44 protein-coding genes and 1 pseudogene (1 of these 45 cut by a window edge) are annotated in these 43,733 nt (G+C 70.6%); 21 read left to right on the top strand and 24 right to left on the bottom strand.

Features of this window, described 5'->3' with window-relative positions; all coding sequences use genetic code 11:
- Nucleotides 1-244 (top strand): annotated as a pseudogene (locus tag FV233_RS03805) (hypothetical protein); the annotation flags it as partial.
- Nucleotides 245-321: 77 nt separating this feature from the next.
- On the opposite strand, the gene FV233_RS03800 reads toward FV233_RS03805, so the two are convergent.
- The 4 genes from FV233_RS03800 to otsB all read right to left on the bottom strand — a co-directional run bounded on the left by FV233_RS03800 (nt 322) and on the right by otsB (nt 2,843).
- The gene (locus FV233_RS03800) at nt 322-708 is read right to left on the bottom strand and encodes a type II toxin-antitoxin system VapC family toxin (RefSeq protein WP_147855067.1); all 387 of its coding nucleotides are present in this window, start codon (nt 706-708) and stop codon (nt 322-324) included.
- Complete coding sequence (locus FV233_RS03795; protein WP_138910056.1) at nt 705-947, bottom strand: type II toxin-antitoxin system prevent-host-death family antitoxin; 243 nt, start codon at nt 945-947, stop codon at nt 705-707. The genes FV233_RS03800 and FV233_RS03795 overlap by 4 nt, the downstream gene beginning before the upstream one ends.
- A 63-nt stretch (nt 948-1,010) precedes the next feature.
- Nucleotides 1,011-2,018, bottom strand: a complete 1,008-nt coding sequence (locus tag FV233_RS03790; RefSeq protein WP_147896658.1) for a glucokinase — start codon at nt 2,016-2,018, stop codon at nt 1,011-1,013.
- An 81-nt stretch (nt 2,019-2,099) separates the two neighbouring features.
- Nucleotides 2,100-2,843 (bottom strand): trehalose-phosphatase, encoded by a 744-nt coding sequence (gene otsB, locus FV233_RS03785; RefSeq protein WP_147896657.1) that lies wholly within the window; start codon nt 2,841-2,843, stop codon nt 2,100-2,102.
- A 118-nt stretch (nt 2,844-2,961) separates the two neighbouring features.
- Here otsB and FV233_RS03780 point away from each other — a divergent pair, with 118 nt between their 5' ends.
- Together FV233_RS03780 and FV233_RS03775 are read left to right on the top strand one after the other, a co-directional pair.
- A complete protein-coding gene (locus tag FV233_RS03780; RefSeq protein WP_147896656.1) occupies nt 2,962-3,471 on the top strand; it encodes a DUF427 domain-containing protein in 510 nt (169 codons plus the stop codon).
- A gap of 57 nt (nt 3,472-3,528) precedes the next feature.
- Nucleotides 3,529-4,752, top strand: a complete 1,224-nt coding sequence (locus tag FV233_RS03775) for a serine hydrolase domain-containing protein (protein ID WP_147896655.1) — start codon at nt 3,529-3,531, stop codon at nt 4,750-4,752.
- Between the two features lie 58 nt (nt 4,753-4,810).
- Here FV233_RS03775 and FV233_RS03770 read toward each other — a convergent pair whose 3' ends face one another.
- The 5 genes from FV233_RS03770 to FV233_RS03750 all read right to left on the bottom strand — a co-directional run bounded on the left by FV233_RS03770 (nt 4,811) and on the right by FV233_RS03750 (nt 8,185).
- Nucleotides 4,811-5,425, bottom strand: coding sequence for a DUF2147 domain-containing protein (locus tag FV233_RS03770; RefSeq protein WP_147896654.1), 615 nt, complete (start codon nt 5,423-5,425; stop codon nt 4,811-4,813).
- Between the two features lie 212 nt (nt 5,426-5,637).
- Complete coding sequence (locus FV233_RS03765; protein WP_147896653.1) at nt 5,638-6,168, bottom strand: GNAT family N-acetyltransferase; 531 nt, start codon at nt 6,166-6,168, stop codon at nt 5,638-5,640.
- Nucleotides 6,169-6,325: 157 nt separating this feature from the next.
- Nucleotides 6,326-6,535, bottom strand: a complete 210-nt coding sequence (locus FV233_RS03760) for a hypothetical protein (protein ID WP_147855581.1) — start codon at nt 6,533-6,535, stop codon at nt 6,326-6,328.
- 272 nt (nt 6,536-6,807) lie between these two features.
- Nucleotides 6,808-7,008, bottom strand: coding sequence for a hypothetical protein (locus FV233_RS03755; protein ID WP_147855580.1), 201 nt, complete (start codon nt 7,006-7,008; stop codon nt 6,808-6,810).
- 73 nt (nt 7,009-7,081) lie between these two features.
- Nucleotides 7,082-8,185: a helix-turn-helix transcriptional regulator gene (locus FV233_RS03750; protein WP_147855579.1), complete on the bottom strand. Its 1,104-nt coding sequence runs from the start codon at nt 8,183-8,185 to the stop codon at nt 7,082-7,084.
- Here FV233_RS03750 and FV233_RS30135 point away from each other — a divergent pair.
- The 6 genes from FV233_RS30135 to FV233_RS03725 all read left to right on the top strand — a co-directional run bounded on the left by FV233_RS30135 (nt 8,184) and on the right by FV233_RS03725 (nt 14,691).
- Nucleotides 8,184-8,345 carry a hypothetical protein gene (locus FV233_RS30135; protein WP_187278046.1) on the top strand — a complete coding sequence of 54 codons (162 nt, stop codon included), beginning with the start codon at nt 8,184-8,186 and terminating at the stop codon, nt 8,343-8,345. The genes FV233_RS03750 and FV233_RS30135 overlap by 2 nt on opposite strands.
- A 563-nt stretch (nt 8,346-8,908) precedes the next feature.
- Nucleotides 8,909-9,946: a polysaccharide biosynthesis/export family protein gene (locus tag FV233_RS03745; protein ID WP_238261027.1), complete on the top strand. Its 1,038-nt coding sequence runs from the start codon at nt 8,909-8,911 to the stop codon at nt 9,944-9,946.
- Nucleotides 9,943-11,517, top strand: a complete 1,575-nt coding sequence (locus FV233_RS03740; protein ID WP_246689897.1) for a Wzz/FepE/Etk N-terminal domain-containing protein — start codon at nt 9,943-9,945, stop codon at nt 11,515-11,517. Before FV233_RS03745 ends, FV233_RS03740 begins: the two co-directional genes overlap by 4 nt.
- Nucleotides 11,514-12,152 carry a CpsD/CapB family tyrosine-protein kinase gene (locus FV233_RS03735; RefSeq protein ID WP_147896651.1) on the top strand — a complete coding sequence of 213 codons (639 nt, stop codon included), beginning with the start codon at nt 11,514-11,516 and terminating at the stop codon, nt 12,150-12,152. Before FV233_RS03740 ends, FV233_RS03735 begins: the two co-directional genes overlap by 4 nt.
- Nucleotides 12,149-13,762: an O-antigen ligase family protein gene (locus tag FV233_RS03730; RefSeq protein ID WP_238261031.1), complete on the top strand. Its 1,614-nt coding sequence runs from the start codon at nt 12,149-12,151 to the stop codon at nt 13,760-13,762. The genes FV233_RS03735 and FV233_RS03730 overlap by 4 nt, the downstream gene beginning before the upstream one ends.
- Nucleotides 13,759-14,691, top strand: coding sequence for a glycosyltransferase family 2 protein (locus FV233_RS03725; protein WP_147856694.1), 933 nt, complete (start codon nt 13,759-13,761; stop codon nt 14,689-14,691). Before FV233_RS03730 ends, FV233_RS03725 begins: the two co-directional genes overlap by 4 nt.
- A gap of 12 nt (nt 14,692-14,703) precedes the next feature.
- Here the strand turns inward: FV233_RS03725 and FV233_RS03720 are convergent, their stop codons facing one another.
- Nucleotides 14,704-15,441 carry a class I SAM-dependent methyltransferase gene (locus FV233_RS03720; protein ID WP_147856695.1) on the bottom strand — a complete coding sequence of 246 codons (738 nt, stop codon included), beginning with the start codon at nt 15,439-15,441 and terminating at the stop codon, nt 14,704-14,706.
- Between the two features lie 36 nt (nt 15,442-15,477).
- Here FV233_RS03720 and FV233_RS03715 point away from each other — a divergent pair, with 36 nt between their 5' ends.
- A complete protein-coding gene (locus tag FV233_RS03715; protein ID WP_246689896.1) occupies nt 15,478-16,659 on the top strand; it encodes a DUF1972 domain-containing protein in 1,182 nt (393 codons plus the stop codon).
- Between the two features lie 28 nt (nt 16,660-16,687).
- Here the strand turns inward: FV233_RS03715 and FV233_RS03710 are convergent, their stop codons facing one another.
- Together FV233_RS03710 and FV233_RS03705 are read right to left on the bottom strand one after the other, a co-directional pair.
- Nucleotides 16,688-17,305, bottom strand: a complete 618-nt coding sequence (locus FV233_RS03710; RefSeq protein WP_147896650.1) for a serine acetyltransferase — start codon at nt 17,303-17,305, stop codon at nt 16,688-16,690.
- Entirely contained in the window at nt 17,302-17,823 is a 522-nt protein-coding gene (locus tag FV233_RS03705) for a serine acetyltransferase (protein WP_238261037.1), read from the bottom strand. The genes FV233_RS03710 and FV233_RS03705 overlap by 4 nt, the downstream gene beginning before the upstream one ends.
- A gap of 320 nt (nt 17,824-18,143) precedes the next feature.
- Here FV233_RS03705 and FV233_RS03700 point away from each other — a divergent pair, with 320 nt between their 5' ends.
- Genes FV233_RS03700 through FV233_RS03685 form a run of 4 tightly spaced genes read left to right on the top strand, consistent with a single transcriptional unit; the run spans nt 18,144 to nt 22,984 of the window.
- On the top strand, nt 18,144-19,538 hold the full coding sequence (locus tag FV233_RS03700; RefSeq protein WP_246689895.1) for an oligosaccharide flippase family protein: 1,395 nt from the start codon (nt 18,144-18,146) through the stop codon (nt 19,536-19,538).
- Nucleotides 19,535-20,476 carry a glycosyltransferase gene (locus FV233_RS03695; protein ID WP_147896647.1) on the top strand — a complete coding sequence of 314 codons (942 nt, stop codon included), beginning with the start codon at nt 19,535-19,537 and terminating at the stop codon, nt 20,474-20,476. Before FV233_RS03700 ends, FV233_RS03695 begins: the two co-directional genes overlap by 4 nt.
- An 11-nt stretch (nt 20,477-20,487) precedes the next feature.
- Complete coding sequence (locus FV233_RS03690) at nt 20,488-21,855, top strand: right-handed parallel beta-helix repeat-containing protein (protein WP_147896646.1); 1,368 nt, start codon at nt 20,488-20,490, stop codon at nt 21,853-21,855.
- Nucleotide 21,856: 1 nt separating this feature from the next.
- On the top strand, nt 21,857-22,984 hold the full coding sequence (locus FV233_RS03685; RefSeq protein ID WP_147896645.1) for a glycosyltransferase family 1 protein: 1,128 nt from the start codon (nt 21,857-21,859) through the stop codon (nt 22,982-22,984).
- A 7-nt stretch (nt 22,985-22,991) separates the two neighbouring features.
- Here the strand turns inward: FV233_RS03685 and FV233_RS03680 are convergent, their stop codons facing one another.
- Nucleotides 22,992-24,305, bottom strand: coding sequence for an MFS transporter (locus tag FV233_RS03680; protein ID WP_147857344.1), 1,314 nt, complete (start codon nt 24,303-24,305; stop codon nt 22,992-22,994).
- A gap of 198 nt (nt 24,306-24,503) precedes the next feature.
- Between FV233_RS03680 and FV233_RS03675 the strand changes: the two genes are divergently transcribed.
- Complete coding sequence (locus FV233_RS03675; RefSeq protein WP_147896644.1) at nt 24,504-25,655, top strand: dimethylmenaquinone methyltransferase; 1,152 nt, start codon at nt 24,504-24,506, stop codon at nt 25,653-25,655.
- Between the two features lie 66 nt (nt 25,656-25,721).
- Here FV233_RS03675 and FV233_RS03670 read toward each other — a convergent pair whose 3' ends face one another.
- Nucleotides 25,722-25,919, bottom strand: coding sequence for a DUF2283 domain-containing protein (locus FV233_RS03670; RefSeq protein WP_147857254.1), 198 nt, complete (start codon nt 25,917-25,919; stop codon nt 25,722-25,724).
- Complete coding sequence (locus FV233_RS03665; RefSeq protein WP_281407990.1) at nt 25,916-26,191, bottom strand: DUF4258 domain-containing protein; 276 nt, start codon at nt 26,189-26,191, stop codon at nt 25,916-25,918. The genes FV233_RS03670 and FV233_RS03665 overlap by 4 nt, the downstream gene beginning before the upstream one ends.
- Nucleotides 26,192-26,344: 153 nt before the next feature.
- Between FV233_RS03665 and FV233_RS30130 the strand changes: the two genes are divergently transcribed.
- Together FV233_RS30130 and FV233_RS03660 are read left to right on the top strand one after the other, a co-directional pair.
- The gene (locus FV233_RS30130; protein WP_187277925.1) at nt 26,345-26,515 is read left to right on the top strand and encodes a hypothetical protein; all 171 of its coding nucleotides are present in this window, start codon (nt 26,345-26,347) and stop codon (nt 26,513-26,515) included.
- Nucleotides 26,516-26,520: 5 nt separating this feature from the next.
- On the top strand, nt 26,521-27,396 hold the full coding sequence (locus tag FV233_RS03660; protein ID WP_147857255.1) for an MFS transporter: 876 nt from the start codon (nt 26,521-26,523) through the stop codon (nt 27,394-27,396).
- On the opposite strand, the gene lptB is transcribed toward FV233_RS03660, so the two are convergent.
- From lptB to FV233_RS03615, 9 genes are all read right to left on the bottom strand, one after another.
- A complete protein-coding gene (gene lptB / locus FV233_RS03655) occupies nt 27,291-28,151 on the bottom strand; it encodes an LPS export ABC transporter ATP-binding protein (RefSeq protein WP_147896642.1) in 861 nt (286 codons plus the stop codon). The two genes, FV233_RS03660 and lptB, sit on opposite strands and share 106 nt — an antisense overlap.
- The gene (locus FV233_RS03650) at nt 28,148-28,807 is read right to left on the bottom strand and encodes an LptA/OstA family protein (protein ID WP_147856059.1); all 660 of its coding nucleotides are present in this window, start codon (nt 28,805-28,807) and stop codon (nt 28,148-28,150) included. The genes lptB and FV233_RS03650 overlap by 4 nt, the downstream gene beginning before the upstream one ends.
- Entirely contained in the window at nt 28,804-29,523 is a 720-nt protein-coding gene (gene lptC / locus FV233_RS03645) for an LPS export ABC transporter periplasmic protein LptC (protein WP_147856058.1), read from the bottom strand. Before lptC ends, FV233_RS03650 begins: the two co-directional genes overlap by 4 nt.
- A gap of 301 nt (nt 29,524-29,824) precedes the next feature.
- Nucleotides 29,825-31,663 (bottom strand): molecular chaperone HtpG, encoded by a 1,839-nt coding sequence (htpG, locus tag FV233_RS03640; protein ID WP_147856057.1) that lies wholly within the window; start codon nt 31,661-31,663, stop codon nt 29,825-29,827.
- Between the two features lie 99 nt (nt 31,664-31,762).
- Nucleotides 31,763-33,643: a KUP/HAK/KT family potassium transporter gene (locus FV233_RS03635; protein ID WP_238261051.1), complete on the bottom strand. Its 1,881-nt coding sequence runs from the start codon at nt 33,641-33,643 to the stop codon at nt 31,763-31,765.
- Nucleotides 33,644-33,922: 279 nt separating this feature from the next.
- Nucleotides 33,923-34,795, bottom strand: coding sequence for a carboxylating nicotinate-nucleotide diphosphorylase (gene nadC / locus FV233_RS03630; RefSeq protein ID WP_147854738.1), 873 nt, complete (start codon nt 34,793-34,795; stop codon nt 33,923-33,925).
- The gene (locus FV233_RS03625) at nt 34,792-36,315 is read right to left on the bottom strand and encodes an L-aspartate oxidase (RefSeq protein ID WP_147896640.1); all 1,524 of its coding nucleotides are present in this window, start codon (nt 36,313-36,315) and stop codon (nt 34,792-34,794) included. The genes nadC and FV233_RS03625 overlap by 4 nt, the downstream gene beginning before the upstream one ends.
- A gap of 2 nt (nt 36,316-36,317) precedes the next feature.
- Nucleotides 36,318-37,328 carry a quinolinate synthase NadA gene (gene nadA / locus FV233_RS03620; protein ID WP_147854433.1) on the bottom strand — a complete coding sequence of 337 codons (1,011 nt, stop codon included), beginning with the start codon at nt 37,326-37,328 and terminating at the stop codon, nt 36,318-36,320.
- 139 nt (nt 37,329-37,467) lie between these two features.
- Nucleotides 37,468-38,298: an aldo/keto reductase gene (locus tag FV233_RS03615; RefSeq protein ID WP_147854432.1), complete on the bottom strand. Its 831-nt coding sequence runs from the start codon at nt 38,296-38,298 to the stop codon at nt 37,468-37,470.
- Nucleotides 38,299-38,502: 204 nt separating this feature from the next.
- Here FV233_RS03615 and paoA point away from each other — a divergent pair, with 204 nt between their 5' ends.
- The 4 genes from paoA to FV233_RS03595 all read left to right on the top strand — a co-directional run.
- Nucleotides 38,503-39,156 (top strand): aldehyde dehydrogenase iron-sulfur subunit PaoA, encoded by a 654-nt coding sequence (paoA, locus tag FV233_RS03610; RefSeq protein ID WP_147896639.1) that lies wholly within the window; start codon nt 38,503-38,505, stop codon nt 39,154-39,156.
- A 10-nt stretch (nt 39,157-39,166) separates the two neighbouring features.
- Nucleotides 39,167-40,141 (top strand): xanthine dehydrogenase family protein subunit M, encoded by a 975-nt coding sequence (locus FV233_RS03605; protein ID WP_147896638.1) that lies wholly within the window; start codon nt 39,167-39,169, stop codon nt 40,139-40,141.
- 23 nt (nt 40,142-40,164) lie between these two features.
- Entirely contained in the window at nt 40,165-42,387 is a 2,223-nt protein-coding gene (locus tag FV233_RS03600; RefSeq protein ID WP_147896637.1) for a xanthine dehydrogenase family protein molybdopterin-binding subunit, read from the top strand.
- 94 nt (nt 42,388-42,481) lie between these two features.
- Nucleotides 42,482-43,733 carry the 5' portion of an AMP-binding protein gene (locus FV233_RS03595; RefSeq protein WP_147896636.1) on the top strand. 290 nt of this gene lie beyond the right edge of the window, so the window shows 1,252 of its 1,542 coding nt (coding positions 1-1,252); it begins with the start codon at nt 42,482-42,484; the stop codon falls past the right edge of the window.

The raw sequence follows: 43,733 nt of genomic DNA, 5'->3' as shown, positions 1-43,733 counted from the left end.
GTTCTACGGCGTGCCGGGCAACAGCGTCGGCTGGTACCTGTTGCCCTTCGCGCTCGGCTCGTTCCTCGGCCCGCTGCTCCTCGGGCGGCTGTTCGACACGATCGGCCGGCGCCAGATGATCGCGTTCGGCTACGGGATCGGCGCCGCGCTGATGCTGATCGCCGCGGTCGTCGGCGGCGTCTGGGGTACGGCCGCGGAGGGCAAGTCGCTGGAGGACGTCTCGAAGCCGCTCGCGGCGGCTTAATCAGCCGCCAACCGACAGCCGGGTCTCGTTGCGTTCGTCGCATCGCGATCCGGCTACGCAGAGGGAAGCTCATCCCATCAGATCAGCCTGATCGGCCCTTCATAGCGCGCGATGATCCGATCGGCCGTGACCAGTTCCAGTCCCTCAATCAGAGCCTGCGCGATCAGGAGCCGATCGAACGGGTCTCGGTGGATGGGAGGTGGACGGGAGACCGCGGATGCGTGGGCGCCTGTGACGGGCAACTCGATATAGCCGTTGTTCATCAAGCCTTCCCGCAGGCTCTTCGCATCGACCTGGAAATCGTCACGGCCCAGCCCGCTCTTGATCGCGATCTCCCAAAGACTCGCCGCGCTGAACACGAGCGTATTCGCAGGGTCTTCGATGAGGCGGCGTGCAACCGGTGTCAGGCGATCGGAACCTGCTGCAGCCCAGAGCAGGATATGCGTGTCGAGCAGGTCGCTCACCGGTCTTCGAACGACGCCGCGATGTCGTCACGGCCCATCTGGTCGAAATCGTCGGGGACGTGGATGCGTCCGGCTAGAAATCCGATCCGTGACGTCTCGACGGATGTCGGCGCATCGATAGGCAGGACCCGCACCAGAGGCCGGCCGTCTTTCGCGATGATAAACGGCTCGCCCAAAGCCGCCTGTTCGACCAAGTGCGGCAGGTTGGTCTCGGCGTCCTTCAGATTGACCGTTCGCATCGATCCGGTCCCTGCCCTATCCGTCCGCCGCATCGCGCGGCGCCATCCTGGCATCGTAGGCCGTCAGCCCTCACTCCGCCACACCTGCCCGTGGTAGACGAAGCGCCGACCCTCGTTGGCGAGGGCCGCGAGCCCCCGGAAGGCGGGATCCTGGACCGTGATGACGCTGGTCGGGATCTGGCGCATCATCTCGGCGAACGGCGCCTTGCGCTCGAACGCGTCGCGAAACCCGCTCTCCTCCAGAACCTTGACGATGCGGGGGGCGATGCCGCCGCCGATATAGACGCCGCTGGTGGCCAGGAAGGTCAGGGCGAGGTCGCCGCAGACGCGGCCGAGCAGACGGCCGAACAGCTCCAGCGCCTCCGCGGCGTGCGGGTCGGAGGCGTTCAGCCCGGCCTCGGTCACCGCCGCCGGATCGATCTTGTCGTGCGGCCGGCCGGTGCGGACATGCGCCACCGCCGCGTGCAGCCGCGCCAGGCCCGGGCCCGACAGCACCGCCTCGACGGTCACGCGTCCCTCGACACGCTCCAGCGCGTGCCAGATCTTCTCCTCGAAATCGTCCGCCGGGCCGATATCGGTGTGCCCGGCCTCGGTGGAGACGATCGCGAGATGGGCGGCGTAGGGCACCAGGGCCGCCGCCCCGAAACCGGTGCCCGGTCCGAGCACGACCCGGGCGCCGCCCGGCACCGTCGGACAAGGCCCGACCGGCGTAAGATCGTGGGGCTCGATATCGGCGGCGCCGGCCGCGACCGGCACGTAATCGTTCACAACCACCGCCGAGGAGAGCCCGAAATCCTTCGCGATGCGCTCGCCGGCAATCTTCCAGTGGGCGTTGGTGAGTTGGACCTCCGGACCGTCGATCCGACCGGCGATCGCCAGGATCGTCGAGCGCGGCGCGGGCCCGGCATTCCCGCCCTTGGCCAACGCCGCCTTGATGGCGTGGGACGGGTCCGGATGGTCGGCGGTCGCCTCGTGCGACAGGAGCTGGGGCTCGGCGCCCGACTCGGCGATCAGGCCGAAGCGGGCATTCGTGCCACCGATGTCACCGATCAGAACCGGAAATTCGAACATCGACGCGTAGCCTTTTCCTGAGCGGGCTCACCGCGAGGCAGGCCGCGTGCCTGCCGCCGTGCCGCGAATGATAGGGCGGGTTCAGGCCGGCGGCAGGGCTTCTGGATCGATGCGGCCGCCCGCGGCCCAGTCCCGCAGCAGGGCCCGGACGGCGGCCGGGTCGGGCAGGCGCCGGGTCGCCACGGTGTCGCCGTCGCCGACCCGGACCGCGATGCCGCCATCCGCGTTCACGGACGCGAAGGCGATCTCGTCGGTCCGGTCGTCGCCGAAGAACACCGGACGGCGACCCGCGTAGGGGGAACGCTCCATGAAGGCGCGGATCGCATGGGCCTTGGTGGCTTGGGCCGGCACGATCTCGCCGACCGCCTTGCCGAGCTGGAGTCGGTAGGCGCCCCCCAGCGACTCGGCCGCGTCCTTGACAAGCACCTCGGCCCGGCCGGCATCGTCCGCGCTCGCCAGCCGCCAATGCACCGCCACCGAGGCGCCCTTGTCCTCGATCAGGACATCGGTGAGCGCCCGGCTCTCTGCATGAAGACGCTCGACGTGACGGCGCAACTCCGGATGATCCTCCGCCCGCACGCCCGACAGCGCCCCGCCGACCCGGCGCTCGACGCCGTGAAGCCCGGCCGCATCGAGGTGCGAGGGTGCCAGGAAGCCGTCGATCACCGAGACCGGCCGGCCGGTGACGATCGCCAGTGCCCCGCCGAGCCGGTCGCTCAGCCGCTCCAGGGCCTCGACCAATCCGGGCTCGACCTGCACCGCGTCCGGCCGCGGGGCGATCTCCGCAAGGGTGCCGTCGAAGTCGAGGAAGAGGGCGATGTCCATCGCGGTCGGTCCCGGGCCGTGAATGTCGGCCCCGGGCTAGCACGCGGCGGCCGTTCGCGGAACGGTGACCCGCTTCAACCTAGCGTTCAATATGGATACGATATACGTCGAAATCGTCATGGCACGTCCGCTCGCACGCCCCATTCCCGATCCGATCCAGCCCGGCCAGGAGAGCGTCTGGGATTACCCGCGGCCGCCGCGGCTGGAGCGCGTGATGGAGACGCTCCGGGTGGTGCTCGGCGGGGTAGCGATCGCGCAGACGGGCGGCGCCTACCGGGTGCTGGAGACGTCCCATCCTCCGACCTACTATCTGCCGCCCGGCGACGTGCTGGCCGGCGCGCTCTCGGGTCCGCGCCGCGGCGGCATCTGCGAGTGGAAGGGTCAGGCCGTGCTGTTCGACGTGCATGGCGGCGACCGGCTGGCGCCCAGCGCCGCGTGGTCCTACCCCGATCCGACGCCGGATTTCGACGCGATCTCCGGCTACGTCGCGTTCTACGCCCTGCCGATGGATGCCTGCTTCGTCGGCGCGGCGCGGGTCACGCCCCAGCCCGGAACCTTCTACGGCGGCTGGATCACCCCCGGCATCGTCGGCCCGTTCAAGGGCGGCGCGGGAACGATGGGCTGGTGATCCCACCGGGGCACGCTTTATCCTCCTGATCGAGCCGCACCGGCCGAAGGAGACGACATGAGCGCGCTGACCGAGATCGACCCGAAGGGCGCAGGGCTCAGCCCGGTGGGGCTCGCCCGAATCGCGCCGTGGATGGACCGGCTCGTGGCGGAGGGTCGGCTCGCCGGCCTGTCGGTCACCGTGGCACGGCGGGGCCGCATCGCCTTCGCCCGCGCCTGCGGACAGGCCGACCTCGCCCGCGGAACGCCGTTCACCCTCGACAAGGTGACGCGGATCTACTCGATGACCAAGCCGCTCACCTCGGTGGCGGTGATGCAGCTCTACGAGCAGGGCCTGTTCCAGCTCGACGATCCGGTCGCCCGGGTGCTGCCGGACTTCGCCGAGATGCGCGTGGCCGTGGGCGGCAACAGGGCGAAGCTGGAGACCGAGCCGGCGCGTCGTGCGATCACCGTGCGCGATCTCCTCACCCACACGGCGGGCCTCACCTACGGGTTCATGGAGGCGACCCTTGTCGACGCGCAGTACCGCGAGCACGGAGTGGATTTCCTCGCGCCGGAGGGCAGCCTCGCCGACATGACCGCCCGGGTCGCCCGGATGCCGCTGCTCGCCCAGCCGGGCAGCGCCTGGAACTACAGCGTCGCCACCGATGTGCTCGGCCAGTACGTCGCCGCCCTCACCGGCCGACCGTTCGCGGATTATCTGCGCGATGAGGTGATCCGCCCGCTCGGGATGGTCGACACGGATTTCCACGTCCGGCCCGAGCTGATGCCGCGCTTCTGCGCGACCTATGCGTATGACCGCGCGCGCCAGCTCAGGCTGTTCGACGATTCCGTGGACACCACCTTCGCGAAAGTCCCGGCCATCGCGTCCGGCGGCGGCGGACTCGTCTCGACCGCATCGGACTATCAGCGCTTCTGCCGCATGATCCTCAACTGGGGCACCCTCGACGGCAACCGCCTGCTCGGCCGGAAGAGTGTCGCGTTGATGCTTGCGAACCATCTCACGGGGGATCTGGCGGCCATGGGCACGCCGCGCTTCGCCGAGACTTCCTACACCGGGATCGGGTTCGGCCTGGGCTTTTCCGTGATGCTCGACCCGGCCCGGGCCCAGATTCTCGGCACGCCCGGCGAGGTCGCCTGGGGCGGCCTGGCCTCGACGGCCTTCTGGATCGACCCGGCCGAGGATCTCTCGGTCGTGCTCATGACGCAGCTCGTGCCGTCCTCGGCGCTGCCGATCCGGCGGGAGCTGCGGGTCCTGACCTACGCGGCGCTCGACGATTGAGCGCCGCCGGAGCATCGTGCGGTCAGACGGTTCGAACCGCGACGATGCTCCACCTCAATCATTGCGGAGCCGGCGCGTCCGCCGCGGCGGGCTTGGCCGACGGCTTCGCGCCCGCCTTGGCGGCGGGCTTGGGCGAGCCCGTGGCGAATTCCGGGTCGCTGCGCGGGCCATTCGGCGCGTTGGTCGCGCCGGCGAGCTGGCCGGGCAGGAGGTCGACGACCTTGTTCCAGGTCTGCGACTTGCACAGGAAGGCGATCAGGCAGCCCCGCACCGTCAGTTCGTTCGGCGCGTCGGTCCAGATGGTGACATCGTAGGACTTGCCGTCCTCGGAATTGTAGATCTTGCCCTCGTAATGGGCGTCGGCGTTCGGCTTCAGGCCCAGGATGAGCTGGTGGCCGAGCGAGGGGCGCGCCTGCTTCTTCGGATCCGGGTTCTTGAAGTCGACCCGCGGCTCGCCCTTGTCGTTGAGCGGCACCTTCAGCCAGACCACGTAGCCGCACAGCCGGTCGTTGGCGGCGCCACACTTTTCGAGGCGGACGCGGGCGCGGCCGTCTTCGGTGATGTAGGTGCCGCTGGGGTCAGCCGGTGTCGCGGCATGCGCGGGCGAACCAAACGCGGCGAGCGCCAGGGCCGCGAGCGGCGCGACCCGCCGACCGATCGAAGAAACCATCATACCCGAACTCCCCTGCCTCGCGCGCCCCGAAGGAACGAGACCGACCGCCTTGCGGACGGCCCCCGCGCTCGCGTCATCGCGCTCTCGCCGGGCCGAGCACCGGGCGGCTTGCGCGTCCTGCCCGCCGTCTCTCGCGCGAAGTTGTCCGCATCATGACGGCGCAGCCTAGGGCTGAGCCACGATGACCAGTCTTCGTGCCGACAGCCGGCCGGTCAGGTGCGGGACGGCGGAGCGCTCCGGCCCGGTCCGAGCGGCCGCTGCATCAGGGTCACGTCGAGCCAGCGATCGTGCTTGTAACCCACGCCCGCCAGGGTGCCGACCGGCGTGAAACCGAAGGCGGCGTGGAGCGCAACCGACGCGGGCGAGTCGCTCTCGGCGATGACCGCGACCATGGTCCGGCCGCCGATCCGTTCGGCTTCGACGATCAACGCGCCGAGCAACGCTCGTCCGACGCCCGTACCCCGGGCCGAACGAGCGACGTAGATCGAATCCTCGAAGGTCGAACGATAGGCCGCGCGCTGGTGATAGGGACCGGCATAGGCGTAGCCGGAGACTGCGCCACAGCTGATCGCCACGAGGTAGGGAAACCCGCCGTCGCGCAGGACGGCGAAACGGCGCCCCATCTCCGCGACGTCCGGCGGCTCAAGTTCGAAGCTCGCCGTGCCTGTGCGGACGGCCTCGCCGTAGATGGCCGCAATCGCCGGGATATCGGCCTGGGTCGCGGGACGGATCGCGTGGCTCATGGCCCGAACATACGGCTGCCGGAGCTGAAACGGCAATGCGCGACCACCCCGTGGGGCCGGGTGATCGCGCGCGGGTCGTCACGGGTGGATCGCGGTGCAGGACGGCGCGGGGATGGACGCCAGTCCGGCGCCGCGATCGCGGCGCCGCGCGTCCCGATTACTCGGCGGCGGACATCTCGGCGGTGAAGTGGCCGCACCAATCCTTGGAGGCCACCACCGGCCACAGGCCCTTGGACTGCGGAGCCGGCTGGCTGACCGGCGGGTTGAAGCGGCAGAGACCCTCGTCGCCCTGCGCCTGGGCGCCGTTGAGCTTGTGGTCGTCGAAGAAGCGGCAGCTCTCGCAAGCGGCGTTCGCGGTACCGGTCATCGTCTCTCTCCGTCGTCGCAATGGCTTGCGGCAGGGACCGATCGCTGGCCGCCCGCCTACAGTTCTTAATTAGAACAACTCCAATAAGCGGTCAAGGGATCGCCGTCATCGGACGTCGTCACCGATCGGGTTTCGGCCCCGCCGACCGAGCCCCCCTTCAGAAACGCGTGAAGCCGGATCCCCGGCTGGGGATCCGGCTTCACAAGGCCGTGCCGGTCATCTCGGATCACCGCCGCGCCGGTCGCGGCGCAGCGGTGCTTGCGGGGATGCGATCAGCCCTGCTTGTCCTTCTTGTTGGCCCGGTGATGGCCGATCGCGCAGCCGGCGGCGGCGCCCATCTTGCCGTGTCCGGCCATATGGCCGGCGACGCCGCCGACCACCGCCCCCTTGAGACACCCCTTCGCCTCGGCGGGGGCGCCGATCACGAGAGCTCCGATCGTCAGCGCGGAGGCCAGTGCGATCCGATACGTCATGGTGTTGTCTCCTGTCGTGTCGGTTGAAACGGCCTCGCGGCACGACCCGTTCCGCAACCCGACAGACGGCACACTACCGCGCCAAGCCCATCACGAGCCGGAGCAGGTCCGATTGCCGGGTCACGCCGGTCTTGGCGAAGATCGCCTTGAGCTGCGAGCGCGCGGTGGCGGCGGTGATCGCGAAGCGGCTCGCCGCCTCCGCGAGGGTGACACCGTTGGACAGGGCCTGGGCGAGGCGCGCCTCCGCGGGGGTCAACCGGTAGGCGGACTGGAGGACGAAGGCGGCGGGCACCGGCATGGTCCCGGGAATGCTGGCCATCAGCAGCGTGCTGCCGCCGGCGAACAGGCCGCGGCTCGGGCCGACTAGCGGGACCACGTGGAGCACGATCGGCGAAGCATCCCGGCGGGCCACCACGATCGCGGAGATCGGGGCCCGCCCGGACGGCCGCGACAACGCCTCCAGCTGGCGTGCCGCCTCACCTTCCTCGACGGCGAGGCGCCCACCCGCGAGCTTCAGGTCGCGGCCCAGAAGCGCCCCGAACGCCGTGTTCCAATGCACGGCCCGCCCCTCGGAATCGAGGATCATGGCCGCTCGCTCGATGATGTCGAAGGCCTGCGTCAGGCCGGCGAGGCGCGCCTTCTCGACCATCGCGGTGAGGAGTCCGGCCCGCCGGAGCAGCGGCGACAGGGTCGCCAGGCGCGCCTGCTCGTGCGGCTCGTACAGGCCCTGCGCCACCGTCCGCTGCAGCGCCAGGCACCAGAGCCGGCCCTTCACCTCGAAGCCGATCCCGGCGAACCAGCGCAGCCCGCTGGAGGCCAGCAGGTCCTGATAGAACGGCAGCCGCTGGATCTCTTCGGGCGTCGTGAAGTCCTGATCGACCGCGATGCCGCGGGCGCGGATCATCGGCATGCCGCGGAAGCGGTGATCCTCCCGGTGCCAGCCCTCCTCGAAGTAGCGCTTCGAGGATTCGGCGAGCGACGCCGTGGTGAGCGCATCCAGGGCCGTCCGGTCGGTGCGCAGGAGCAGCGCGCCTTCGCTCCCGGACGCCAGCGACACGCGCTCGATCAGATCGGGCCAGCGCGCCGGATCGACCACCGCCTCCTCCAGGTCTTCCTGAAAGGACGCCTCGAGGTCGTCGCTGAGGCGCGCGAACAGCGCGGGGTTCAGGCCGGGCATGGCGCTCGACTCCGGGCCGGTGAATGCCGGCATTCAGGATCGCGCCGCCCCGGCCTCGTCTGAATATCCGAGGCGTTTCGGTCAAGTTCTTGTTATCCGAGAGCTCAAGCTTAAGCAAGGATCTGAAGAGATACGGATTTCGATCAAACCTATTGATTGATCGACAGTCATCACGCTCTCTGCGTTCCGTTCGAACAGCGGTCATGGCTGGATCGGGCGCGGCACGCGTCGTGGTCGCGTGCCCGTGGTGGGAGAGCGCGTGATCTACGGGGCGGCAAGGATCCTGAAATCCGAGCGTGACCGTTCGTTAAGATCCATGTGCAAGCAGGGTCGTTCCGGTAGCCGGCACCGCCTCCGAGCAACGGCCGCCTCCGGCAGGCCGACGCGTCCGGCGCGCTCCTGTCTTGGCCAGGCGCCATGCCCGGCCTCCGCAGTTTGCCACAGGCCCGTTTTCACAACTTCTGATAGAGTTGAGCGGGGCGAGCTTCAAGCCTCGTTAACCAAACCCGTCGATTGTATCGCTCTGCGCGGTTCGATCACGAGTTGTCATCGGACGGGCGCAGTCGAGCATGGTGCGGCTGAAGGTCGATGGCGTTTTCCCTGTCTGCGTTCCTCTGCGCGGCGACCCGGCGCGCCTCCCGGGCATCCAGCGTCGCGGATCATCCGCGATGCCGTGCCGCCGCGCTGGCGGTCCTCGCCTGCGCACCGCTTCTGAGCGGTTGCATGTCCGGCAAACCCCGCTCGGCAGGGCGGTCCGGCCCGGACGTGACCCAGACCGGCTCGATCGCCGATGCGGTGCCGCCCTCGGTCGTCGCCGCCGCCGAGGAGGAGGTCGGGCGCACCATGCGCCTGGGGCTCGCCAATTACCGGCTCAATGTCGGCGACAACCTCGAAGTGTCGTTCCTGATCGACTCGAGCGTGGTCCAGCCGACCTACCGCCTCAACCCCAGCGACGAGTTCGACGTCGATTTCCGCACCCACCCGGAATACAACCGTACGGTGATCGTCCGACCGGATGGCCGGATCTCGCTGCCGGGCAAGAACGGCATCAAGGTCGCCGGGCTGTCGCCCGAGGCAGCCGCCACGCTGATCAAGAGCACCTACGACGACGTGCTGATCGACCCGGTCGTCACGATCATGCTGCGCAAATTCAGAACCGTGACCGATGATTTCCGCGATCTCACCCAGCGGGCCGATATGGGCCGCGTGAAGGTCCTGGCGATCGAGCCCGACGGCAAGATCAACCTGCCGATGGTGCCGCCGGTCCAGGCCGCAGGCCGGACCGTGTCCGAGGTCGCCAGCAACCTCACCGCCGCCTACCACCGCCAGCTCGCCACGGTGAGCACGAGCGTGCGCCTCGCAAGCCTGGTGCCGGCCAACACCATGGTGTTCGGCGAGGTCCGGGCCCCCGGGCCGGTCACCCTGCAGGGTGCCCGCACGCTGGCGCAGGTGCTCGGCTCGGCCGGCGGCATCCTGCCGACCGCCGCGGGCGATGCCGTCCGCATCATCCGGTTCGATGGCGGAGCCGCTGGCAGCGTCCGCATCGTCGACATCGGCGAGCCGGGGCTGGCCGACTCGATCATCGTGCCCCCGAACGCCACGGTCTACGTGCCGCCCTCGCTGCTGGCGAAGACCGCCCGCGCCGTCGACCTCGTGGTCCGCCAGATCCTGCTCTTCAACGGCACCGGCTTCGGCGTGAACTACATCACCGGCCCGTCCGCCAACACCTCCACCAGCGCCACCGTGAGGTCCGGGACGTGACGAAGTCCGACATGTCCCGGCCCGACCGGGCCGCCCCCGAGGACGTCGAAGGCCCCGCCTTCGATCTCCGCGACGCCCTGGCGGCCCTGTTCCGGCACATCCGGCCGGCCCTGCTGATCCTGGCCGCCGCGATCCTGGGCGCCGGCATCTACCTGCTGCTGACGCCCGCCGAGTACACCGCCGACGCCAAGCTGATCATCCGCCTCGGTCGCGAGAAGTCGGCCGCCCCGGTCCAGGGCGGCGCCAACCAGAACTACATGTTCTCCGAGCGCGCGCAGAACGTGAACAACGAGGTCGAGATCCTGCGCGACCCGAGCATCGTGCGCGACGAGTTCGCGGCGCTGAAGGCGATCACCCCGACCGGCGACCTCGGCCCGCCCCCCGCGGACTGGACGGACTGGCTGATCTACCAGGGCCGGGTCGCCATGCGCGGGGCCAAGGCGGTCAAGACCTGGGTCGTGGACACGGCCCGCATCCCGTTCGAGACGCTGGGCCTGCTGCGCCACCTCAGCCCCGACGAGAAGCTCTACGAGGCCTATCTGGCCTCCTTCAAGGTCGTGTTCGTCAAGGAGACGGACGTGATCCTGACCGGCTTCACCTGGACGGACCCGAACTTCGCCGCCCAGGCGCTGAACCGGCTGCTCGATGCCTACAAGCGGCGCCACGTCGAGGTCTACGCCGACGAGACGCCCGCCACCTTCTACCAGGGCAAGCTGGAGCGGGCGCGCGCCGACCTCGCCGCCATCGACGCGCAGCTGGCGACCTCCCTGAAGGGCAACAACACCGCCAGCTTCGAGATCGAGCAGCAGAACGATCTCGGTACGCTGTCGGACCTCGCCCGGCAGAAGTCGGCCGCCCAGATCGAGCGCGAAGGCGTCGAGTCCCGGCTCAAGCGAACCCGCGAGACCGGGCCCGACCGCTGGCAGCCGACGCCGCCCGACGCCGACCCGACGGTGGCGGCCTTCGACACGCGCTGGGCCGATCTCAGGACCAAGCGGGCGGAGATCGCCGTCCGGTTCAGGCCGACCGCCCCCGAATTCATCAGCCTCGACCGGGACCTCATCGCCCTGACGCGGCAGAAGTACCAGGCGCTGATCGCCGCCGACACGGCGCGGCTCGCGGTGCTCGCGGAGAAGATCCAGACCATCACGGGGATCGAAGCGAGCCGCCGCAAGGCCGCCATCGGCCAGAGCGACGCGGCCCTGGCCTACGGCCGGCTCACGCAGCAGAAATCCCTGCTCAGCGACGAGATCAACGACACCCAGAAGCGCATCGATGCGTTGCGCACCGGCACCGGGCTGGACGCGCAATCCGTGACCTCCTCCGCCCTGGTGGCGCGCGCCGTGCCGCCGCGGCTGCCCTCCGGCCCGAACCGGCCGCTGATCCTCGGCCTCGCGGCCGGGCTCGGGCTGCTCGCAGCCCTGGCCTACGTCGCCCTGGCGGAGATCCTCGCCCAAACCTACCGCAGCGCCGCCGAGGTCGCCCGCTCCCTGCGCGTGCCTGTCCTTGCCGCCGTCCCGCTGCGCTCCGGCGCCGAGCGGCGGCCGCGCTTCGGAGGAGCCGCCGCATGATCGCCGCCAACGCCCCGATGATCGACCCGGCCGTGCTCGAGCCGGCCCTGGTCCAGCTCAGCCGTTACGAGACCCGGCTGCGACGGGTCGGGATCACCGCGGTCCAACCCGGTGAGGGGGTGAGCACGCTCGCGCGCGAACTCGCCGGCGCCTATGCCCGCCGCGGCCGCACCGCTGCGCTGATCGAGACCAACTGGTCCCGGCCGTCGCTGGCCGCGGCCTACGGGCTGGAGGGCCGGCCGGGCTTCGCCGACATCGTCGCCGGGGACGTGGCGCCGAGCCTCGGGGTCCACCCGGTCGCCGACGGCCTGAGCGTCGTGCCGGCGGGGAGCGCCGCGGCGATCCGGAAGGCGACCCTGGACGACGGCCGCGTCGAGGACTTCCTGGCGCTGGTCGACGACCGCTTCGACCTCGCCATCCTGGATTGCGAACCGATCACCGAGATCGGCGACGCGGCGGCGCTTTCGCCCTTCGTGGACGGGTTCGTCGTGGTGATCGGCGCCGAGCGCACGCGCCGGGCCGTGGCGCAGCGGGCGCTGGCCGACCTCAAGGCCGCGGGCGGCGCGCCGCTCGGCATCGTCCTCAACGGGACCCGGCGGCCGATCCCGAAATGGCTGTACCGGTGGCTCGGATGAGCGGCGCCCCGGTTCGCGCACTCCGCGCCCTGCCGGTGGCCGGCCTCGGCCTCGCGGCGGCGGCCGGTGCCGTGGCGCTGAGCGCCGCGCCCCTGAAATTCGCCGTGGTCGGGTTGGCCGCGGCCTTCGGCGGGGTCGGCGCCCTGATCGCCGGGCAGCGCTACCGCCTGACGCCCCTGCTGCTGGTCGCCCTCGCGGTCGGGCTGACCGTGAAGCTCGATGTCAGCTTCTTCCAGCATTTCGAGGCCGTCGGCCAATACCTGCCGAGCATCGGCGGCGGCGCCGGACTGACCGTCAGCGTGGCGCTCCTGGTGGCGCTGACGCTGATCCTGTCCAAGCTGACCGGCATCGGCGAGCGGGTCTCGGGGCTGCGCCTCGACCGGCCGCTCGTGCTCACGCAGCTGGGCTTCCTGACCGCCGGCCTGCTCTCGCTGGCCAACGCCCCCGACACCGCCTACCTGTGGTTCGATGCCTGGCGGTTCCTCGGGCTGCTCCTCGTCTCGGTCGCCGTCTCGAACCTGTCCGGCGCCGATATCCGCACCCTGGCGCTGGCGATCTGCGCGCTGTGCCTGGTGCAGACCGCGGTGGCGGGGCTGCAATACGTCTCCGGCTCCGAACTCGGCCTCTCCGTGCTCGGCGAGGAGCAGATCGTCGAGGAGAACATCAACTTCTCCGCCCAGCGCCGCGCCGGAGGCCTGAAGGTCCACCCGAATATTCTCGGGTACTATTACGAGTTCGTTTGGCCGCTGGCACTGGCGCTAGCCCTCTCTCGGGGCCCGAAACTCCTGCGCCTGATCGGCGCCGCCGGGGCCGGTTCGGCCGTCGTCGGCGTGGTGCTGACCCTGTCGCGCGCCTCCTGGCTGACCTATCCGCTCTCGGCGACCCTGGTGATCCTGCTGGTCTACAGGGACCGGCTGTTCTCTCGGGCGAGCCTGATGGTGTTCGCCCTGCTGGTCGTCGTGGCCGGGATCGGGGCGATCTATGCCGGGCCGCTGGTCTGGGAGCGCCTGACCGCGGATGACGGCGGCTCGGCGGCGCAGCGTGGGCCGCTCAACGCAGCCGCCCTGGCGCTGTTCGCGCAGTTCCCGTTCTTCGGCGTCGGGCTGAACAATTTCGGCAACCAGTTCGCGGTGCTCGATCAGACCGGCCTGTCCCGCCTCGCCGGATTGTTCGACCGCTCGAACCACGTCGTGCACAACCTGCACATCCTGATCCTCACCGAGGTCGGGATCGTCGGCTACACCGCCTTCGCGCTGGTCTTTTCGGTCGGGATCTACCGCGGCTTCCGGGCGGCTTGGCGCGCACCGGTGGGCGATCCGCTGGCGGCCATCGCGGCCGCCTGCGCGGTCGGACTCATCGCCCACCTGCTGCACGGGCTCGTCGATCCGGGTTTCCGCCTGAACCTCGGCATCGCCGAATTGCTCTACACCGGCCTCGGGCTGATCGCGGGCGTGCGGGCCGCGCAGCGCCGTGCCGCCGCGGAGGTCGGCGGCGCGACGCGCGCGCTCTCCGTGCCGGATCATGGATCCGCGACTTCGCCGGGCAACCGTCCGAGGCCGCCCGCGACCCCGAACCGTCCTGCCCTCGGATCGCGGAGAGTTCGACCATGAGCGGCATCGGCCTCAGTGTCCTGATCGTCACCTACAACACCGGCGCCGACATCGAGACCTGCCTGCGCCTCCTCGCGGCCAGCCGGATCGACCGGTCCTACGAGGTGATCGTCGTCGACAACGCCTCGTCGGACGGCACGCCGGAGCGGATCGCCGGCGCCTTCCCGTGGGTGCGGCTGATCGCCGAGCGGACCAACCACGGCTTCGCGGGGGGCAACGCCGTCGCGCTCGCTGCGGCGCAGGGCGACACGATCCTGCTTCTGAACCCCGACGCGTTCCTGCGCGACCCGGAGGCGCTAGCCGGAGCGCTGGCCCATCTCGACGCGCATCCCGATGTCGGCGCGGTCGGGCCGCGCCTGATCTTCCCGGACGGCCGCCATCAGGTCGGCGATGCCGGCTACGAGCCGCGCCCGCTTTCGACCCTGGTCCACGCTGCCGGGCTGTCCGGGCGCTTCGGCCTGCGCGGCCTCTACCTCGCGAGCCGGCAGGCCCGGGGGCGCGAGGCCCTGGACGTGGACTGGGTCTGCGGCGCGTTCGTCCTGATGCGCCGGAAGGCGGTCGAGGCGATCGGTGGCCTGGAAAGCACGCTGTTCCTCTACGGCGAGGACGTCGATTGGGGCTGTCGCCTGCGCGATGCCGGCTGGCGGGTCGCCTACCTGCCGGGGATCGCGGTCGTCCATCTCCAGGGCGGCTCGGCCGGCACGCGCTCGGCCCGCTGGCTCGACGGGCTGGCGGGGATCTACCGCCTGCGCAACGCCGGCCGGCTCCTGTCCTCGCCGGCCTTCTTCGTAGCCCCGCTGCGCCTCGGCTTCACCCTGCGGGCGCTGGCCTACAGCCTCGCCGGCCGCCTCGGACGGCAGCCGGAACTCGCCCGCAAGGCCGAGGACATGCGCAGGTTTTCCAACCATCTGCGCAGTCTTCGAGGCTGATCGGCCCGATCCTCACGCCTTCTTCCGGATGAAAACCATGTGGTAGCCTTTCAACGGACCCGGCGTGAGCCGGAACAGCAGCTCCCAGAACTTGCCCAGGACGATGTTCTCGCCATGATAGAACGGCTGCCCGTCAAAACTGTAGGTGAAGTGCTCGAACCGATCAGTTGGGAAAAGCCGCTTCCGCGCCGCCTCCGTGTTCATCGTGTAGAGCGGCACGAACGAGTCGATCTCGACCCGCCGCGGCTCGACCCAGCGCAGGACCTGCGCGTGCAGCCGCTTCGGGATCAGCCGCGCGCCGACCCCGACATAGCCCCAGCGGTTGGGCGTCCAGGCGCAGAGCCACCCCCCCGGGGCGAGGACCCGGCCGAGCTCGGCCGCGGTGACCTCGGCATGCTCGATATGTTCGAGGACCGAGAACGCCGAGATCAGGTCGAAGCTTCCGTCCGGGAATGGAAGGACCCCGTCGTGGCCGATCAGACGGACCTCGTCGGCCGACTTGTTCTCGAGGACCGCCTCGTCCACGTCGCAGGCCATGACGTGGGCGCAGCGTCCGCGGAAGTCGCCGAGGTGCCGGCGCAGTGGAACCGGGTCATCGGTCCACTTGCCGCGCCCGGCCCCGAACTCCATCACCCGCATATCCGGCCGGAGCAGCGCGTTGACACGCACGATGTACTCCATCCGGTGGTCCTGCCGGGAGTAACCCCCGGCCCCCATCTCCCGGAACAGGCGCTGTTCGACGGTGACCATACTTCAGGCTCCCTTGAGGACGCGACGCGCGCCGGAGTGGTGAATCGGGACGGGCCGGACGGGCGCCCGGCGGTGGCGATCCTCGGCACCCGCGGGGTGCCGGCCGCGCATGGGGGCTTCGAGACCCTGGCCGAGCGCCTGGCGCTGGATCTCGTCGAGCGGGGCTGGCGGGTCGAGGTCTATTGCCAGGTCAGCACGCCGACCCCGCCGAGCGTCTGGCGCGGCGTGGCGCTGATCCCGGTCGCGGTGCGGGGCGACGGCGCCTTCGCGACGATCGTGTTCGACCTCAAATGCACCCTGCGGGCGGCGTTCCGGCCGGCCCTGCCGCTGGTGCTCGGCTACAACACGGCCCTGTTCTCGATCTTGTACCGCCTCACCGGCAAGCGCAGCGTCATGAACATGGACGGGATCGAGTGGAAGCGCGACCGGTGGTCGAAGCCCGCCAAGGCGTGGTTCTGGCTGAACGAGCGTCTCGGCAGCCTGTTCTCGACGCATCTGGTCGCGGACCATCCGGAGATCGCCCGCCACCTCGCCCGCAACACAGCGGCGAAGCGGATCACCACGATCGCGTACGGCGCCGACCCGGTGCTGGAGGCGCCGACGACGCCGCTGTCCGCGTTCGGCGTGCGCCCCCGCGATTACGGGCTGCTGATCGCCCGGGTCGTGCCCGAGAACCTCGTGCTCCAGATCGTCCGCGCCTGGAGCGAGATCCGCCCCGGCCTGCCCCTCGTCGTGCTCGGCAAGCTGATGGACTCGGATTCCTACCACCGCGCCGTGAAGGCCGCGGGCGGCCCGGACGTGATCTTCGCGGGCGCGATCTACGAGGCCGACCGGGTGTCGGCCCTCCGGCTCCATGCCCGCTTCCACATCCACGGCCACACGGTCGGCGGCACCAACCCGTCCCTGGTCGAAGCCCTGGGCGCCGGCTCGCCGATCCTGGCCCACGACAATCCGTTCAACCGCTGGGTGGCGGGCGACGGCGCCGTGTTCTTCGGCGACGAGACCGAGCTGCGCCGGGGCATCCTGAACCTCGTGCGCGCCGCGCCGAGCCGGCTCGACGCGATGTCGGCGGCCTCCCGCGACCGGCATGCGGACGCGTTCGGCTGGCGTGGCATCGTCGATGCCTACGAAGGCGTGCTCCGCCGCCAGCTCCCGTCCCGGCGCGCCGCCCGCGGAGGCCGGGAAGCCATCCGCCGCCACGAGCACGGGCCGGCCTGACCGGCGGGCCGACGTTGCAGGGTTGGTCCTAAACTGCATCGCCGCCCTCCGGAACATCGGAGCGGCTGCGGATCTGCCGCTGCGCGACCATCGTCACGGTGCCGGCGGGCACGTCCCGCAGGCTGCACACGCCGATCCCGATCGTCGCCCCGGCCCCGACCGTGACGGCACCCTGGACGGCCGCGTGGGCGCCGACCACGGCATTGTCGCCGAGGCGCGGCGCGTCCGCCGGGAACGGCGCGCCGGGGAAGACCCAATCCCGCGGCCCCACGAGCGTCCCGGGAAGCAGCACCAGATCGATCCCCGCGCTGCCGCAGAAGACGATGCGCGCCGGGTGGGGCACAAACAGGCCCGGCCCGATCGGCGAGCCCGGATGCAGGCTCGCGCCGGTCAGCCGCAACGACAGGTCCGAGACGGCGGCCGCGCATCGCCGCCAGCCGTGTCCGTGGAGCAGATGCGCCACGCGGTGGAAGATCGCGACCTGCATGGCGGGCAGCGTCAGGTGCATCAGGCGTCGCAGCCGGGAGGTCGGCTTGCCGCCCGTGGTCTGGCGCAGGACGCGGGCGAAGTCGGCCGAGAGCAGCCGGCGCACCTCCGCGTAGCCGGTCGGACCGCGAGGATCGGTGTTCACGACGGCGCCGGTCATGCCGCGGCTCCCCGGCCCGGCAAGGCCCGCCAGGGCTGGGGCATCACCGTCTCCCCGGGCTCGACGTCCTTGAGGATGGTCGTGCGGGGGCCGAGCCGGGCCCGATCGCCGATCCGCACCGCGCCGAGCACGATCGCGCCGGCCTCCAGCACCACGCCGTCACCCAGCACCGGCAAGCCGGGGCCGCCGCCGATATCCTGATCGGGCTCCTTCAACAGGCCGCCGATCGAGGCCTGCACGCCGAAGGCGGCGTCACGCCCGACGGCGCCCGCGATGACCGCGCCGAACGGATACGGGAGGAACAATCCCCCGGCGATCCGGCTCGAGGGCGGGATATCGGAGCCGGTCCACCAGCCGTTGACCAGCCACAGCAGCCAGGCCGCCATGCGCCAGCCGCGCTCGTGGCTATAGCGGGAGAGCCGGTAGAGCCAGACCGCGTGATAGCCCCTGTACAGTCGCGCCGAACCGTGGCCCCGGCGGTGCCAGTGGGCGCGGTCGGCCGCGAGCGCCGTACGCATCTGCACCCAGCGTTGTCGCCGCCCCTCTGCAGATTTCGTCGCGCCCGCGAGGGGGATCCCTCGGGCGGCGTCAGTCTCGGCGCGCTCGGACATACGCAGTCCTCCGGTTTCCTCAGACGCTTTATCTCTGCAACCATAAATTGAAGATACGGTTGCAAGCCATACGCACCCTGCCACGATGCAATCGTAGGTCGCGGTTTTCAGTAAGGCTCCACCGAGAGATGGTCCGCTTGGTAAATCGATTGCGCGGACGTGGCCGCCCGGGCGGCATGCGGTACGGCGCGAATCTGCTTGGACAGGCCGCGGGCCGCGGGGTTTACTTGGCCGCCGGCTTCGCCGCCTTCGTGATGGTCGGCCACGGCGTCGGCCCGGCGGCGCTCGGCCGCTACGGCCTGGCCCTCGCGGTGCTGGCGGTGGCGCTTATTGCGGCCGATTTCGGCACCACGCTGACGTTCGGGGCGCGCCTCGGCGCCGGCGCGCCGGAGATGCGGGCGGCGGAGTTCGGTCGCATGATCTCGGCGCGGCTGCTCCTCGGCGGCGCCACCGGATTGCTGCTGCTCTGCGCCCTGCCGCTGCTGCCCGAGGAGATCCGGCCGGCGCTGGCCCTCGCCGCTCTGCTGATGCCGCTCGCGGCGGCGCGCTTCCAGGATTCCCTGTTCCAGGTCTGCGGGAAGCCGGGCTGGTCGGTCTGGCCGTCCCTGGCCAACGCCGTGACCTTGGTCGGCGGAACGGCACTCGCGCTCTGGTTGCAGCTCCCCGAGGCGGCCCTGAGCGTCGTCGCGGTGGCCTCGGGCATCGTCTACGGCGTGGTCGGGTTGCTCCTGGCCGCGAGGCTTCTCCCCTTGCGCCCCGCCTCCCTGGCGCATGGCTGGGCGACGATCCGGGCCGCGGCCGGCGTGGGGATCTCGAACGCCCTCGGCTCGCTCAACGGCCGCATCAGCTTGATCATGCTGGCGGCGCTGGCGGGAGCGGCCGAACTCGGCCAGTTCACCGCGGGCTTCCGGTTCTTCGAGCTCGGCGCCGCGGTGGCGATCACCCTGTGCGCGCCACTCGTGCCGGTCTTCGGCCGGGCCGTCGGCGCCCTCAATGCCGGCCGCACGCGATCCGGCACCGACCGCCTGCGCGCCAGCGTGCGCCCGGCGCTGATCGTGATCCTGGCGGCCGCGGGGGCCGGAACCGTGGCGGCCTGCGCGGTCGCCGACCCCCTGGTGCGGTTGATCTTCGGGCCGGATTTCGCTGCGGCGGCGCCGGTCCTGCGGATCGCAGCCGCGATGAGCGCCCTGTTGATCACCGCCACAGTGCTGTTCGCCGGCCTCGTTCCCCTCGGCCGGACCGGCTTCGCGGTGCGCGGCAGCGCGGCCGCCTGCGCCACGAACCTGGCCGCGTGCGCGGTGCTGATTCCCCTCGATCCGCTGCTCGGCGCGGCCTGGGCCGCCCTGCTGGCCGAGGTCGCGATGCTGGCGGTCGTCGCCCACGCCTTCTGGCGGGAGGCCGGCGCACCGCTGGCGCCCGGCGATGCACCGACCGTGCTGGGCCCCGGCCTCGTCACCGCCCTCGTCTGGGCCGCCGGCCCGGCAACGCTCGCGCCGATCACGGTGCCGGCCGCCGCCGGCCTCTCCGCCGCGGTGGCGGCCTGGCTATGCCTGCGCCGCCGCTCCCCCGCCGCCCCGCCCACCGATCCCCTTGCCCTCTCGATCCCGGAAGCTTCGTCATGAGCGACGTCCCCGTGCTCTCGGTCATCATCCCGACCTACAACCGCGCCGACACGCTGCGCCTGTGCCTGCGGGCCTTTGACCGGCAGACCACCGATCGGCCGTTCGAGATCGTCGTCTGCGACGACGGCTCCGCCGACGCCACCGGCACGGTGATCAGCCACGCGGTCGCCACCGGGCGCATCCCGGTCGTGCACCTGCGCCAGGAGAATGCCGGCGCCAACGCGGCCCGGAACCGGGCGATCGCGTCGGCCCGGGGCGAGCGCCTCCTGATCGTCAACGACGACACGATCCCGGCTCCCAGCCTCGTCGACGCGCATCTCGCAGCCCATGCCAGGCGGGGCGGACGCGAGACCGCGATCCTCGGGCGCATGACCATCGACCCGGCCCTGCCGTTCTCGCCGTTCTCCGCCCTGCACCACGACGCGTCGTACGACGCGCTCGCGGGCCGGGTGGAAGTCGGCTGGGACGCCTTCCTGACCTGCAACGTCAGCGTCGACCGACGGCTGCTCGAAGAGGCAGGCGGCTTCGATCCGCGCCTGACCTGGCACGAGGACATCGAACTCGGCGAGCGGCTGGCCCGGCGCGGCATGCACCTGTTCTACGAGCCGGAGGCGCTGGCCTATCACCACCATCTCCTGGACGAGACCGCCTACCTGCGCATCGCCGAGCGCGAGGGGGCGGCCCTGGTGCTGTGGTACCGCAAGCGCCCGGACCTCGCGCCCGACCTCACCCGGCTCGGCCTCGTCGGCCCGCCGCCGCTGGCCGCCGCCCCGCGCCACCGCGTCGCCGACCTGGCGATGCCGACGGCGCTGCTGCCCGGCTGGCAGATGGCGGCACGCGTCCTCACCCGGATCAATCCCGAGGCCGGACGCACGGTCTGGCGCCGCCTGTTCCAGCGCCAGAAGCGCCTCGCCATCGCCCGGGCGCTGGCGGCGTGAGCGGGTCCCGGATGCACGCGCAAAACCTCTGCGTCGCCCTGCTGCTGCCGGCGCTCGCCGCCTGCGGCGCGGCCGACGCCCAGTCGCAGCAGAACATCCTGGTGGATCCCGCGGGCGGCGCGCTGGACAACTACCGCACGGTGGCCCGCCTCGCCGACGTGCCGTTCGCGAGCCTCGGCCCCGGGTCGCGCGTGCTGGTCCGCGGCGGGAGCTACGGCGACGTGGCGGTGATCGGCGCCCGCGGCAGCGCCGAGGCGCCCGTCACCGTGGCGGCGGTCGCCGGGACCAAGCCGGTCCTGTCGAACTCCGTTGTGTTCGAGAACGCCGCCTACGTCACGGTCACCGGCCTGACCGTCCAGGGCGCGGTCAATTCCGGCTTCATCATCCGCCGGGGCTCGCACCACGTCACGGTGGCGGAGTCGACCGTATCGAAATCCGGTCTCGGCATCTGGATCGGCGACGGCGCCGGGGCCGGCCACCGCATCACCGGCAACACGCTGGCCGACAACAAGACCCACGGCGTCGCGGTCGACGTGATCAACGTGCCGCCGGAGGATCCGAGCTACATCCTCGCCAACACCGTGACCGGCAACGGCATCCACGGGATGGAGATCAACGGCTCCGGCTACGTGGTCGAGGGCAACCGGGTCTCCGGCAACGGCGTCGGCATGTCGGGCACGTCCGGCATCCACGTCTACGCCAAGGACGCCGCCCAGGACGCGGGCGACCGCAACACCATCCGGTACAACATCGTCACCGGCCAGAAGGAAACCACCGGCCAGGACGGCAACGGCATCCAGATCGACCAATGGTGCGACGGCAACACCGTCGCGTTCAACGTCGCCACCGACAACGACGGCGCCGGGATCAACCTGTTCGACGCCGGCTCGAACACGGTGGTGAACAACACCGTCACCGGAAACATGCGCGATTCCGGCGGCAAGCACGTCTACCGCGGCGAGATCGTGCTGGCCTCGGACTACACCAAGTCGATCGATCGCACCGCGGGCAACCGGGTGCTGAACAACATCGCCTTCGCCACCCGGCCCGGCATCGCGGCCATCGCGGTCGAGGCGACCACCGCCGACAACGGCAACGCGATCGGGCCGAACTTCGTCGGCAGCAGCGTCGGCGCCCCGCTCTATCGCTGGGCCGCCACGGCCACCAGCGACGGCGCGAGCCTGCCGCTGCACGGCCAGGGCCCCGACCTCGCCGGCACTCCCGCGTTCCGCGACCCGGCCGACCCGCTCTCGGGCGGCCTCGCGCTGACCAAGCCCCCCGCCCGCGCCGGCATCCCGCTCGGCGCGACCCGCGACCTCGCCGGCCGCGCCTACGCGCCCGGCGAAGCCCCGACCTTCGGCGCCTACAGGAGCCCGTAACATGCTACGCATCGGCATCGACGCGCACGTGCTCACCGGCAAGCCCCAGGGCAGCCGCACCTGGCTCGTGAACATCATCGGCCGGGCCGCCGCCCGCCATCCGGACGCGACCTACGTGGTCTATTCCGGCGACCCGGAGGCCTGCGCCCGCCTCGTCTCTGGCGCCAACATCGAGCACCAGAAGCTGCCGCGGGTGCCGGCGAGCCTGCGCCTGCTCGCGATCTGGCCGTGGCTGGTCTTCCGCGACCGCCTCGATACCCTGCTGACCACCTACATCGCCCCGCCGCTGGTGCCGGGCGACCGCCAGGTGGTGGTGGTCCACGACATCCTGTTCGAGACCCATCCCGAGTTCTTTACGTGGCGGATGCGCTGGCGGAACCGGATCCTCACGCGTCTCTCGGCCCGGCGCGCCAAGCTGGTCCTGACCATCTCCGATTACAGCCGCGACTCCATCGCGAAGGTCTACGGGATCGACCGCAGCCGGATCGCAGAGGTGCGCTGCGGCTCGACCCCGCCGCGGGCTTCGGCCGAGCGGCATCCGCTCGCGGACGGCCGCCCGTACCTGCTGATGGTCGGCCGCCTGGAGCCGCGCAAGAACCTCGGCCTGGTGCTCGACGCGTTCGCGCGCCTGCCCCAGGGCGCGGCCCGGCTGATCGTGGTCGGCAAGGGCGACGGCGAGCGACCCGAGACCCTCGACCGCCTGACCCGGACCCCGGACGCGGTCCACATCGCCGGCATCGACGACAACGGCCTGTCCGATCTCTACGGCCGGGCCGCCGCCCTGGTCTTCCCGAGCCGCGGCGAGGGCTGGGGCATCCCGGTGCTCGACAGCCTGGCGCGCGGCACGCCGGTGATCGCCTCGAGCCTCACCGCGATCCCGGAGGCGGGGGGCAGCGCGGCGAGCTACTTCGATCCGGACGCCCCGGACCGGGTCGAGCGGCTGGCGGAGCTGATGGGCGCCGCGATCGACGGGCGGCTGCCGTTCGACGCGATCGCCGCCCGGGCGCACGCCGCCCGGCACGACTGGGACGGGCCCGCCGCGACCTTCGTCGACCTGATGCGCCGGAATTTCCCTGCCCGGACGCCGGCGCGCGATCTCCACGCGCCGGTGCCGCACCTGCGCGGCTGACCTGGGCCTAAGCGGCGGGCTTGAGCCCGCCGACGAAGGTCTCCGCGGGCTCCTCGGCGGCGATCGGGTCCTGGATCAGCGTCCAGTATCCGAGCGCCGCCACGACGGCGATCACCGCGCCGGTGATGAAGGCCATGGAGAACTGGCCGGTCCCGCCCACGATGAAGCCGGTGATCATCGGGGCCAGGGCGCCGCCGATGTAGCCGCCGAAATTCTGCATCGCACCGAGCGAAGCGGTGGCGTTGGCCGGCGCCGCCACGGAGGCCATCGCCCAGGCGGCCGACGAACTCACGTAGACCAGGAACAGCGACGCCGAGATGCACGCGATGGCGAGCGTGTCGCTCGGCGTCAGCGCCGCCACCACGGTGCAGGCCGCGGTCGCCAGCAGACCCACCACCATCGGGATCTTGCGGCTCCGGATCGGATCGACCCCGCGCCGGATCAGGATGTCGACGATCCGGCCGCCGAGGATGCCGCCCAGCACTCCAAACGCGAACGGGATCGCCCCGACGATCCCGGTCTTCTGCAGGGTGAAGTGGCGCTCGATCTCGAGGTAGCTCGGCAGCCAGGCCGTGTAGAGCCAGGTCATGTAGATGCAGCCGAAATACCCCATGATCATGCCCCAGCTGGTCCGGTAGCGGAACAGCCGCTTCCACGAGCTCCAGGTGACGCGCCGGTCGGTGTTGGGCGCGTCGCCCTCCTCCAGGAAGGCGCGCTCGGCCGGGGTGAGATTCACCTCGGGCGGGTTGCGGAACACCAGGTAGACGATTCCGGCGAGCACCAGCCCGACCGCGCCCATGATGATGAACATCGCCCGCCAGCCGAAGCTCACCATCAGGAAGGTCAGCAGCGGCAGGGCCAGGAAGGTGCCGAGCGAGGACGCGCAGTTCCAGATCCCGGTGGCGGTGCCGCGCTCGCGGATGTTGAACCAGTCGCGCGAGACCCGGGCGCAGGTCGGGAAATGCGGCGCCTCGCCGAGGCCGAGGACGATGCGCGCGCCGACGAACTGCCAGAACGAGGTCACGGCCCCACCGAGCATCTGGCCGAGCGACCAGCAGCTCAAGCCGATGGTCAGCGTCAGCCGCGGACCCAGCCGGTCGGCCAGGGCGCCGGCCGGAAGCTGCGCGAAGGCGTAGGCCCACAGGAATGCAGAGAGCAGCAATCCCATGTCGGGGATCGACAGGCCGAGATCCTGCCGGATCAACGGGTTGGCCACGGCCAGCGTGGCGCGGTCGACGTAGTTGACCACCCCGGCCGTCACCAGCAGGGCGAGCGAGATCCTCTGGATGCGCTTCACGCGCGGCGTTGCGACTGGAACCACTGACTTCCCCCCTTTGGCTGACGCGCACTCTTCAGGGTGCTTCGGGTGCGATCGCTGGTCCGCGACTCACGGCGTCCGGCCGATATTCTGCACCGAATGCCGGCAAGGGGAAGCTGCCGGCTAACAGTGTGGCCCCTCGCGTCGCGGCGCCGGGCGTCGTAGACCGCTCGCACCCGTCACCGACCGAGACCGCCCCGCGTGCGCCTGATCCAGATCACCCACCACGACCTCGACGGCTACGGCGCCGCCACGGTCGCCGCCGCCTGCACGGCGGTCGAGCGCGTCGTCCACGTGCCCCGCTACAGCGATGTCGGCCCGGTCTTCGAGGACGAGACCAAACGCCTGGCCCGGGCGGGCGAGGGCGAGATCCTGCTCATGACCGACCTCGGCCTGGAGGAGCAGACCATCGCGGGGCTGAAGAAGTTCGCAGCCATGAACCGCCGCCGCGAGGACGGCCGGAAGCACAGGCTCGTGGTCCTCGACCACCACGCCTCCTCGCTGGACCAGCTGCGTCGCCAGGGACTGGAGCCCGCAGCCGATCCCGAGCGGCCGGGCCTCAACCGGATCGACCTCGGCGATCCGGACTGCACCCTGCTGATCGACGAAAACGTCTGCGCCACCCGGATGACCTTCGATCACCGGGCCCTGTTCGCGACCCACGAGCCCGCGACCGACCTCTCCGCCCTGGTGGCGGCGATCGACGCGGTGGACCTCTGGCGCAAGGACAGCCCGGCCTTCACGGGGGGCCTGGCGCTGGACGAGCTGTTCTGGGAGAGCGTGTCGAGCTTCGTGCCGGTCGGCCATCCCTGGCATGAGGCCTTCATGTCCGGCCTGCTGCTGGCCGCCGCCGTCGCGCTGCGGGAGGGCGCGAGCCCGGCCGATCTGGAGCGGCGCGCCCTGGCGTTCCGCTCCGGGGTGACCGAGACCCTCCTGCGCGACGCACCCGACGACGACCGGGCGCTGACCACGCGCATGCGCCTCGCCCGGGCGCTCGCCCGCTCGGACGCGCTGTTCCGCCCGCTGAAGGACGGCACGCTCCTGTCCTTCGCCCTGGATTCGGGCACGTTCCAGCGGGTCTCGGACCTGATCATGGATGCCGGCCGGGCCAAGCGCGTCGTCAACGTGCAGCGGATGGGCACCATGTCGTTCCGCTCCAACGACGGCACGGCCCTCGACGGCGCCCGCCTGTTCCGCGGCGGCGGCCATCGCGATGCCGCCGGCGGCCGGCTCCAGAGCGGATCCGTCTTCTCGATGGCGGACGCCGTCGCGCAGGTCGAGCCGGTGCTGAACCCGGACAAGCCCCCGGATGCCGACAGCCCGTTCGCGGCGCTGAAGAACTGGAAGGGGTGAGGCGGGGCGGCGTTCAGCACCCGCTGGACTGTATGCGCATATCCCCGTCGTGAGAGCGGTTCCGCTTTACGCCGCGCGCGGGCGATCGAGTTCGCCCCCGGGAGCGACATGCTTGCTGGCATCCAGGATTTCGACGCCGACGATCCGCCCTTCGGAGTCCAGATCGACGATGAAGCCCGGGCGAAGCTCCTCACTCTCGACGACGCGCGCGTCGGCGAGACGGATGTAGAGGGCGTCGACTGTCGGATCGTACTCGGACGTCATCCGGTTTGTCTCCTCTTGCGGGTGCGGCCCCGATCAAGGAGAGCCGTCACAACCACGATCTCGTCGCCTTCCAAGAGTTCATATACCACGCGCATGATCCGCGCGTCGCGCTCCGGCACGGCAGCAAACACCCGAACCCGGCCAGGTCGAGCAGGATCGGGTTCGATCACCTCCGGCCTGCGGATCGTCCGCTCGACCCAAGCCGGCTCGATGTTGCGCATCCGCATGCGCTCAAGGACATGATCGCTCCATCTGATTCGGGGTGTGCTCACGTCGGCATTCTGTTGTAGCGATTCAGCATTGCAAGGCGCCCCTGCGGGGCTCGGTATGGACGGCCGTTGCGTGATCGATGACGTTCCAGCGTAACCGAAGCCGGCCGGTCGATTCGGCCAAGTCGTTCACGGCCGCGAGGAACATCTTCTCCTATGCACTCGGAACGCGCGCCCCTCGGCGTCCTGATCGCCGTGGCCGCCGCGCAGATCGACGTCTGGGGCAGCGTCAGTTTCACATCCATCGTCGCCACGCGGATCGCCACCGGCCATCCTGATGACCGAACTCGTGCGCGGGGGCGCTGGCCGGGCCGTTTGGGGCGCTGATACTCATGACCGGCCTGTCCAGCAGCCTGTTCTGGCCCACGACGGCGTTCCTGAGCGATCAGGTCGGTTGGCGGGGAACCTGCGCCCTCTACGGCGGTGCGATGTGGCTCGTTTGCGTGCCGCTCTACCGGTACGGCGTACCGCTCCAAGTTCTGGGGAACACCGCGCAGCCGCTGCAGGACGCGGCACCAATCGAGCCGGCGTCGGGTCGCGGGCTCCTCGGATTGATCGCCGGCGCCACCGCGCTCATCGCCTTTGTCGGCTTCGGCCTCAGCAACATCCCGGTCGAATGGCTGGTCGCCGAAGGTCTGAGCCGATCGGAGGCGATCGGCTACGGCGCGGCTCTCGGGGTGATCCAGATCGGCGCCCGGGCGGTGGATTTCCTCGGCGGCGGCCGTTGGGACGGACTGAGCACCGGCTTGATCGCGGCGCTCGCCGTCCTCGCAGCTCTATCGCTGCTGGCAGCCGCCGACGGCGGCCCCACCGCGGCCGGCGCGTTCGTTCATCCTGCTCTACGGCCTCGGGAGCGGTGCGCTCGCGGTGGCGCGGGTGACCATCCCGCTCGTGTTCTACGAGCGGGCGAGCTACGCCCAGGCTGCGTCGCGAATCGCATCGCCGCTCAACCTAGCTTCGGCCCTGTCGCCGCCGACCTTCGCGGCGGTACTGACCCGGTTCGGTGGATCCGCGGCTCTTCTGCTGGCTGCAGGATGCATGGCTGCGGCCACGCTCGCGCTGCTGGCTCTCAGGCGCAGACGACCACGCCGAGAGGTGGCCGTCACAGCCTGAAATCCTCGCCGAGATACAGCCGCCGCGCGTCGGGGTTCGCCACGATCTCCTCCGGGGTCCCCTCCGTGAGGATGCGGCCGGAATGGGCGATGTAGGCGCGGTCGATCAGGCCCAGGGTCTCGCGGACGTTGTGGTCGGTGATCAGCACGCCGATGCCGCGCTGCTTGAGGTGCTTCACCAGATCCTGGATGTCGCCCACCGCGATCGGGTCGATGCCGGCAAACGGCTCGTCGAGCAGCATGAAGGTCGGCGACGAGGCGAGCGCCCGGGCGATCTCGCAGCGCCGCCGCTCGCCGCCCGATAGCGCGATCGAGGGCGACTTGCGCAGCCGCGCGATATCGAACTCCTCGAGCAGGGAATCGAGCTTGCGCGCGCGGGCCTTGCGGTCGGGCTCGGCCACTTCGAGCACCGCGCGGATGTTGTCCTCGACGGTCAGCCCGCGGAAGATCGAGGCTTCCTGCGGCAGGTAGCCGATGCCGAGCCGCGCCCGCTGGTACATGGGCAGGTGGGTGATCGGCAGGCCGTCCAGGGTGATATGGCCGCGATCGGCCACCACCAGCCCAGTGATCATGTAGAAGATCGTGGTCTTGCCGGCGCCGTTCGGCCCGAGCAGCCCGACCGCCTCGCCGGTGCGGACCGTCAGCCCGGCCTCGTGCACCACGGTGCGGGCGCCGTAGCTCTTGCGCAGGCCGCGGACGCTGAGGATGCCGGGGCCGCCCACTTCCGCGGCGGCGACTTCGTCGGCATCCGCGACGGGCGGGCTCGCGCGCCGGCCGAACAGACGGCCGAGCAGCGTAGGGCGGGCCGCCGCGTCCTGCGGCTCCGCCCGGAACGCGACCGCGCCGCTCAATTGACCTGCGCCCGCGGCTTGACCGGCGGCTGCGCGCAGCCCTTCGCCTTGCCATCCTTGGCGTCGGCCTTCTCGCCGGGCACGAACAGGGCCGAGACGCGTCCGCCGGCCACCGGGTCCATGTTCGCGCGCCCGGTGCCCATGTCGTAGACCAGCCGCTGACCGCGGGTGACGTTCTGGCACTGGCTCAGTACGACGTTGCCGGTGAGCACGATGCGCTTGGCGTCCTGGTCGAACACCGCATGATCGCCGGTGGCGACCTGATCCTTCTGGACCACCGTGACCGGGCCGGCGCAATCCACCTTCTGGATGCCGTTCTCGGCCGGATTTTTGGGTGCCGGGGCCTCGGAACCCGCATCCGCCGCCTTCGCGTCGGCCTTGTCGGAGGAATCCTTGCCGCGCTTGTAGTAGACCGTCATGGTCGAGCAGCGGATCGTGCTCTCCCCCTGCACGGCCACGACGTTGCCGACGAACACCGCCCGGTTCTCCCGGTCGAACACGTCGAGGCGGTCGGCGTCGATCTTGATCGGATCCTTGCCGCCGCCGCCGATATTGCCGAAGGGCGAGTCCTTCTTGGCCGGCTTCTCGGCCAGCGCGGGGCCGGCGAGTGCCAGGCAAGCGGCCAGGGCCGCGCAGAGGGTTGCGCGCGCGCTCATCGGCCGGTTTCCGCGGGCTCGGCGTTCGAGGTCAGGATGCGCGAGGGCGCCTTGTCGGCCGGGTCGTCGTTCACGATCACGACGTGGACGCTCCCGACGAACGAGATGCGCTTGCCGTTCTCGACCACGTCGAGGGCATTGGCGTTCACGGTGGCGCGCGGGGTCGAGACGGTGACCGGCTCCTGGGAGCTCACCGCGCCGGTCTTGAACACCACCGCGGCCGAGCGCAGGCGGGCTTCCTCGCCCCGGTCGGTCCAGATGCGGATGTCGTCCTTGAGATCGAGCGCCTCGCGGGCGGTGTCGAACAGGCCGGAGGCCGCCGAGAGCCGGGCGACCCCGCCCTGGTCGTCGGTGGCGAGGTGGCCGCGCATCCGCTCCAGTTCGATCAGGCTCGGCTTGCGCACGTCCTGCAGGGCGGCATCGGCCGTCACCTCGTACCCGCGGTTGCCCTGGCGGAAGCCCGCGAGCCGGGGATTCTCCATGCGGACCTTGGAGCCGGCCACCGTCACGGGGCCGACCGAGACCCCCGGCAGGCTCGTCCCGAACGGATTGAACAGGTAGGCGAGCAACAGCGCCACCGAGCCACCCGCCGCAACCGGGATGAGACGGCGCATCGTGCGCACGCGGCCGCTGTGGCGGTACGCCCGGGCGTGAGCCCGCGTGCGTGCCGCCGCGACCGCCTGTCCGTTGCCGGCTTGAGCCTCGACCGGGTTCATGCAGCGTCCGTGAGGCGCGCAGGCCGCGCGCGAGTGAGGAATCGGCTCAGACGCCTGCGGCCCCCACCGCGCCCGCGCCTCCGGTCGGGACATGGTCCCGACCAGTGGCGAAGTTATGGCTCGCCCGTTTCGGAATGATCAACCGAACTTAGAAACTTTCGACGCCGATGTGCGTGAGCACACACGCATAGTCGCCAGCATCGGGCCCGCGAAGAGCTCGGCCTTGCAGCCAGCGCCGACGTCGCGTCGCAGCCGGACCCGAACGATTCGGGACCGGCTGCGACGCGTCGGCGCCGGAACGTCAGCGCGAAGCACTCCGAGCCGCGGCCAACGCCGCCGCGACGGTGCGGGCGAAGGCGGCCGGATCACGGGGGCTGTCGCCGTCCTGGATCCGGGCGAGGTCGAGCAACGTGCCGGCTTCCTGGGAGATCTCCGATTCGGGTGCGGTCGCCAGGGCCCGGATCAGCGGATGGCGCGGGTTGATCTCCAGCACCGGCTGCCCGGCACCGCCGCGGCCGGCGCGGCGCATCAGCCGCTGCATCTGCAGGTCGGGGCCGGCGGTACCGGCCGAGAGCACCACGGCCGAATCGACCAGCCGGTCGGTGGTGCGCACGTCCGAGACCTCACCGGCCAGCGCCGCCTTCACAGCCGCCACGAAGGCGTCGATGCCTTCCGGCGTCTCCGGCTGGTCACCCTCGGGTGCGAACTTCGACAGGTCGAGGCCGCCCTTGGTGATCGACTTGAGCGGCTTCTCCTCGAAGTTGCCGAGTTGGTCCGGCCAGAAGGCATCGACGTGGTCGGAGAGCAGCAGCACCTCCAGGCCCCGGGCCCTGAAGCCTTCGAGCTGCGGGGACGATTTCAGCGCCTCCGCGTCGTCGGCCACGAGATAGTAGATCGCGTCCTGGCCGTCCTTCATGCGGGCCACGTAGTCCGGCAGCGAGGTCCAGCCGTCCACGGCAGAGGAGCGGAAGCGCAGCAGGGGCGCGATCTCGCCCCGGCGCTCGAAATCCTCGTAGATGCCCTCCTTGAGCACCGCGCCGAAGTTCTCCCAGAAGGTCTGGTAGCTCTCGGCATCCTTGGCGCGGGTGGTCAGCTCGGACACGACGCGGCCGGTGACGGCCCGGCGGATCCGGGCGAGCGCCGGGGTCGATTGCAGCATCTCGCGGGAGACGTTGAGCGGAAGATCCTCGGTGTCGACGACGCCCTGGACGAAGCGCAGCCACGACGGCAGCAACTCGGCCTCGTCGGTGATGAACATCCGGCGGACGTGGAGGCGGACCTTGCTCTGCCGGTCGTTCTCCAGCGCCTGGAACGGCTTCGCGCCGGGCACGAACAGCAGCGCGGAGAATTCCAGCTGGCCCTCGGCGCGCCAGTGCAGGGTCGCCCACGGCTTGTCGAAGTTCATCCCGAGGGCGTGGTAGAACTCATCGTACTGCTCCTCGCTCACCTCGGATTTCGACTTGCGCCAGAGCGCGGTGCCCTGGTTGGCCGATTCGTCCTTGCCGTCCCGCGCGATGGCGATCGGCACGGTGATGAAGTCGGCCCATTTCCGCACGAGGTGATCGAGGCGGTAGGGTTCGAGGTACTCGTCGGCGTCCGCCTTGAGGTGCAGTACGATGTCGGTGCCGGGCTCAGGCCGGGTCGCGGGCTCCAGGGTGTAGCTGCCCTGGCCCTCCGACGCCCAAGTCCAGGCCTCGTCGCTGCCGGCGCGGCGCGACGTGACCGTGACCCGGTCAGCGACCATGAAGGCCGAGTAGAAGCCGACGCCAAACTGGCCGATCAGGCTCGGACGATCCTCGGCCTTGGCCGCATCCAGCGTCTGCGAGAAGGCCCGCGTCCCGGAGCGGGCGATGGTGCCGAGGTTGGACGCCAGATCCTCCTTGGTCATGCCGATGCCGGCATCCGAGACGGTCAGCGTGCGCGCCTCCTTGTCGGGTACGATCCGGACCTTGGCGTCCGGCGGCAGCGCGCTCGCCGCCGAGGTCAGCGCCTCGAACCGGCGCCGGTCCATGGCGTCGGCGGCGTTGGCGACGAGTTCGCGCAGGAAAATCTCGCGGTCGGAATAGAGCGCGTGCACGACGAGGTCGAGGAGCCGACCCACCTCCGCCCCGAACTCGTGCCGCTCAATCGTCTCGCTCACGGGTAATGCCTCCGCATAGGGGAAAATGCGGTGGCGATATGCCCGCCCGCCCGGCCGTTTTCAATGAGGCGGCGACGGGATCGGCGGGACGTGAGCGGCTCAGATCTCGATTTCTGTTCCAACCTCCACGATCTGCCGGGTCGGCAAGCAGAAATGGGCGCCGGTGCGCTCGGCGTTGCGCTTCAGGAAGGCGAACAGCCCCTGGCGCCATAAGGCCATGCCGGGTTTCTTCGACGGGATGACCACCTCGTGGCCGACGAAGTAGGTCAGATCCTCCAGGTATTCCGGCGGGAGCAGCCCGCTCCTCACGGCGCATTGTAGGCCTTCGGGAATCGAGGCGGTCTGCATGAAGCCGTAGCGCAGCACGACGCGCTCCATCCCGGGGGTGTATTTCGAGATCGCCTTGCGGATACCTTGAGCGACCAGGGTAACCTGCGCCCGCTCCTCAGCGGGGATCACCGGCGCCTCCTCGTAGATCACGGTGATCAGCAGGATGCGCTCATGCAGGCATCGGCTGCGCTCGACCAGCCGGCCCAGGGCCATGGGAATGCCCTCGGTGGCTGCGGTGAGGAAGGCTGCGGTTCCAGGCAGCGTCACCGGCGGGTGCGAGGCGAGGCGGGCCAAGAACGTCGCCTCGGGCTGGCGCATGGTCTCGCGCACCGCCTCGAGGACGTGGTTGCCCTTCATCCAGGTCAGCATCAGGAACGCGACCGCCGCGGCCAGCACCAGGGGAAACCAGCCGCCCTCGAACAGCTTCACGCTGTTGGCGGCGAAGAACAGAGCGTCGATGGCGAGGAAAAAACCGTTGACCGCCACGACCAGGATCGGGTTGTAGCCCCAACGGAGCGCGATCAGCGCGGCGAGCAGGGTGGTGATGCCCATCAGCGCCGAGACCGCGATCCCGTAGGCGCCGGCCAGCGCGTCGGAGGAGCCGAACACCACCACGGCAGTGAGGGTCCCCGCGGCGAGCAGCCAGTTCACCGCCGGCACGTAGATCTGGCCGCGCTCGTCCTGGTCGGTATGGACCACCCGCATCATTGGCATGAAGCCGAGCTGGATCGATTGCTGGGTCAGCGAATACACCCCCGAGATCACAGCCTGCGAGGCGATGACGGTGGCCATCGTGGCCAGCGCCACCAGCGGGTAATGCGCCCAGTCGGGGGCCAGCAGGTAGAACGGGTTCTCGATTGCGCCCGGGTCGGCGATCAGCAGGGCGCCCTGGCCGCAATAGTGGATCAGCAGGGCCGGCAGCACGAGGCCGAACCAAGCCGCGCGAATCGCCGGGGCGCCGAAATGGCCGAGATCGGCGTACATCGCCTCGCCGCCGGTAACCGCCAGGAAGGCCGCGCCCAGCATCATGAAACTCACGTGCCAGCCGGCATGGGCCAGGAAGTCTACGGCCCGCCACGGATTGACCGCCCCCAGGATCTCCGGCGCCCGCAGGATGCTGGGGATCGCCAGGAGGACCAGTACCGTGAACCAGACGAGCATCACTGGACCGAACACCCGGCCGATCACCGCCACGCCCTTGTGCTGGACGGCGAACAGCGCGACCAGGATCACCAGGGTGATCGGCACCACGAACGGTGTCAGCACCGGCGCGTCGACCTTCAGCCCCTCGATGGCCGAGAGCACCGAGATCGCCGGAGTGATCGCACCGTCTCCGTAGAGCAAAGCCGCGCCGACGAGGCCGACCACCAGGAGCACGGCCTTCCACGTGCCGGGCTGCGCCTGCCGGGCGCCCAGCAGCGCCAGCATGGCGACGATGCCGCCCTCGCCCCGATTGTCCGCGCGCAGGATCAGCACCGCGTATTTCAGCGACACGATCAGGATCAGCGACCACAGGATCAGCGACACGGCCCCGAGCGCCGCGGCCGGCACCGCGGCGCCCCCGGCGGTGGCCGCCTTCACGGCCTCCTTGAAGGCGTAGAGCGGGCTGGTGCCGATATCCCCATAGACGACGCCGAGCGCCCCCATCATCAGCGCGGGCCCGGGCCCATGCCGAACGGCACCCGGCTTTCGCGCCACCGGCGCGGCAGGCAGAGGGACCGCAGGACCAGCCGCGGGACTGAAGGCTTGGCGCACGGGCGTATCCAGTCGAGGGCGGCACTGACGTGCGCGACCTTAGCAAGCCGGATGCGTCGCGAAAGACTGGATCCGTCTCCGCCACGACCGCGGCGAAGACTTGTCACCCGAACGTGATGACGGTCGAATGAAGCGCGTTGCTCCCTCCCGCTGGCGGCGAGGGAGCAAGATCTCTCAGGCGGCGTCCAGCCCCAGGTCGATGATCGCCGCCGAGTGGGTGATCCAGCCGCAGGAGATCAGGTCCACGCCCGAGGCCGCGACGGCGCCCACGGTCTCGCGGGTGATGCGGCCGGAGGCTTCCGAGAGGGCGCGGCCGTCGATCATCGCCACGGCGCGGGTCAGCAGGTCGGGGCCCATATTGTCGAGGAGGACCGCATCCACGCCGACCGAGAGGGCTTCCTCGAGCTGCTCCAGGCTGTCGACCTCGCACTCGATCTTCACCAGGTGGCCGGCCCGTGCCCGGGCCCGCTGGATCGCCGGCACGATGCCACCGGCCACCGCCACGTGGTTGTCCTTGATCAGCACGGCATCGTCGAGGCCGAAGCGGTGGTTCGAGCCGCCGCCGGCCCGCACCGCGTGCTTCTCGAGGGCGCGCAGGCCCGGCGTCGTCTTGCGGGTGCAGACGATCGAGGCCTTGCCGTGCGGGCGCGCCGCCTCGACGAGGCCGTTCGTCGCCGTCGCGACCCCCGACATCCGACAGAGCAGGTTCAGGGCGACGCGCTCGGCCGTCAGGATCGCCCGGGCCGGCCCGTCGAGCCGCAACACCACGTCGCCGGGCGCGACCCGGGCCCCGTCGCCGCGCTCGACCGTCACGGTCACGGCCGGGTCGATGAGCGCGAACGCGATCGCGGCGGCGTCGGTGCCGGAGATCACCCCGTCCTGGCGGGACGCGATGACGCCGCGCATCCGCTCGCCGGGCGGCACGATCGCGTCGGTGGTGATGTCGCCGGCCCGGCCGAGATCCTCGACCAGGGCGGCCCGCACCACCGGCTCGACCAGAAGACGCGGCAGGGGCAGGATCTCTTCCGTCAGGACCGATCGCGTCATGATGTCAGCTCCGTCGCGGCGGCCGTGGTCTCGCGGCGCTCGGCGTTCGGCGTAGCGAGCGTCGTATCCGTGTGGGCTGCCGGGGCGATATGCGGGAAATCGCTGCGCCAGTGGGCGCCGCGGCTCTCCCGGCGGGTGAGCGCGCCGCGGGCGATCATCAGCGCCACCAGGGCGGCGTCGCAGGTTTCACTGCGGGGTTCGAGCATGGCGACCGCCTGCTCGAGGCCGGCGGCATCGCGGACCACGCCGACCTGCGCCTCCATCAGCCTGCGGATCGACAACAGATCCGCGACCGAACGGGGGCCCACAGTCTCGGGTATGATCGCGCCGGGAAGCGGCGCATCGAGGGCCTCGGCGATGAAGCCGGCATAGGCGAGCCCTTCCAGCAGGGAATTGCTGGCGAGCCGGTTCGCACCGTGGAGGCCCGTGGACGAGACCTCGCCGCAGGCAAAGAGGCCCGGCACCGACGTGGCGCCGTGCGCGTCCACCTTCACGCCGCCCATGTGGTAGTGGGCTGCCGGGCGGACCGGGATCGGCTGCACGGCCGGGTCGATGCCGGCGGCGGCGCAGAGACCCGCCACCGTCGGGAACCGCTTCGGCATCGCCGCCCCGAGGGCGCCGCGCGCGTCGAGATAGACAATGCGGCCGCGTTGCAGCGCCTGGAAGATGCCCCGGGCGACCACGTCGCGCGGGGCGAGGTCGCCCCCGGTGATCCCGGCCATGACGGCTTCGCCGGTCTCGTCGATCAGCCGGGCCCCCTCCCCGCGCAACGCCTCGGTGGCCAGCGGCATCGGGTCGGCCCCGGCCGCGATCGCGGTCGGGTGGAACTGCACGAACTCCATGTCGAGCATCACCGCCCCGGCCCGGGCGGCCAGCGCGAGACCGCCGCCGAGGGCGCCGGGCGGGTTCGTGGTCGCCGCGTAGAGGGCGCCGACGCCGCCGGTGGCCAGCACCACGGCGCGGGCCGGGATTCGGAAGCGGGCGCCGTCGCGCTCGGCCACGATCCCGGCCACCGCGCCACGCGTATCCCGCAGCAGGTCGCAGGCGCGAGCCTCGACGACTTCGATGGAGGGCGCGGACAGGACCGCCCGCACCAGCCCTTCGAGGACCCGGGCGCCGGTGGCGTCGCCGCCGGAGCGGACGATGCGGCGGCGCCCGTGCGCCGCCTCCAGGCCGAGCGCCAGGGCGCCGTCTTCGGTGCGGTCGAACGGGACGCCGATCCGCACCAGCCAATCGATCAGCCCGGGGCCCGCCCGGGCGACCCGGAGCGCCACATCGGGCTCGGTCAGCCCGGCGCCGGCAGCCTCGGTGTCGGCCGCGTGGAGCGACGGCGCGTCGTCGGCGCCGACCGAGGCGGCGATACCGCCTTGGGCCCAGCCGGTGGCGGTGCCGAGGCCCAGGGCCGCGGCGGTGATCAGAGTCACCGGACGCGGCGCGAGCCGCAGCGCGACGCTGAGGCCGGCGACGCCGCCGCCGACCACGACGACGCGGTCGGCCATGTTGGGAGAGACGGCGTTCATCGTCAGCGCACCAGCAGCATGCGCTCGACCGCCGCCCGGGCGCGGTCGGCCAAGGCGGGATCGACCGTGACCTCGTGGGTCAGCGTCTCCAGCGCGCGGCGGATGTTCTTCAGGCTCATCCGCTTCATGTGCGGGCACATGTTGCAGGGCTTGATGAACTCGATGTCCGGGTTCGCCGCCGCGATGTTGTCGGCCATGGAGCACTCGGTCACCAACACGACCTGGCTCGGGCGCTTCTGCAGCACGAAGTCCATCATCATCGCGGTGGAACCGGAGAAGTCCGATTCGGCCACGACGTCCGGCGGGCATTCCGGGTGCGCGATCACCGTGACGCCGGGATAGCTGTCCCGCACGTCGCGGATGTCGGCGGGCGTGAAGCGCTCGTGCACCTCGCAATGGCCGGCCCAGGTCAGGATCTCGACCTCGGGAACCTCGGCCTGGACGTTCTGGGCCAGGAACTCGTCCGGGATCATCAGGACCCGGGGCGCGTTCAGCGACCGCACCACGGCGACGGCGTTGCCGCTCGTGCAGCACAGGTCCGACTCGGCCTTCACGGCGGCCGAGGTGTTCACGTAGGTCACGATCGGCACGCCCGGGTACTTCGCCCGCAGGCCGCGCACGTCGGCGGCCGTGATCGAATCGGCCAGCGAGCAGCCCGCGCCCATGTCCGGGATCAGTACGGTCTTGCTCGGGTTCAGGAGCTTGGCGGTCTCGGCCATGAAGTGGACGCCCGCCAGCACGATCACTTGCGCCTCGACGTTCACCGCCTCGCGCGCCAGCGCCAAGCTGTCGCCGACGATGTCGGCCACCGTGTGGAAGATCTCCGGCGCCTGGTAATTGTGGGCCAGGATCACGGCGTTGCGCTCGCGCTTCAGCCGCAGGATCGCCTCGATATCGGGGGCGAGCGCCGGCCATTCGATCGCGGGAACGTGGCGGCTGACACGGGCGTAGAGATCCGGCAGCGGCAGGCCCGGAACCGACGTACGGGAGACGGGTGACACGGTCGCCGTCATGGCGTCCTCCATTATGCTCAGTTTGAGCATTGTGCCGTCTAACTTATGGGCGCCGGACCCGTCTGTCTAGATATGCTAGCCTTGAGCATAAATCTTTTGCGGCGCAGTGTTATGCCGCGCCGCACAAGGGCTGGTGCGCTCAGCAGAAGGTGGCGGGATCGGGCCCGATCCGCCCGTCGGGCCGGTCGAGGCCGGCGATCTGGGTCATCTCCTGATCGCTGAGCGCGAAATCGAAGACCGAGACATTCTCGACGATACGCTCGGGTCGGGCGGTCTTCGGGATCGCGACACAGCCGATCTGCACCTGCCAGCGCAGCACCACCTGGGCCGGGCTCCTACCGTGCGCCTGGGCGATGGCGACGATGACCGGGTCGTTCAGCTCCTTGCCCCGGCCGAGCGGGCTCCACGACTCGGTGACGATCGTGTGCCGGGCATCGTCGGCACGGGGCTCCTTCCGCTGGAAATGCGGGTGGAGTTCGATCTGGTTGACGGCTGGCGCGACGCCGGTCTCGCCGATCAACGTGGCGATGTGCTCCGGGGTGAAGTTCGAGACGCCGATCGATTTCGCGCGACCTTCGTCGCGCAGCTGGATCATGGACCGCCAGCTTTCCACGAACAGGCGCCGCTGCGGACAGGGCCAGTGGATCAGGTAGAGGTCGACATGATCCTGGCCCAGGCGCTTGAGGCTCTCGTCGAAGGCCTGCCGCGTCGCATCCCGGCCCTGGCGATCGTTCCAGAGTTTGGTGGTGAGGAACACCTCCTCACGCGGGACCGACGATTCGCGGATACCGCGGCCGACGCCTTCCTCATTGCCGTAGGCGGCGGCGGTGTCGATCAGGCGATACCCCGCGCTGAGTGCGTGGCCGACGAGATCGGGAGCCTGGGACTCCGACAATTGCCAGCATCCGAAGCCGATCTGCGGGATGCGGCGCCCATCGTTGAGGGGCAAGGTCGGGACAGTGACGGCCATACTGAGCACTCCGGACGATGTGTTCCGCCCGTTTCACCTGGATCGGACCAAGGGATCGACCAGGGCAGAGATCATACGCCACGGGGAATGGCCGCGGTGAAGGGGCGCAGTCTGGATCGGATCTAATCCACGGGCGCTGACGTTGGGACATTGAATTCCAGGCTGCGCCTCGCCGTGAGCGTCGCGCATGGGCGGGATAGCAGCATGACAGACGACACTCCGACGAAGCCGTTCGCTCTCACGCGTCGCGCTGTCGTGGAAGGCTGCGCCGCAGCCGGGGCATTCGGCGCCCTCGGGCTCCGGCCGGCGTCCGCCGCGGCCGCGGCACCGGGTGATCCAGCCCCGCAGACGATGCCGGTGCGCCTCACGATCAACGGCCAGGCACGCGACTTGGCCCTGGACACGCGCACGACCCTGCTCGACGCCCTGCGGGAGCACCTTGCCCTCACCGGCACCAAGAAGGGCTGTGACCACGGCCAGTGTGGTGCCTGCACGGTTCTGGTGGATGGCCGGCGGATCAATTCCTGCCTGACGCTGGCAGTGATGCACGACGGCGACGCGATCACGACGATCGAGGGCCTGGCGACCGGAGACACGCTCCACCCGATGCAGGCCGCCTTCATCGAGCATGACGGCTTCCAGTGCGGCTACTGCACGCCCGGCCAGATCTGCTCCTCCGTCGGCATGCTGAGCGAGGCCAAGGCGGGATGGCCCAGCCACGTCACCGAGGATATCGCGTCCACCCCGAGCCTTAGCGACGACGAGATCCGCGAGCGGATGAGCGGCAACATCTGCCGCTGCAGTGCCTACCCGAACATCGTCGCGGCGATCCGCGATACCGCCGCCAGCAACCTCTGAGGGGGCGGACATGAAGGCTTTCACCTACGAGCGTCCGGCCACCGTGCAGGACGCAGCCAAGCTCGCGGCCGAGCGGCCGAATGCGAAGTTCATCGCCGGCGGCACCAACCTGCTCGACCTGATGAAGCTCCAGATCGAGACCCCGGCGACGCTGATCGACGTCAACCGGCTGCCCCTCGACAAGGTCGAAGCGACGCCGGAGGGCGGCCTGCGCATCGGGGCACTGGTGCGCAACTCCGACCTCGCTGCGGACGCGCGGGTGCGCAAGGATTACGCGGTTCTGGCGAAGGCCCTGCTCGCCGGCGCCTCGGGCCAGCTGCGCAACAAGGCGACCACCGCCGGCAACCTGCTCCAGCGGACGCGCTGCTACTACTTCTATGACACCGCGATGCCCTGCAACAAGCGCGAGCCCGGCTCCGGCTGTTCCGCGATCGGCGGCTTCAACCGGATCATGGCGGTGCTCGGGACGAGCGAGGCCTGCATCGCCACCAACCCGTCCGACATGAACGTCGCGATGCGGGCGCTCGACGCCACCGTCGAGACCATGGATCCGGCCGGGCAGGCGCGGACCATTCCGATCGCCGAGTTCCACCGGCTTCCGGGCGACACGCCACAGATCGAGACCGACCTGCGCAAGGGCGAGATCATCACCGCGGTGACCCTGCCGAAGCCGGTGGCCGGCCAGCACATCTACCGCAAGGTCCGCGACCGGGCGTCCTACGCCTTCGCGACCGTGTCGGTGGCCGCAATCATCGCGAATGCCGAGGGGGGCAAGCCGACCATGGCGCGGCTCGCTTTCGGCGGCCTGGCGCACAAGCCCTGGCGCGTGGCCGAGGCCGAGGAGGCGCTGGTGCGGACCGGCTCCGCCGATGCCGCCGCCGACGCGGTGCTGAAGGGCGCCCGCGGCTACGGCGCCAACGACTTCAAGATCCCGCTGACGCGGCGGACCCTGCGCGCCGTCATGGCGCAGGCGACCCGCGCGTAAAGAACCCGGCAAGGACAAGTCCCATGGAGATGAACCAGCCGATCGGCCGGACGCCCCTCGACGACCGTCCCGACGGCCTCGTCGGGAAGCCGCTGGACCGGGTCGACGGGCCGCTGAAGGTCACCGGGCACGCGCCCTACGCCTACGAGACCAAGGCGCTCAAGAACCCGGCCTACGGGTACATCGTCCCGGCGACCATCGCGGCCGGCACGATCCGGGCGATCGACGCGGAGGCCGCGCGCCGGGCCCCGGGGACGATCCTGGTCCTGACCCACGAGAACGTGCCGGAGCAGGGTGAGAAGAAGGAGCAGGTCTGGCCGCAGCTCCAGGGCACCGAGATCAAGTTCTACGGGCAGCCCGTGGCGTTCGTGGTCGCCGAGACCTTCGAGCAGGCCCGGGCCGCCGCCATGCTGGTGAAGGTCCGCTACGACGCGGCCAAGCCCAAGGGCTTGCTCAAGGACAACATGGCGGCAGCCTACGAGCCGAAGCCCGTGAACTCGCCACCGGACTCGAAGCTCGGCGACTTCGATACAGCCTTCGCGGCGGCTCCGGTGAAGCTCGACGTCGAATATACGACGCCGCCGCAGATCCACGCCCAGATGGAGCCGCACGCGACCATCGCGTCCTGGGAGGTCGACGGCGTGGTGCTGCACACCGCCAACCAGATGCCGAACCGCGGCCAGAAGGCGCTGGGCTCGGTGCTCAAGCTGCCCCCTGAGAAGGTGAGGATCGTCAGCCCCTATATCGGCGGCGGCTTCGGCGCGAAGCTGCAGGTGCAGCCGGAGGCGACGCTGGCGATCCTGGCCTCCAAGGTGATCCGGCGTCCCGTGAAGGTCGCGATGACCCGGCAACAGGAATTCCACGTCGCGACCCACCGCACCGACACGATCCAGCGCATTCGCCTGGGGGCCGACAAGGACGGGCGTCTCTCGGCGATCGGGCACGAATCCTGGTCCGACACGGCCGAGGGCGACGGCTTCTTCGAGACGTCCGCCAACGTCACCCGCTCGCTCTACGCGGCGCAGAACCGGGTGACACGCCACCGGCTCGTCAACCTGAACATGCCGATCGCCTCGGCGATGCGCGCGCCGGGCGAGGCCGTGGGGCAGCTCGCCTTCGAGTGCGCCATGGACGAGCTGGCCGAGCGCCTGAAGATCGACCCCGTCGAACTGCGGGTGCGCAACGAGCCCGCCGAGGACCCCGAGAAGAAGGTGCCGTTCTCCACGCGCCAGCTCGTGCCCTGCATGCGCGAGGGCGCACGGCTGTTCGGCTGGGACAAGCGCCAGGCGGCGGGCAGCCGGCGCGAGGGCAACTGGCTCGTCGGCATGGGCATGTCGGCCGCCGCCCGGCTCAACCCGCTGATGCCGTCCTCCGCCAAGGTGCGGCTCGGGCCCGACGGGGTGCTGGTCGTGCGCATGGCCATGACCGATCCCGGCACCGGCACCTACACGATCCTGACCCAGATCGCCGGCGAGATGCTGGGGCTTCCGGTTGAGCGGGTCCGGGTTGAGATGGGCGATACCGACTTCCCCTTCGCGGCCGGATCCGGAGGCTCCTTCGGGGCCGGATCGGCGGGCTCCGCGCTCTACGTCGCCTGCGACAACCTCCGGCAGGCGCTGCTGAAGGCGGGCGACCTGAACCCGGAGGGCGCGACTTTCCGGGACGGCGCCGTGACGTCGGGCAACCGCACGGAATCGCTGAAAGACCTCGCCGGCACCGGTCTGGAAGCCGCCGGAGAGATCAAGCCTGGGGAGATGAAGCAGAAATTCTCGCAGTACTCCTACGGCGCACACTTCGCGGAAGTCGGCGTCGATGCCGATACCGGGGAGATCAGGCTTCGTAGAATGCTGGGTGTCTTCACCGGCGGCCGCATCCTCAACGCGAAGACTGCGCGGAGCCAGGCGATCGGCGGCATGACCTTCGGCGTCGGCGCGGCCTTGATGGAGGATGCGGTGGTCGATCCCCGCTACAGCTTCTTCGTCAACCACGACATGGCCGAGTACCACGTGCCGGTCCATGCCGACGTGCCGGTGATCGACGCGGTGTTCCTGCCCGAGCTCGACGACAAGACGAATCCGCTGAAGAGCAAGGGGCTCGGCGAGCTCGGCATCTGCGGTGCCGGGGCCGCCCTGGCCAACGCGATCCACAACGCCACCGGCATCCGGATCCGCGAATACCCCATGACCCTCGACAAGGTGCTCAAGGGCTTCGAGGAGCAGGAGGGCCAGGCCCAGCGCCGGACCTGACGCGGTCCGCATCGGCGTTCGCCTCACCCACGGTTGACGGGTGGCGCGCCGATGCGGGACACCCGGGCAAAACCCAAGACGCGGGGAACGCCCTTTGTCCGACGCCCTCCGGCCCCATGAGCGCCACCCCCCGGCCCGCTTCAACGCGGCCCGGTACTGTCTGGCCGAGAACGCGCGGCTGCGCCCGGACAAGACCGCGCTGGTGCTGGTCGGCGACGGCACCGTGAGCCGGCTCAGCTTCGGCGAGGTCGACCGGGCGGTGCGCAGCATCGCGGCGGGGCTGCTCGGGCTCGGGTTGACGCCCGGCGACCGGGTGATGATCCGGATGGGCAACGAGGCCGATTACGTCCTGGTCTATTTCGGCGCCCTGGCCGCGGGCTTGGTGGCCCTGCCGTCCTCGCCCCAGCTGACCGAGGGCGAGGCCGCCTTCCTGATGGAGAATTCCGGCGCCCGGGCGGTCGTGGTCGGCGGCGGGTGCACGGTGCCGCCCGAGGCCCTGGGGGGCCGCATCCTGCTCGACGCCGCCGCAATCACCGCCCTGAAGGGCACCGCCCCGCTGCCGGACTACGCCGACACCGCCGCCGACGACCCGGCGATGCTGATCTACACCTCCGGCACGACCAGCCGGCCCAAGGGGGTGCTCCATGCCCACCGGGCGGCCTACGGCCGCTGGCCCATGGTCGCGCACTGGATCGGGCTCGGCGAGTCCGACGTGATGCTGCATGCCGGCACCATGAACTGGACCTACACGCTGGGCGTCGGCCTGAGCGATCCGTGGTCGGTGGGTGCCACCGCGGTGCTCTACAACGGCCCCCGCGACCCGTCGGTCTGGCCGCGCCTGATCGCGGCGTACAGCGCCACCCTGTTCGCCGCGGTCCCGACCCTCTACCGTCAGATCCTGAAGTACGGCGCCCTCGAAAGCCACGACCTGTCGAGCCTGCGCCACGGCTGCACCGCGGGCGAGCCGCTGTCGATCGAGCTGCTCGAGGCCTGGACCCGCGCCACCGGCAAGCCGCTCTACGAGGCGCTCGGGATGAGCGAGATCTCGACCTACATCTCCAGCGGCCCCACCATACCGGTGCGCCCGGGCTCCCCGGGCCGGCCGCAGCCCGGCCGGCGCGTGGCGATCCTGCCGGTGGAGGGGGAGCCCGTGCCGCTGCCGGCCGGTGAGACCGGCGTCCTGGCGGTGCACCGCTCCGAGCCCGCGCTGATGCTCGGGTACTGGAACCGCCCCGACGAGGAGGCCGAGGTGATGCGCGGCGACTGGTTCGTCGGCGGCGACCTCGCCCGGCTCGATGCCGACGGCTACGTCTGGTTCGAGGGCCGCAACAACGACCTGATGAAGG

The sequence above is a fragment of the Methylobacterium sp. WL7 genome (assembly GCF_008040085.1).
Taxonomy (GTDB): domain Bacteria; phylum Pseudomonadota; class Alphaproteobacteria; order Rhizobiales; family Beijerinckiaceae; genus Methylobacterium; species Methylobacterium mesophilicum.
Note: the sequence above shows the minus strand (reverse complement) of the source record. Positions and strands in the feature narration are given on the sequence as shown.

Coding starts and splice junctions, on each gene's coding strand:
- FV233_RS03710 (WP_147896650.1), bottom strand. CDS start 17,305: ATGACCGGCGCCGTCGTGAACACCGATCCTCGCGGTCCGACCGGCTAC.
- FV233_RS03650 (WP_147856059.1), bottom strand. CDS start 28,807: ATGAGCGCGCGCGCAACCCTCTGCGCGGCCCTGGCCGCTTGCCTGGCA.
- FV233_RS03745 (WP_238261027.1), top strand. CDS start 8,909: ATGTCCGGCAAACCCCGCTCGGCAGGGCGGTCCGGCCCGGACGTGACC.
- FV233_RS03625 (WP_147896640.1), bottom strand. CDS start 36,315: ATGAACGCCGTCTCTCCCAACATGGCCGACCGCGTCGTCGTGGTCGGC.
- FV233_RS03790 (WP_147896658.1), bottom strand. CDS start 2,018: ATGTTCGAATTTCCGGTTCTGATCGGTGACATCGGTGGCACGAATGCC.
- FV233_RS03775 (WP_147896655.1), top strand. CDS start 3,529: ATGAGCGCGCTGACCGAGATCGACCCGAAGGGCGCAGGGCTCAGCCCG.
- FV233_RS03615 (WP_147854432.1), bottom strand. CDS start 38,298: ATGGCCGTCACTGTCCCGACCTTGCCCCTCAACGATGGGCGCCGCATC.
- FV233_RS03795 (WP_138910056.1), bottom strand. CDS start 947: ATGCGAACGGTCAATCTGAAGGACGCCGAGACCAACCTGCCGCACTTG.
- FV233_RS03685 (WP_147896645.1), top strand. CDS start 21,857: ATGCTACGCATCGGCATCGACGCGCACGTGCTCACCGGCAAGCCCCAG.
- FV233_RS30130 (WP_187277925.1), top strand. CDS start 26,345: ATGCACTCGGAACGCGCGCCCCTCGGCGTCCTGATCGCCGTGGCCGCC.
- otsB (WP_147896657.1), bottom strand. CDS start 2,843: ATGGACATCGCCCTCTTCCTCGACTTCGACGGCACCCTTGCGGAGATC.
- FV233_RS03755 (WP_147855580.1), bottom strand. CDS start 7,008: ATGACGTATCGGATCGCACTGGCCTCCGCGCTGACGATCGGAGCTCTC.
- FV233_RS03780 (WP_147896656.1), top strand. CDS start 2,962: ATGGCACGTCCGCTCGCACGCCCCATTCCCGATCCGATCCAGCCCGGC.
- FV233_RS03720 (WP_147856695.1), bottom strand. CDS start 15,441: ATGGTCACCGTCGAACAGCGCCTGTTCCGGGAGATGGGGGCCGGGGGT.
- FV233_RS30135 (WP_187278046.1), top strand. CDS start 8,184: ATGGCGCTCGACTCCGGGCCGGTGAATGCCGGCATTCAGGATCGCGCC.
- FV233_RS03735 (WP_147896651.1), top strand. CDS start 11,514: ATGATCGCCGCCAACGCCCCGATGATCGACCCGGCCGTGCTCGAGCCG.
- FV233_RS03695 (WP_147896647.1), top strand. CDS start 19,535: ATGAGCGACGTCCCCGTGCTCTCGGTCATCATCCCGACCTACAACCGC.
- FV233_RS03660 (WP_147857255.1), top strand. CDS start 26,521: ATGACCGGCCTGTCCAGCAGCCTGTTCTGGCCCACGACGGCGTTCCTG.
- FV233_RS03750 (WP_147855579.1), bottom strand. CDS start 8,185: ATGCCCGGCCTGAACCCCGCGCTGTTCGCGCGCCTCAGCGACGACCTC.
- FV233_RS03730 (WP_238261031.1), top strand. CDS start 12,149: ATGAGCGGCGCCCCGGTTCGCGCACTCCGCGCCCTGCCGGTGGCCGGC.
- FV233_RS03765 (WP_147896653.1), bottom strand. CDS start 6,168: ATGAGCCACGCGATCCGTCCCGCGACCCAGGCCGATATCCCGGCGATT.
- FV233_RS03600 (WP_147896637.1), top strand. CDS start 40,165: ATGGAGATGAACCAGCCGATCGGCCGGACGCCCCTCGACGACCGTCCC.
- FV233_RS03690 (WP_147896646.1), top strand. CDS start 20,488: ATGCACGCGCAAAACCTCTGCGTCGCCCTGCTGCTGCCGGCGCTCGCC.
- paoA (WP_147896639.1), top strand. CDS start 38,503: ATGACAGACGACACTCCGACGAAGCCGTTCGCTCTCACGCGTCGCGCT.
- nadC (WP_147854738.1), bottom strand. CDS start 34,795: ATGACGCGATCGGTCCTGACGGAAGAGATCCTGCCCCTGCCGCGTCTT.
- FV233_RS03770 (WP_147896654.1), bottom strand. CDS start 5,425: ATGATGGTTTCTTCGATCGGTCGGCGGGTCGCGCCGCTCGCGGCCCTG.
- FV233_RS03605 (WP_147896638.1), top strand. CDS start 39,167: ATGAAGGCTTTCACCTACGAGCGTCCGGCCACCGTGCAGGACGCAGCC.
- FV233_RS03670 (WP_147857254.1), bottom strand. CDS start 25,919: ATGACGTCCGAGTACGATCCGACAGTCGACGCCCTCTACATCCGTCTC.
- FV233_RS03705 (WP_238261037.1), bottom strand. CDS start 17,823: ATGCGTACGGCGCTCGCGGCCGACCGCGCCCACTGGCACCGCCGGGGC.
- FV233_RS03725 (WP_147856694.1), top strand. CDS start 13,759: ATGAGCGGCATCGGCCTCAGTGTCCTGATCGTCACCTACAACACCGGC.
- lptC (WP_147856058.1), bottom strand. CDS start 29,523: ATGAACCCGGTCGAGGCTCAAGCCGGCAACGGACAGGCGGTCGCGGCG.
- nadA (WP_147854433.1), bottom strand. CDS start 37,328: ATGACGGCGACCGTGTCACCCGTCTCCCGTACGTCGGTTCCGGGCCTG.
- FV233_RS03635 (WP_238261051.1), bottom strand. CDS start 33,643: ATGATGGGGGCGCTCGGCGTCGTCTATGGGGATATCGGCACCAGCCCG.
- FV233_RS03760 (WP_147855581.1), bottom strand. CDS start 6,535: ATGACCGGTACCGCGAACGCCGCTTGCGAGAGCTGCCGCTTCTTCGAC.